Origin of the sequence: Stenotrophomonas lacuserhaii (assembly GCF_014836545.1) — a bacterium.
Lineage (GTDB): Bacteria > Pseudomonadota > Gammaproteobacteria > Xanthomonadales > Xanthomonadaceae > Stenotrophomonas > Stenotrophomonas lacuserhaii.
Window position 1 is genome coordinate 1 of the sequence record NZ_JACSQS010000008.1, and the last position, 41,605, is coordinate 41,605.

Consider the following 41,605-nt stretch of genomic DNA (forward strand, 5'->3'; position numbering starts at 1 on the left):
CGGGGGACGGCAAAAACTGCGTCCATGCGGGCCTCGTTTCGCGCCATCCATGGCGCTCAACGCCCCCGCCCAGCCCCACCGCCCGGCCCCCTGACAGGTTCCGTGGCCGCCAGCCGCGTAATAAAGAAAAAGGAAAAGCGGTAGCGCCGAGCCGTGCTCGGCGAGCGCAGCGGGCCGTTGGCGGAAACATCCCGCCGACCATGGGTCGGCGCTACCAGGACCGCATGGTCCAAGGCCGCCATGGGCCTGTCGAAGGTGGGGCGGGGAGGCTGTGCAGGACCGTCTTTTCGCATGGATGCGAAAAGCGAGCCCCCAGGGACGGGTTCACGGCGTGTCCTGCACAGCCTCCCCGCCCCGCCAACAAGCAGCCCCGCAGCTCTCGCCGTTGCCGTTGCCGTTGCCGTTGCTGTTGCTGTTGCCGTTGCCGTTGCTCACGCTGAAGCAGCGCGCAGCGCGGAAAACTCCCTTAGATCTCGACCTGCGCGCCCAGTTCCACCAGCCGGTTGCCGGGAATCCGGAAGAACCCCGTTGCCGGCGCGGCGTTGCGATGCATCAGCGCGAACAGCTTGTCGCGCCAGATCGGCATGCCGCGGTTGGCGGTGGCCACGATCGTCTCGCGGCTGGCGAAGAACGTGGTGTCCATCGGATCGAAGTAGATCCCGCCGTGGTCGCATGAACGCATCAGCGCCAGCGGCACGTCCGGGGTCTCCATGAAACCGAACTTGACGTAGACCCGGTGGAAATCATCGCCGACCGATTCGATCTTCAACCGGTGCCCCTCCGGCGCGTACGGCACCGGCAGGGTCACCACGTGCAGGAACACATTGCGCTCGTGCAGCACCTTGTTGTGCTTCAGGTTGTGCATCAACGCGTGCGGCGCCACGGTCGGGTCGGCGGTCAGGAACACCGCCGTGCCCGGCACCCGGACCGGCGGCGCCAGCATCAGCCCCGGCAGGAAGGTATCCAGGCGGATGCCGTCCTTGCGGATCTCGTCGCGCAGCAGCTCGCGGCCACGCCGCCAGGTGCGCATCAGGGTGAACAGCAGGATGCCCAGCACCACCGGGAACCACGCGCCCTGCATCAGCTTGGCGCCGTTGGCGATCACGAAGCCCAGGTCGATGATGAAGAACACCACGCACAGGGCGACGATCCAGTGCCGTGATTTCGGCCACAGGCTGCGCGCCACCAGGGCCAGCAACAGGGTATCGATCAGCATCGTGCCGGACACCGAAATACCGTAGGCCACCGCCAGGTTGGACGAGCTCTGGAACGCCAGCACCAGCCCGATCACCATCACCGCCAGGCCCCAGTTGATGCCGGGGATGTAGATCTGGCCGATGGTGTCGTGCGAGGTGTGCTTGATCCGCATGCGCGGGATGTAGCCCAGCTGCATCGCCTGGCGGGACACAGAGAACGCCCCGGTGATGACCGACTGCGAGGCGATCACCGCCGCCATCGTGGCCAGGATGATCATCGGGTACAGCGCCCAGTCCGGCACCGCCTCGAAGAACGGGTTCTTCACCGCTTCGGGATGCTCCAGCACCAGCGCGCCCTGGCCCAGGTAGTTCATCACCAGGCACGGCAGCACGAAGAAATACCAGGCGTGGCGGATCGGCTTGGCACCGAAGTGGCCCATGTCCGCGTACAGCGCCTCGCCCCCGGTGACCGCCAGCACCACCGCGCCGAGGATGAACACCCCGTGCCAGCCATGGTCCATGAAGAACCGGATCGCCCACCACGGGTTGAAGGCTTTCAGCACTTCAGGGGCGTCGACGATGTTGTACAGGCCGATCGCCGCCAGCGAAATGAACCAGATGCTGGTGATCGGCCCGAACGCCTTGCCGATTTTTTCCGTGCCGAAGCGCTGCGCGGCAAACACCGCCAGCAGCACCACGATGGTGATCGGCAGGATGAAGCGATGCAGGCCGGGCGCAGCGATTTCCAGGCCTTCCACCGCGCCCAGCACCGAAATGGCCGGAGTGATCACCCCGTCACCGAAGAACAACGAGGCGCCGAAGATGCCGAGGATGCCAACCACGTACGCCGAGCGCGAGCCCTTGCTCAGCGTGCGCTGGGTCAGCGCCATCAGCGCCATGATCCCGCCTTCGCCCTCGTTGTCGGCGCGCATGATGATGGTGACGTACTTCAGGGTCACCACCAGGATCAGCGCCCAGAACGACAGCGACAGCACGCCCAGCACGGTGTCATGGTCGCTGGTCAGCCCGTAGTGGCCGGAGAACGCTTCCTTCAGGGTGTACAGCGGGCTGGTGCCGATGTCACCGAACACCACGCCGATCGCACCGACGACCAAAGCCATGCTGCTCCCGGTGGGGGCATGGCCGTGGCTGCCATCTTGCGGGTTGCTGGGGGTGGACATGGCGGGGCTCGGTGGGAGTATCGAAAAGGAAAAGGGCAGGCTCAGCGCAGCGCCGACTGCAGCGCCTTGCGGATGACCATGGCGACGTCGTCGCCCTCGGCATTGGCATCGCGCGCCATGCGCGCCGCCTCGGCCGGCTTGTAGCCGAGCTGCTGCAGCGCGACGGTGGCTTCGGACACCGGATCGGCCGCGGCAGGGCCACTACTGGACGGCAGTGCGCCGCCTGCGCCCAGCTGGGCGGCACGGTCGCGCAGTTCCAGCACCATGCGCTCGGCGGTCTTCTTGCCGATACCCGGGATGCGGGTCAGCGCGGTGACGTCCCCGGACTGCACCATCCGCACGAACTCTTCCACGCTGGCCGCCGACAGCACCGCCAGCGCGATCTTCGCACCGATGCCGCTGACCTTCTGCACGTCGCGGAACAGGCGGCGCTCGCCATCGCGCAGGAAGCCGTACAGCGACACGCTGTCCTCCTTCTGCGCGTAGTGCGTGTACAGGATCACCTCGCGGCCGATGTCCGGCAGGTCATAGAACGTGCTCATCGGGGCTTCCAGCTCGTAGCCGACCCCGTTGACGTCCACCACCAGCCACGGCGGCGCCTTGTAGGCAACGATTCCACGCAGGCGACCGATCATGCAGCAGTGCTCCTCATTTCCGGCCCCACGCCTGGCGGGCGCTGAGCCCCAGGCGGTTGGCCGTGGCCCGTACGTGGGCATGGGTGATGGCCACGGCCAATGCATCAGCGGCGTCGGCCTGCAGCTTCGTCTTCAAGCCGAGCATGAGCCCGACCATGTGTTGGACCTGTTGTTTTTCCGCTCCGCCGCGCCCGACGACCGCCAGCTTGATCTCGCTGGCCGCGTACTCACTGACCGGCAGGTCGCGCAGGACCACGGCCGAAATCGCCGCCCCGCGGGCCTGGCCGAGTTTCAGCGCCGAATCCGGGTTGCGCGCCATGAACACCTTTTCGATGGCCACTTCCTGCGGCTGGTACTCAACGATCAGATCGGCCAGTCCCAGCACCAGGATCTTCATCCGCTGCGGGAAATCGTCTGCGCCTAGCAACACCAGCGGCTGGTGGTGGACATGGCTGACACGGCCGGCCGCATCGACGTCGATGATGCCGACCCCGGTACGTTGCGAACCGGGGTCGATGCCGAGGATGCGGGTCATCGACGGGCTTAGGCGTGCGCGCCGAGATCGGCGTTGGAGTAGACATCCTGCACGTCGTCGAGGTCTTCCAGCATGTCCAGCAGCTTCTTCACCTGCAGGGCGGTGTCGCCCTCCACGGCAATATCGTTGTCGGCGCGGAAGGTGATTTCGGCGTGGTCGCTCGGCAGGCCGGCGGCGGCCATCGCATCGCGCACGGCGTGGAAGGCGTCCGGCGCAGTGACCACGTCGATGGAGGCGTCATCGGGATAGACCACGATGTCGTCCGCACCGGCCTCGATGGCGGCCTCGGTGATGCGGTCTTCGTCCGCGCCCGGCGCATAGCTGATGACGCCGAGGCGCTTGAACATGAACGCCACCGAGCCTTCGGTGCCCATGTTGCCGCCGCACTTGCTGAACGCATGGCGGACATCGGCGACGGTGCGCACCTTGTTGTCGGTCAGGCAGTCGACGATCACGGCCACGCCGCCGGGCGCATAGCCCTCGTAGCGGATCTCTTCGTACTCGACGCCTTCCAGCTCGCCGGTGGCCTTCTTGATCGCCCGCTCGATCACGTCCTTGGACATGTTCGAGGACAGCCCCTTGTCCATCGCCACGCGCAGGCGCGGGTTGTTGTTGGGGTCGCCTCCGCCACCACGCGCGGCAACGCCGATCTCGCGGATGATCTTGGTGAAAATCTTGCCGCGCTTCGCGTCAGACGCGTTTTTGCGGCCTTCGATGGAGGGACCTCTACCCATGGGGGCTTCCGTTTGGCAGCTTCAGGAACAGGGCGCGGATTCTACCTGATCGGGCGCCACAACCGTGTCCACCCCGCCGCAGGACCCGGGGCGGTCAAGCAGCAGCGGAGGCCTGGCCCGGATGAAAGCGTCCGTGGCGCAGGAACTGCGCGGTCTGCCGCGCTGCCTCCAGCGAGAACACCAGCCCGCTGTGGGAACAGCGCACGACACAATGGTCGGCCAGTCCCGGCAAGCGGGTCTCGGCCAGTGCCACGGTGCCGTCGGAGTCTCCCTCCAGTGCCCCCAGCAGGCTGCCGAGGCCGTGCGGAACACAACCGGCGATCAGTCCCACCTTCGCCTCGCCCTGCCAGTCCGGCAGCCCATCCAGCAGCAGTCCGCTGCTGCGCCCGAGCGCTGCGGCCCAGCCGTGTTCGGCCAGGATGCGGGCGGTGCCACTGCCGCGCAGCGGCGACCCCAGGCAGACCACCCGCTGCACCTGCAGTTCCGGCGCCTGGCGCAGCGCCTCCAGCGCCACCAGCCCGCCCAGGCTGTGGCCCACCAGCGAGACCGGCCCGCGCTGCTGCAGGCGTTCCAGCAATTGCGGTACGGCCACTTCGGGGCCACCCAGCACGCTTGGATAGCCGAAGGTCTCGACCTGGAAGCCGCGCGCGCGCAGGCGCCAGGCGAGTGGGCCGACCCAGGCGCGGGCGTTCCAGATGCCATGCAGGAGCAGGACGGAGGGCTTCATGTTTCCAGTTTGACGCATCTGACCATTCGGGGCGACCGCTGTGGCGGGCCATCATGGAACTCGATCAGGTTGCCGACCTGTCGCGGCTGCAGCGTCTGCCGGACGTCGAGCAGGGGCCGCCCCCCCACCCAGGCGAGCAGCGCGACGGACTCGCCACCATCCAGGTTCAGGGAAACGTTGGGCGGCGATTGCTGGCGGTCCAGCCGGGCCATGACCGCCGAAAACGCCGTAAGTGACCAACCGGAGTCGGCGCAGCTACGGTCGCCCATCGGGGCCGCGACGAGCCGGATGCGACCACTTCCAGCGCTGGATGGCAGGCTGATCGCAGCCCGTGGGTTGGCATCATGTGCGTGCCACAACACACCGGGCGGAACCAGATCGCCCCGCTCGAAACAGAAATCGGGCGGCAGGCGGTACATCGGATTACCTGCGGCCTTGATCCCGAATACCGGCTCACCGCCCTCTGCCAGAAGGGGCGCACTGGCGAACGAGGAACCGTCGGCGAACATCATTTGATGATAGTCGCCTGCAAACGCCGAAGGCACGGGCAACGCCGGCTGCCGCCTTCCCCCGGACGTGTTCAGCGGCCCGATCGGCCGCGGTTCGGGTTGGGCGCTGCAGGCGCGCTGGCGGTAATTGAAGTAGCCGCCGTTGATACGCACGCACGTGCCTGCACGGTTACCGCCGGCAGGTGCCGCGCAGGGGTCGAGCAACGCTTCGCCCTGCACGACGCTGCCGCTGAAACGGCGAGGATCCAGGCTTATCCAGGCAAGCAGCTTTGCGGCGCGGGCGGCCTGCGGCGCAGCCGGAACCTGCAGCCCCATCCTCTCCAGCAACGCGGGTGGTCCTTCCAGTCGCACGGCGATCATCCCTGGCGCGAGCGTGGTGACAGTGATGGCGCGTCGCACGCGCCCGCCCTCCACCACGGCGCGCCAGCGCCCGGCCGTGCGTGCCTCAGCCAGACTGCGGTTGCGCACGCCGGCAGGTTTCAGCACGCAGGGGCACTTCATGGAAGACGAGGACGAGGACGCGGGAGGGAACACGGGAGAGAGGGGTGGCTCCGCTGGCGGAGACGGGGAAGTAGTCATGGGATCCACGCTGAAGATGCTGCAGGGATGTCGCTTTCAGCAAGCGCCGCTCAAGGAGGCTGCGAGCCTCCGAAATGGCGCGTGTTGAAAGATGATTGAATCCTGTAATTGCACCATGGGTAATGCTGATTTACCCGCCGAAATTGCCACTCGAAATCTTCGATTTGATTGACTTTGCAGTGGTTAACGCATGACTCAGGCTTCCCCGCTGCGCAATGTGCAGGCTATGGCTCCGTTTCCCGAACCTGTATCACGATGACCGCTTACACACCGGCGTGGGCGCTGCCGATCCTGCAGCGCGCCGCGCACCGCCTGCCCCTGCCTCTGGACGTTCCCGCTGCTGCCTACACGCTTCTCGACGAAGGCGCAGTGGAATGGCACCTGGAAGTCACCGACGACCACCTGCTGCTGCACTGCCAGCTGGCCGATGATGGGCTGCGCTGCAATGAACACCGGCTGCGCGCCCTGCTCGCCCACCACCACGACCCGCACGCCATGGGCGGCGCCTGCATCGCCCTGGACATCAGCAGCGGTGTGCTGCGGCTGGTCCAGGCCCATGCCCGCGAGTCGCCCGCCCTGGATGACCTGCCAGGTGCATTGCAGCGCCTGCAGTGCATTCGCCGCCACCTGCTCGCCTCCCTCTGACCCTTCGGACCCCCACATGCCGACGTTGACCATTTCCCAGACCTCCCCCGCCCTGTCGCCTCCTGCGCCGCCGCATGCGCCGGCGTCTCCCATCCACGAGCACGCCTCGCTGCTGTTCTGCGCGGCCGGACCGGCCGCGCCGGTCCTCGACCAGTCGCGTGCCGCAGCCGAGTTCGACGTCGGGCGTGATTCGCAGAAGTTCATCGCCGGCTGGCCATGCGTCACGATGATGGGCCGCAGTATCGAAATACCTGCCGCAGAACAGCGGATCCGTCCGGCGACCTTCTTCTCTGCGGCCAACCCTGCCGACAGCGCAACCCGCGAGCTGTATCTGCAGGCCTACCAGAGCCATTCGCACGACAACCAGAGCGTCCGTCAGGAAATTGGCCAGGCCGCCTTGGCCCAGGTGCGGGAGCAGGCGCAGCGCCTGGACCTGCAGCTGCCCCTGCAGGACGTCAGGACACGACAGGCCTATCGGATGGACGCCGCCACCGGCCAGGGCGTGCCGTACCTGCATGCCCGCGACATGCCGTTCCGCGCGGCGCTGGATGCCGCCGATGCAGCAATCCACACCTTTCTGCCGGGCTACGCCACGGGTGATCGCTATTCATTGATCCTCGCCACGTTGATCAATCCACGGCTCAATGTGTCCATCGCCTACAGCCGCGGCAACGCCGCCGAAGAACATCATGCCCGCGAAGCCTTCGAGGTCATCCGCAGCGCGCTGGGGGCCAGCGGGCAGCAGGATGCAGCGCATCGCGTGTCGCTGTACGAATACACCGGTGCAAGCCTGAAGAATGCGCGTGAATCGCTGGACGACAGCGCTACGCGTGCTGATTTCAAGCACGTGGCAGGTGCGCCCTCGCCGCTGGTCGGCGGCGACGCGCATGAGGCCACGCACGTGTTCCACATATCCGCCACGACCGAGCTGATCGCGCGTCGCTTCCGCGATCCGGACCTGTCGCCTGAAGCGCGCTGCATCGCTGTCCGCGACAAACTCATCGCGCTGGTCCACCCGGTCGAGCGCGAACGCATCGATGCACTGGTCGACACGGTCGTCGCCGAACAGGGCATCCAGCCCGGCGCGGCCGCGTTGTGGATCGCCGATCGCGAATACGCCAACGCCCGCGAGGCAGAGGCGATTTCACGGCCAATGATGTTCGAGCAGATCGCCGACGCACTGGACCACGCAGGCTCCCCGGTGTATTGCATCGCCGATACTTACATCAACCGCGCACGCGATGAGAACGGCGAGGATCGTCTCACCGACCGCCATCCGTACCGACCGAAGCTGCATCCCCATATCGGCCGCTTCTGGGCAGCGGAACTGAATGGTGAGCGCGTGCTGGCCCCTCGGGAGCATCAGTGGTACTTCATGCACAAGCTGCTGGATACCGTCGGTGGCCCGGTGATCGGCATCCGTAGCGGCGCACTGGAACCGTTCGCGCTGATGGGACACCAGGTGATCTACCTGGAGCACAAGGACATGTTCACCCCCGAACGCCACGCCTGCTGGCAGGGCGTCATTCCCTACCACCGGCTGATCACCAACCACACCACGGGCTACCTCAACAAGGAAAGCGAAACCTTCCGCGACAACGCGCTGCGCAGCCTGCTCAGCGAGACCCTGCAGCGCAGGCTGGAACGGGGGGCCGCAGATCCGCAGTACGGTCCTTGGCCCGATCGGCAGCAGTCGCTCTCCCGGATGGAGGACGACCTGGCCCGCGGCATCCTCAGCAGCAACGAACTGAAACTGCTGGTAGCGATGACGCGCAGCCGCACAACGGCGATGCAGACCGCCGCGTTGCCCGGAACCTTCGGCGCCGCACCACGCGCCAGCTGATCTGGACGGTGCTTACGCTGTCGCCGGGGTATCGGCGGCAGCGACCAGCGGCCGCCGCAGGATGAACTCAAGGTCGTTGGTTTCACCGACCGGGAACAGGTACTCGCCCACTTTCTGGAAGCCGTAGCGGGCATAGAAGCGCTGCGCGCCGAAGTTCTCCGACCACACCCCCAGCCACAGCGGGCGCGGGCCATCGCGCTCCAGCCAGGCCAGCGCGGTCTCCAACAACCGGCTGCCCCAGCCGCAACTCTGCTCGGCCTTGATCAGGTACAGCCGCTTCAGTTCGCCGTCGCCGGGCTGCACGTCCGGATGCGGCAGGCCGCACGGACCGGCCGCCGCATGGCCGATCGCCACACCGTCATGTTCCAGCAGCCACACCGCGTAATCCGGGTGCGCCAGGATGATCCGCTGGCGCTCCAACGCGTAGTTTTCGTCGAGGAAATCCTGCAGGTGCCGGGGCGGATACAGATGGCCGAAGGTCTCGGTGAAGGTGCGCGCGGCCAGCACCGACAGGATCGCAGCGTCGTCGACGCTGGCACGGCGGATCGCATAGGAACCCTGGACCATATGCTTGCCTCGTAGCATCAAGCCGTCGCGACGGCGTGGTTGGGAAAGGCTGCCGGCCTGTGCACGACAGCCCCTGGAGCGGCCTCAGCCCTTCTTGGGACGCACCTGGATGTGCACTTCGGCCAGCTGCGCATCGGCGATCGGCGACGGTGCATCGGTCATCAGGCACTGCGCGCCGGTGGTCTTCGGGAACGGGATGACGTCGCGGATCGACTCGGTACCGGCCATCAGCGCGGCGATGCGGTCGATGCCGAAGGCGATGCCACCGTGCGGTGGCGCGCCGTAGTTCAGCGCATCCAGCAGGAAGCCGAACTTGGCACGGGCTTCTTCGGCATCGATGCCGAGCAGCTCGAACACCGCGCTCTGCATGTCCGGACGGTGGATACGGATCGAACCGCCACCGATCTCGTTGCCGTTGAGCACCATGTCATACCCGCGCGACACCGCGGTCTTGGCATGCGCGCGCAGGTCGGCGATGTCATCCACCGCCGGCGCGGTGAAGGGGTGGTGCAGGGCGACGTAGCGCTGCGCTTCCTCGTCCCATTCGAACATCGGGAAGTCGGTCACCCACAGCGGGGCCCAGCCATCGGCGACCAGGCCGAAGTCCTTGCCCGCCTTCAGACGCAGCGCGCCCATGAAATCGGACACCTTGTTGTAGCCGCCCGCGCCGAAGAACACGATGTCCCCATTGCCAGCGCCGACGTGGGCCAGCAGCGCAGCAAAGCCGTCTTCGGTGAAGAATTTCTGGATCGGCGAGCTGACCTCGCCGGTGTCGCTGATCTTGATGTAGGCCAGGCCCTTGGCGCCGTATTTGGCGGCGTGGGCGGCGTACTCGTCGATCTGCTTGCGGCTCAGGCTGCCACCGCCCGGGATGCGCAGCGCGGCGACGCGGCCGTCGGCATCGTTGGCGGCCGTGCTGAACACCGGGAACCCGCTGGACTTGACCAGCTCGGCCACGTCCACCAGTTCCAGCGCGATGCGCAGGTCCGGCTTGTCCGAGCCATAGCGACGCATCGCCTCGGCCCAGGTCATGCGCGGGAAGCGGGCGGCCAGCTCCACCTCGACCACCTCCTTGAAGATGCCGCGGATCATGTCCTCGACGAAATCCTGCACGTCCTGCTCGCGCACGAAGGCGAATTCCATGTCCAGCTGGGTGAACTCCAGCTGGCGGTCGGCACGCAGCGCCTCGTCGCGGAAGCAGCGCGCGATCTGGTAGTAGCGGTCGAAGCCGGCCACCATCAGGATCTGCTTGAACAGCTGGGGGCTCTGCGGCAGCGCATAGAACTCGCCCGGATGCATGCGCGCCGGGACCAGGAAGTCGCGCGCGCCTTCCGGGGTGGCCTTGGTCAGGATCGGGGTTTCGATGTCCTGGAAGCCACGCTCGTCCAGGTGGCGGCGCAGCGCCTGCACCAGCTTGATGCGGGTGCGCTGCATGCGCTGCATTTCCGGGCGGCGCAGGTCCAGGTAACGGTACTTCAGGCGGGTTTCTTCGCCCGGGTTCTCGTGCGCATGGAACGGCAGCGGGGCGGCCTTGTTGAGCACGGTGATGGCGGTGGCGATCACTTCGACCTTGCCGGTGGCCATCTTGTCGTTGACTGCGTGGCGGGCACGCACCACGCCTTCCACCTGCAGCACGTCCTCGTAACCGAGCGAGGCGGCCACGGCGAACACTTCGGCGTTGTCGACCTCCACCGTCACCTGCACGATGCCCTCATGATCGCGAAGATCGATGAAGCACACGCCGCCCTGGTTACGGGCCACGTCGGTCCAGCCGGCGAGGGTGACAGTCTGGCCGATCAGGGTCTCGTCGACCAGGCCGCAGAAGTGGGTACGCATGGGGGAAAGCTCCGCTGTTGTACGCCGGCGCCAGGAAGGACCGGAAAGCCCGTTATTCTGGGGCCGAGCCCCCACCGGGGGCAAATCCTTGGCAGTCACGCCGATTTAATCCAGTTCGTTCCTATATTCGCGCACCATCGACCGCTCGGGGATGTCGCCATGAACCGCTGGACCCTGGCCTGCCTGGCCGCCGCGCTTGCCTGCTCTGCCCCGCTGTTTCCCGCCCATGCCCAGATCGGCACCCGTGCCTATGCGCCGGAGAACCTGACCCAGCTTTCCAGCAGTGACCGGACCCGGGTGATCAGCCAGGAGTATGCCGAACAGTCCAACGGACGCCGTATTCCCGATGACCAGCTGCGGTTCTACCTGGCCCAGGTCAACTCTGGCTGGAGCTTTTCGCGCATCAAGCAGGACATCGCCACCTCGCTGCGCGGAGGTGGCAGCGGTGGCAGCAGTGGCAACGGCGGCAACTGGGGCGGCGGCGGGCAGAACGGCGGCAGCATCCGCTGCGAGAGCCAGAACAACCGCGAGCGGGTCTGCACCACGGGCTGGCGCAACGCCCGTCTGGTCCGGCAGATCTCCGGCACGGCCTGCGTGGAAGGCCGCACCTGGGGCACCCGCAATGGTGCGGTCTGGGTCAACGGCGGCTGCCGGGGCGAGTTCGCCGAAGCCCGCGGCTCCAGCGGAGGCAACTGGGGCGGCGGCTGGGGCGGGGCCAACAACAACTACAGCGTTACCTGCAGCAGCAACGACAAGCGCCGCTCCAGCTGCGCGTGGGAAGCACGCCGCGGCCGCCCGGTGCTGATCGAACAGCTGTCCGGCAGCGCCTGTCGCGAAAACCAGACCTGGGGCTACAGCAATGGCAGCCTGTGGGTCAGCAACGGCTGCCGCGCGCGCTTCGGCGTGCGCTGACCCGCTCCGGGTAATGACGGCCGCTGGCCGTCAGCTCCTGCTGCCGCTGCGCTCGCCGAGCATGGCTCGGCGCTACCCCTGCTTCGGTAGTGACGGCCGCTGGCCGTCAGCTCCTGCTGCCGCTGCGCTCGCCGAGCATGGCTCGGCGCTACCCCTGCTGGCCGCCGGGCGTGTGCGCGCCCCACGGCGCCGGTGGCAATGCCACCGGCCGCGAAAGGTCGAATACCACGCGGAAGCGTCGCCCATCGGGCCGGGTCAATTCGTAGACGAACTGCCGATCCGGATCGATCTCCATCGCCCAGGTGTTATGCGTGGACGCCAGCATGTCCGCCTTGCGGAACATCGCCACCGAATCGGTGTCGGCCGGGAACTCCTGGCGCTGCGCCGTACCCGGGCGCCTGCTGTCGCCGCCATACAGGCTGATCGCATCCGGGCTGCCGTCGGCATGCCGGTGGTCGTGCTTCAGGCGCAACCCGCTCTCGGTACGGCTCAACACCCAGGTGCGCGAATGGTCATCGCCGACGTGGAACGGTATCCGCAGCTGGTGGGCCGGGTCCTCGCAACCACGCACGTGCATCACCAGCCGTTTGCCCGCGAACGGGTCCGGGCCGGTGCTGGCGGGGTTGTCTTCCACCACCTGTCCCGTAAAGGCCTTGCCACAGTAGGCGGCCACGCTGGCAAGGAAAGCATCGGCCGGCGCGTTGGACACTTCCTGCGCCACCGGATCAGGGGAAGGGTTGCTGCACCCTGCAAGGGCCAGCAGCATCGTGAGGGAAGAGGTCCGGAGCAGGTTCATCGCTCCACCCTACCCAGCCAGGCTGCATGGCGCAAACCCTCTGTGCTTACTCGCTCTTGGCAGGTGCCACGGCTGCGGGTTTTTCCGCCAGGTTCTTCTTGTTGGAACCAAAATCGGTCTCATACCAGCCTCCGCCAGCCAGCCGGAACGAGGGCGCGGTGATCTGCCGCTTCACCGTTTCCTTGCCACAGGACGGGCACTGCGTGGGGTCTGCATCGGCAATCTTCTGCAGGCGGTCAAAGGCGTGGCCGCAGTCGGCGCAGGCGAATCCGTAGATCGGCATCGTAGTGGTCAGGTAGGAAATCAGGCGCGCATGTTAAGGCATTGCAAGCGGCCCGGCAGACCCCCTGTGTTAAGGTCGGTGACGTGTTTGCCAAACCTTCCCCACGAAGGTCGCACCCATGTTGCGGCTGACTTCACTGCTGCTTGGCGTGGCTTTGCTGCTTACCGGCGGCGGTCTGCTGGGCACCCTGCTGGCTGTGCGCGGCGGCCTGGAAGGCTTCAGCGCCAACGCGCTGGGCTGGGTGATGTCCGGTTATTTCGCCGGCTTCTTCGTCGGCACTTTCACTGCCCCGCCGCTGATCCGGCGCATGGGCCACAGCCGCGCCTTCGCCTTCCACGCCGCCCTCGCCACCATGGCGGTGCTGCTGCATCCGCTGTGGCTGGATCCATGGGGCTGGGGCCTGCTGCGGATGGTCACCGGCATCGCGTTGGTCGGCCTGTATACCGTCATCGAAAGCTGGCTCAACGCCGAACCCGATCCGCAGCGGCGCAGCCGGGTGTTTTCGCTGTACATGATGATCAACCTGTCCGCGCTGGCACTGGGGCAGGTGCTGTTGATGCTTGGCGATGCGGGCGCGGCGGCGATGTTCACCGTCACCGCGCTGCTGGTGTGCGCGGCGATGCTGCCGGTCACCGCCACCCGCCTGCAGCAGCCGGACGTGCCCAACGTGCCGCGCCTCAAGCTTGGCAACCTGTATACCCTGGCGCCGGTGGCCACCGTGGCCGCCGGCCTGTCCGGGCTGGCGATGGGTCCGTTCTGGGGCCTGTTGCCGGTATTCGCCGGGGACATCGGCCTCAGCGGCGATGGCGTGCCGTTGTTCATGCTGGCCGCCATCGCCGGCGGCGCCCTGCTGCAATGGCCGCTCGGCCGCATCAGCGATGGCCACGACCGGCGTATCGGCCTGATGACCGTAAGCCTGGCCGCCGCCGGACTGGCGGTGCTGGCGGCCATGCCATTGATCCAGCAGCAGCTGCACGTAATGTTCCTGCTGGTGTTCTGCTACGGCGGGCTGGTGTTTGCGCTGTACCCGTTCGCGGTGGCGCACATGCTCGATTACCTGGCCAGCGAAGACCTGCTGTCCGGCTGCAGCAGCCTGCTGCTGGTGCATGGCATCGGCGCGGCGGTCGGCCCGGCCATCGCGGGCGCGCTGATGAGCCGCTTCGGCGCCCCCGCGCTGCCGCTGTACTTCGCGGCCGTGTTGACCTGCCTGGCCGTCTTCACCGGCATGCGGCTGCTTTCGCACGCCCGCCTGCGTACCCATCCGGCACCGTTCCGCGCCATGTTGCGCACCACGCCTTCGGCGCTGGAGCTGATGCCCGAAACCGAAACTCCCCTCCACCCTGAAAAGGAAACGCATTGACTGTTGGAAGCCCTCCCTCTGCTACCGAACCCGTGATCCCCGCTGTTGAAACCGCAGCACCGCCGCAACTGATATTGGCCACCGACCTGGATGGCACCTTCCTGGCAGGCAGCGCCGAACAGCGCCACCGCCTGTACCGGCTGATCGACCAGCATCCCGGGATCCAGCTCATTTTCATCACCGGCCGCGGCCTGGAAGCCGTGATGCCCCTGCTGTCCGATCCCTCGATCCCGCGCCCGGACTACATCGTCTGCGATGTCGGTGCCACCGTGGTCGATGGCCACACCCTGCAACCCCTGCAGCCGCTTCAGTCGATGATCGAAGCGCACTGGCCCGGCGAGCACGTGGTGGCTGCCGCAATGCGCCCCTACACCGCGCTGCAGCGCCAGGACGTGCCACAGGAACGCCGCTGCTCGTACTTCTGCGATCCGAAGACGCTCGCACCGCTGCGCGCGCAGATCGAACAGACCGCACGCTCGCTGGGCTGCGATGTGCTGTATTCGGCCGACCGTTATCTCGACATCCTGCCGCCGGGTACCGACAAGGGACGCACGCTGGCCGCGCTGGCGCGCACGCTGGGGCTGCCGGTAGAGCGCATCCTGGTCGCCGGTGACACCCTCAACGACCTTTCCATGTACGTCGCCGGCTTCCGCGGCGTGTGTGTGGGCCAGTCCGAACAGGCACTGCTGGAGGCTACCGCCGGGCAACAGCGCACCCTGCACGCGCAGGCGCCCGGCTGCGGCGGCATCCTCGAAGCAATCACCCATTTCAAGCTGCTCGACGCCCGCGATCCCCACCTGGCCGCACCCGCGCCGGTATCGCACGACGGCGCCCAGCTGCTGATGGTCTACCATCGCCTGCCCTTCGATGAAGCGATCGAGGACGGCAAGCTGGTGCAGCGTCCGCCGCGCTCGCCGAACGGCATCATTCCCTCGCTGTTGAGCTTCTTCAAGGGCGGGCAGAAAGGCAGCTGGATCGCCTGGGGCATCGATGATCCCAAGCACCGGCCGTTCCAGCGCCACGTGCAGGTGGACCAGGCGCAATACCCCACCCTGCGCGCCACCCGCGTCCCCCTGAGCCGGCAGGAAGTGGACATCTTCTACAAGCGTTTTTCCAAGGAAGCGTTCTGGCCGATGCTGCACGTATTCTGGGAACGTGCGCGCTTCCGCGAAGACGACTGGCAGGTGTTCCTGAAGGTCAACCGCAAGTTCGCCGAAGCGACCGCGGCCGAAGCGGCGCATGGTGCCACCGTCTGGATCCACGACTACAACCTGTGGATGGTGCCGGCCTACCTGCGCGAGCTGCGCCCGGACGTCAAGATCGCCTTCTTCCACCACACCTATTTCCCTTCGGCGGATGTGTTCAACGTGGTGCCGTGGCGCCGCGAGATCATCGGCAGCCTGCTGTCGTGCGATTACATCGGCTTCCACATCCCGCGCCAGGTGGAGAACTTCGTGGACGTGGTCCGCGGTGCCGCACCGGTGGAGCGCCTGGCCTGGGAAAACTGCGCCCCGCGCTTCCTTACCTACGGCTGCGCGGTGGGGCTGGACACCATGACCACCCGCCTGCGCGTGGGTGATCGCGATGTCGCCTTGGGTGCCCATCCGGTCGGCACCGACCTCGGCCGCATCCACGACACCCTGGCGCGCAGCGACGTGCGCAACGACATCTTCAAGCTCCGCCGCGAAATCGGCGCGCGCAAGCTGGTGCTGTCGGTGGAACGGCTGGACTATACCAAGGGCACGCTGGCCAAGCTGGAAGCCTTTGAACGGGTGCTGGAGCAGCATCCGGAGCAGTGCGGCAAGGTCACCCTGCTGATGGTCTGCGTGCCGGCCGCACGCGAAATGACCGTGTACCGCACCCTGCAGAACCAGATCGAACAGGCGGTGGGCCGCATCAACGGCCGCTTCGCCCGGCTGGACTGGACGCCGGTGCGCTTCTTCGCCAAGGCCCTGCCGTTCGAGCAGGTGGTGGCGCACTATGCGGCCGCGCAGGTGATGTGGATCACCCCGCTGCGCGATGGCCTGAACCTGGTGGCCAAGGAGTTCATCGCCACCCACGGCATCGAAGGCAGCAACGGGGTGCTGGTGCTGAGCGAGTTCGCCGGTGCAGCCGCTGAGCTGAAAGGCGCGGTATTGACCAATCCGCATGATCCGGCCGATCTGGCCGCCGGCTTGATGCAGGCGCTGCTGATGCCTGAAGAAGAGGCCGAAGCGCGCCAGCGCCAGCTGCACGGCATCGTGGAGTACTACGACGTGGACCGCTGGGGACGCGAGTTCCTGGAAGCCGTGGAAGGCAGCGGCAAGGCCGCCTAGCTCCCGGTGTCGAGCAAGCTCGACACTGCTTACGTAGCGGGCGAGCTTGCTCGCCCCTCACAACGTAGCGGGCGAGCTTGCTCGCCCCTCACAACGTAGCGGGCGAGCTTGCTCGCCCAGGTCAGCCGATCATCCGCTCCGCCAGCGCGGCCACCCGGGCCAGCACCGCATCGCGCTGGCCGCTGTCCACGCTGGCGCCCTGCAGGTAAGCGGTGAGCACCCACGCGGTGCCACCGCCCAGCGGCCACAGCACGCCGATGTCGTTGCGCGTGTCCTTGCCGTTGCTGCCGGTCTTGTCACCGACCCGCCATCGCTCGCCCAGCCCGGCCCGCAGCGTCGCCTCGCCGGTCTCGTTGTCGATCAGCCAGTCCGCCAGCTGCTGCCGCGATGCCGGCCGCAGCGCATCACCGAGCACGAACCGCTGCATGCTGGCCGCGCTGGCGGCGGGACTGGTGGTGTCGCGCGGGTCGCCCAGCGTGAACCGGTTGAGTTCCGGCTCGTACCGGTCACTGCGGGTCACCGCATCACCGTGGGAACGCATGAAGGCCGTCAGCGCCGGCGGCCCGCCCAGGTGGCGCAGCAGCAGGTTCGCCGCCGGATTGTCGCTGGTCACCATCGTGGTGCGGCACAGGTCGCGCACGCTCAGGTCCTTGCCCACGTGCCGGCGGGTGGTCGGGGCGTGGTCCAGCAGGTCCTCCGCGCGCATCGGCAGCCGCTCGTCGAGGAAGCCCGGCTGCCGCTCGGCGCGGTGCAGCGCGGCGGCCGCGAGCATCCACTTGATCGTGCTGCACATCGGGAAGCGTTCGTCCTGGCGGTGCCCCACCCGCTTGCCGGTGCGGGTGTCCAGCAGGGTCACCCCGAGGCGCCCGCCGCTGGCTTTTTCCAGCGCGGCGAAGTCCGCAGCCGCGGCGATGGTGGCCACAGCCGGGCCGGGCGCGCTGCGTGCCAGGCCGGGAACGGCGAGTGATGACGCCAGCGCGAGGGCACTGGTCTGCAGGAAATGGCGGCGCGACAGCATGGGCGTTCTCCAGACGGTGAGGCCCCATGGTGGTCGCCGGCAGACCTACCGACCAGCGCGACCTTTCAGGGTAAGCCCCATGAAATTCTCATGGCTGGACGCTCAGGATCCGTGCCCCGCGACCAGCTGCCCGCAGCACGCTACCATCCGCCATCAATCCAGCTCAACACGGCATCGCATGTTGTCGCCTTCGCTTCCGCTCAACGCCCTGCGCGCCTTCGAGGCCGCCGCGCGCCACCAGAACCTGACCCGCGCCGCGCTGGAACTGTGCGTGAGCCAAGCCGCGCTCAGCCATCAGATCCGCGGCCTGGAAGACCGGCTGGGCGTTCGCCTGTTCCATCGACTGCCCCGTGGCGTGGCGCTCACCGATGAGGGCGCGGCGCTGTATCCGGTGATGAACGAGGCCTTCCAGCGGATCAGCCTGGCGCTGGCCCGCTTCACCGGCAGTGGCGAGAAAGAAGTCCTGACGCTGGGCGTGGTCGGCACCTTCGCCACCGGCTGGCTGTTGCCGCGGCTTGCCGATTTCCAAGCCGCCCATCCAGACATCGAGCTGCGCCTGCAGACCCACAACAACCGCATCGACCTGGCTGGCGAGGGCCTGGACCTGGCCATCCGCTTCGGCGAGGGCGACTGGCAGGGGCAGGTCTGCACGCGCGTGCTGCCCGCGCCATTCGCGCCATTGTGCGCACCGGGCCTGGCGCGCCGCCTGCGCGTGCCCGCCGACCTCGCCGGCCTGCCGCTGCTGCGTTCCTACCGCGCTGATGAATGGCCGCGCTGGCTGCAGGCCGCAGGCATCACGGGGGTGGAAGCGCGCGGGCCGGTTTTCGACTCCTCGTTGACCCTGGCTGCCGCCGCGACCAGCGGCGCCGGCATCGCGCTGCTGCCGCTGTGCATGTTCGAACAGGAACTGGCCGAGGGCCGGTTGCAGCAACCGTTCGCGCAGACTGTCGAGCTGGGCAGCTACTGGCTGACACGGCTGCGTTCACGCAGCGAACGCGAGCCCGCGCGGCGGTTCGCCGCGTGGTTGCGAGGCGCGGCCTGACGCACGTTCGTGCGGACCAAGGTCCGCACCTACCAAGACCGGCGCTTCGTGCGTGCGGACCACGGTCCGCACCTGGCAAGACCGGCGCTTCATGCGTGCGGACCAAGGTCCGCACCTGCCAAGACCGGCGCTTCACGCGTGCGGACCACGGTCCGCACCTACCAAGACCGGCGCTTCGTGCGTGCGGACCAAGGTCCGCACCTACCAAGACCGGCGCTTCATGCGTGCGGACCACGGTCCGCACCTACCAAGCCCGGCGCTTCACGCGTGCGGACCACGGTCCGCACCTGCCAGGCCCGGCGCTTCATGCGTGAGGACCAAGGTCCGCACCTACCAAGACCGGCGCTTCGTGCGTGCGGACCACGGTCCGCACCTGCCAGGCCCGGCGCGTCTGTAGGTGCGGACCTTGGTCCGCACGCGCAACGACGATCAACCTTCCAACAGCGCCATCCAGGCCGCTTCGGCCTTCTCCAGCAGCGCTGCGGTCGCTTCGCGCTCGCGCCCCAGCACCGCCATGCGCGTGGCATCGGCGTAGTTGGACGGATCGGCCAGCTGCCGGTCCAGTTCAGCCACGCTGGCTTCCAGCTCGGCCACCTTGCCCTCCGCAGCGGCCAGCTTGTGCGGGTTCGGCGCCTTCTTCTGCACCACCTGCACCACCGGCTCGGTCTTCACCGCCACCGGTGCAACGGCCTCGGCCAGCTTGGCCTTGGTGCCCTGCGCCTGCGGTCGCGTACGCAGCCACGCCGCGTACTCATCCAGGTCGCCGTCGAACGGTTCCACCACGCCATCGGCCACGCGCCAGAACGTGTCGCAGACCAGCCCGATCAGATGCCGGTCATGCGACACCATCACGATCGCGCCCTCGAAATCACTCAGCGCTTCGGCCAGCGCCTCACGCATTTCCAGGTCAAGGTGGTTGGTCGGCTCATCGAGCAGCAGCACGTTCGGCTGCTGGTAGGCGATCAACGCCAGCGCCAGCCGTGCGCGTTCGCCACCGGAGAAGCCATCCACCGACTCGAACGCGCGGTCACCGGCGAAATTCCACTTGCCGAGGAAATCGCGGAACGACTGGTTCGGCGCGTCCGGGGCGATGTCGCGGAAGTGCTCCATCGGCGACTGGCCTTCGTGCAGGGACTCCACGGTATGCTGGGCGAAGTAACCGATCTTCAGGTCCGGATGCGCGGCACGATCACCGCTGATCGGATCCAGCTCGCCAACCAGGGTCTTCACCAGGGTCGTCTTGCCGGCGCCGTTCGGGCCCAGCAGGCCGATGCGCTGGCCCGCTTCCAGGCCGAAGCCGACGTTGTGCAGGATCACCGAATCGGCGCCGTAACCGGCCTCGACATGGTTCAGGCGGATCAGCGAGAACGGCAGCTTGGCCGGCGGCGAGAACTCGATGCGGAACTCACGCTCGGCCCGCACAGCTTCCGTACCGGCCATCTTCGCCAGCCGCTTCATGCGGCTCTGCGCCTGCGCTGCCTTCGATGCGGTGGCCTTGAAGCGGTCGATGAAGCTCTGCAGGTGGGCGCGTTCGTTCTGTTCCTTTTCGTGCGCGATCTGCTGCTGGCGCAGCTGCTCCGAACGCTGGCGCTCGAAGTCGGTGTAGCCGCCGGTGTACAGCTTGGCGCCGCCGTTATGCAGGTGCAGCGTGTGGGTCGCCACGTTGTCCAGGAACTCGCGGTCATGCGAGATCAGCAGCAGCGTGCCGGGATACTTCAGGAGCCACTGTTCCAGCCAGTACACCGCATCCAGGTCCAGGTGGTTGGTCGGCTCATCGAGCAGCAGCAGGTCGCTGGGCATCATCAGCGCGCGAGCCAGGTTCAGGCGCACGCGCCAGCCGCCGGAGAACGAGGACACCGCACGGTGATGCGTATCAGCCGGGAAACCCAGGCCATGCAGCAGCTTGCCGGCGCGCGCTTCGGCATCGTAGGCACCGACTTCGGCCATCTTCGTATGCGCCTCGGCCACCGCTTCCCAGTCCTCGCAGGCGGTCGCGGCGGCTTCTTCGGCCAGCACTGCGGCCACCACCACGTCGCCGCCCAGCACGAAGCTCAACGCCGGGTCTGGCAGTGAGGGCGTTTCCTGGGCCACGCTGGCAATACGCACCTTGCCGGGCAGGTCAACATCACCCTTGTCGGCTTCCAGTTCGCCCTGCACGGCGGCGAACAGACTGGACTTGCCGGCACCGTTGCGGCCAACCACGCCCACCCGGTAACCGGCATGCAGGGTCAGGTCGACGTTGGACAACAGCAGCCGCTCGCCGCGGCGCAAGGCGAAATTACGGAGGGAGATCATCGGGGGGGTCCATATAACGGAATGGAATGTGCTGGTGAGCACCTTTCCTGCGACGCAATTCTAACGTTAACGAATACTTGACGTATCCCGGCAGCGCGCCCCGGTCGTTCCTCTCTCTCCCACGGAGGTCGGCCAGCGCTCTTCCGGGCCCCTCCCCTCGACGCTGTCCTTGCGGCTAAATCGTTGCTTCTGCAACGATTTTTTGACGTCACCGTCATTTGACAGCGGATTAAATTGTCGTTAATTGCTGTATTGCGCACCGCAACAACGCCGTCCCGCTCCCCGAGATGTCGCCCCGGTGCCTCCCCCAACCGGAGCCACGTCCTGATGACCCGCAAGACCAGCCAACTCGCCGCCGCCGTCGCCCTGGTGCTCGGCGCGTCCGCTTTCTCCGCCGCCGCACAGACCGCCAATACGCTCGACACGGTGATCGTCACCGGCACCCGCGTGGCCGACCGTACGGTCGCCGAGTCGCAGTCGCCGATCGACATCATCACCCCCGAGGCGCTGCAGTCCACCGGCACCTCCGAACTGGCCACCGCGCTCTCGCGCGCCCTGCCCTCGCTGAACTTCCCGCGGCCGGCGCTCACTGACGGCACCAGCGGCATCCGCCCGGCGCAGCTGCGTGGGCTGTCCCCGGACCAGGTGCTGGTGCTGGTGGACGGCAAGCGCCGCCACACCTCGGCGATGATCAACGTCAACGGCAGCATCGGCCGTGGCTCCTCGGCGGTGGACATCAACGCCATCCCGATCGGCGCCATTGAACGCGTGGAAGTGCTGCGCGACGGTGCTTCGGCCCAGTACGGTTCGGACGCCATCGCCGGTGTCATCAACATCGTGCTCAAGGGCAGCGGCAGCGGTGGCAGCCTGGCCATCGACCACGGCCAGTACGCGGCCGGCGACGGCAACAAGAACCAGCTCTCCGGCGACGCCGGTTTCACCTTCGGCGACGGCCGCGGCCAGGTCCACCTGGCGGGCCAGTACAGCCAGCAGGACGAAAGCAACCGCGCCGGCCCCTACCTGGGCACGACTCCGAATACCGGCAACTTCCCCGACATCGGCGAAAAGACCTTCGTGGTCGGCGATCCGCAGGTAGATGCATCGGCGGTCTCTGCCAACGCCAGTTTCGCCTTCAGCGACAACGTCACCGGTTACGCCAACGCACTGCTCAGCAACCGCGACATCACCTCCTTCGCGTTCTACCGCTCGCCCAACCACAGCGGCCAGACCGCCTTGCTGGCCCAGGTCTACCCGGACGGCTACGTGCCGCAGATCAACCAGTACTCCAAGGACCGTTCGGTCGTGGCCGGCGTCAAGGGCAGCACGGAAAGTGGCTGGACCTGGGACCTGAGCGGCAACCACGGCGAGAACACGCTCGATTTCCACACCCGCAACAGCATCAATTACAGCCTCGGCGCCACCAGTCCGAGCTCCTTCTACGACGGCACGCTGAAGTACACCCAGGACATCTTCAACGCCGACTTCACCAAGTCGCTGGACTGGGGACTGGCCTATCCGGTCACCTTGTCCTTCGGTGGTGAATACCGCCGCGAGACCTGGGAACAGCGTCCGGGTGAACCGGACTCCTACACCGGCAGCGGTGCGCAGGGCTTCGCCGGCTTCACCCCGATCAATGCCGTCGACGAGGACCGCGACAACTACGCGGTGTACGCCGGGCTGGAAGCGGACCTGACCGACAAGTTCTCCGCCGGTGTCACCGGTCGCTACGAGGACTACTCGGACTTCGGCGACAAGTTCTCCGGCAAGCTGTCGGCGCGCTACGCCTTCACTGACAAGGTCGCCCTGCGCGCCACTGCCTCCAGTGGCTTCCGTGCGCCTTCGCTGGCCCAGCAGAGCTACCAGGCGGTCACCAGCACGATCGTCAATGGCAGCTTCGTCGAGCGCGGCACCTTCCCGGCCGCCAGCGCCGCTGCACAGGCTCTCGGTTCGGCACCGCTGAAGGCGGAAACCTCCACCTCCTACAGCGTCGGCCTGGTGCTGCAGCCGATCGACCGCCTGTACCTGACCGTGGATGCGTACCAGATCGAGATCGACGACCGCATTGCGCTGTCGTCCAACATCACCACCACCGGCAACACCGCCGTGGCCGACCTGCTGACCGGCCTGGGCCTGCCGCAGGTCACCGCGTTCTCCTACTTCACCAACGGCCTGGACACCCGCACCCGCGGCGTCGATGCAGTGGCCAGCTACACCGTGCCGTTCAGCGCCAGCAGCCTGGAACTGACCGCCGCCTACAGCTACAACGACACCGAAGTGCAGAAGTTCGACGCTTCGCCGGCAGCCTTCCAGGCCCTCGGCATCACCCAGGCGCTGATCGGTCGTGACGAGATCGGCCGCATCGAAGACAGCTTCCCGCGCGACAAGGCCATCGTCAGCGGCACCTGGCGTTCGGATCATTGGGAGCTCGGTCTGGCCGCCACCCGCTACGGCAGCTTCACCGTGCGCAACTCGGCCACCGCCACCCGCGACCAGACCTACGATGCGAAATGGGTGCTCGATGCTTCGGCCAGCTACAAGCCCAGCGAGAACTGGACCCTGACCCTGGGTGCGGACAACCTGCTGGACGAATACCCGGACCGCACCGTGGACCTGCAGAACTCCACCTGGGGCATGCTGCCGTACAGCAACTACTCGCCGTTCGGCTTCAACGGTGCCTACGTCTACGGCCGCATCCGCTACACCTGGTAAGGGCCGCCGGGCCTGGCTCGGCGCGGTCGCTTGGAACTGCAACAGACGCCGGGCAATGCCCGGCGTTTGCCGTATCGGGGCCCATCGGTGAAAATCGGGACATCCCCCGATTCACCTGCGAGACCTGATGCACCATGACACCGACCTGATCAACATCGTTGCCGTTGGCCTCGGGCTCGCCTTCATCTTCGGCGCGCTGGCCAACAAGCTGCGCTTGTCTCCGTTGGTCGGGTATCTGGTTGCTGGCATCTGCGTAGGTCCATTCACTCCCGGCTTCGTCGCCGACCAGGCGCTGGCCAACCAGCTGGCCGAACTGGGCGTGATGCTGCTGATGTTCGGCGTCGGCCTGCATTTTTCGCTGAAGGACCTGATGGCGGTGAAGGCCATCGCCATCCCCGGGGCGATCGGCCAGATCCTGGTCGCCACCCTGCTCGGCTGGGGCGTGGCCAGCCTGATGGGCTGGCCGGCCATCCACGGCATCGTGTTCGGTTTCTCGCTGGCCACCGCCAGTACCGTGGTGCTGCTGCGGGCGATGGAAGAACGCCGGCTGCTGGAAAGCCTGCGCGGCAAGATCGCAGTGGGCTGGCTGATCGTCGAAGACCTGGCCTGCGTGCTGGCCCTGGTGATGATGCCGGTGCTGGCCGGCGTGTTCGGTCCCGATGCCGCCAAGCAGAACCACAGCATCGGCAGCGTGCTGGCCGACATCGGCTGGACCTTCGTGCAGCTCGGGTTGTTCGTGGCGGTGATGCTGGTGGTCGGCCGACGGGTCATTCCCTGGATCCTGGAACGCATCGCCGGCACCGGCTCGCGCGAGCTGTTCACCCTGGCCGTGCTGGCCATTGCGCTGGGCGTGGCGTTCGGCTCGGCGATGCTGTTCGGCGTGTCCTTCGCGCTGGGCGCTTTCTTCGCCGGCATGCTGTTGAACGAATCCGAGCTCAGCCACAAGGCCGCTACCGATTCACTGCCGCTACGCGATGCGTTCGCCGTGCTGTTCTTCGTCTCGGTCGGCATGCTGTTCAACCCGATGATCATCGTCGAGCACCCGTGGCAGGTGCTGGCGACGGTGTTGATCATCATGTTCGGCAAATCCGCCGCCGCGTTCTTCATCGTGCGCGCGTTCGGCCACCCGACCAGTACCGCGCTGACCATCTCGGCCAGTCTGGCGCAGATCGGCGAGTTCGCCTTCATCATCGCCGGCCTGGGCGTTGCACTGCAGATCCTGCCGCCCACCGGGCAGTCCCTGGTGCTGGCCGGCGCGCTGGTATCGATCATGCTGAACCCCCTGGTGTTCGGCCTGCTGGATCGCTGGCAGGCGCGCCAGCTCGCGCTGCAGCCAGCCGAACCGGAGCCGGAAGAGGCCGACGGCCCCTCGCGTGACCTGCACGACCATGCCATCGTCATCGGCTACGGCCGGGTCGGCAGCGAGCTGGCCGCAGTACTGCGCGACAAGGGCGTACCGGTGCTGGTCATCGATGACAACAAGGAACATGTGGAAAGCGCACATGCCGCCGGCATCGCGGCCATCCGGGGCAGCGCTGCAGCAGACAAGGTGCTGGCCGAAGCGCATCCGGACCGCGCCAAGATCGCCGTGCTGGCGATTCCGCAGCCGCTGGAAGCCGGTGAGGCATTGGCCAAGCTGCGCGCGATCAATCCCGGCCTGACCCTGCTGGCGCGTGCGCACAGCGACGCCGAAGTGCGACACCTGCTCGAACATGGTGCGGACGGCACGGTAATGGCCGAACGCGAGCTGGCGTACTCGCTGGCCGAGATGATCATGTCCACACCGCCGTATCGCACGATGGGCCAGCAGCACAGCATCCCGGTGGTGTGAGACCTGGCTGCCCAGGCGGCCGCCTTTGCGGGAATGTCCCCGGCCGACCCGCATCGGCCGGGGACTGCGTTGCCACGCCCTTGGAGAGGCAGCCCCACCGTAGCGCAAAGATGCCCGCGCGGTGATGGCAGCGCAGCATGAAGACCAAGCCAGAAGCCATCAGGCGGGCGCGGGACCAGGCTGACAGCCGACGTTGGGGCATCTGTCAGAAAATGCGCATCCGGATCCGAAGACGCGTTTGACCCTTCCTGCAACGACACATCAGCCGCCACGCTGCAGTCCTATCGCAGACGGGAGAGGTCATGATGCAGATGGATCCGGCCAGTGCCGCACGGCACGCCAACGGGACGTTCCTCAACCGCCACCAGGGCGGTGCACCAGCGTCGCGGGGGTCTCTCCAGCATGCCCGGTGGGGCAACCGGCACGTTCCGCTGCAGCTGCACAACAGGCCAGCGAACCTGCTCACCGGCGTCCTGCTGCTTGGCAGCCTGGGGCCTGGCACCGGGCTGCCAGGCCCTGTTGCGGCTGGCCGGCGGGTCGCCCCCGGGGCTGCTGATGCAGCGGCCGCCCCGGTCGCATTGTTGCCGGCCGCGCAGGCCAGCGGACGCTATGCACCGGTGGCCGGCCCCAGGCAGGTGCCGGGTTGCGGCCGACTGGGCTCGATCGCCAATGGCGTTGCCGCCGCCTGCGTCGCACGCCCGCGCAGCTGCGGCGGCGTCATGGCCGTCGGTGCCATGGCCGCAGTGGGCGGCCTGGCCTATGCGCGTATCGCCGGCGCGACCACGGTTTCAGATTCGCCGCCGTCGCGGCGGCCGGCGTCCAGCGCACAAAAAGCTGCACAGGAGGATGCGCTGCAGGCGGCGGTCGCAGAAGCCAAGGCACGGGTCGACGATGGCGGTCCCATCCGGCTGGAAGACGCTTTGCTGCAGATTGCGCGCGACTGCGACGGCGACCGCGCGTGCCGCGCTGGCATGATCAATGCACTGCTGCAGCATGTGCCGCCCCCCTCGCTGGCCAGACTGCGGCAGATCGTTGCGCGCACCGCGCAAGCAGCAGAGACGCAGGGGCAGGCGGCATGGCCGATGCCGGGTGCCGATGCAGCCCCCTTGAACCCAACGAACGCAGTGCAGGAGCTGGTAGACATCCTCGCCGGCCTGTACACACTCGAAGCGGCGGAATTCCAGGACGACATGGAAGCCATCGTCGGCGCGACGGCAAGCGTGGGCGGCGGCCGCGAGGGCAGCGACGGCGAAATCCAGCAGCGCTGGATCGATGCCAATACCCGCAGGCAGAACGCTATCGCCGATTTGCTGGAGCGTCACGCGGGGCCGGTAAACCGGCTGCCCTTCCCTTGCCGTGGCCTTGCGCACCTGGGAATCGCCGACGGCGCGCAAGCCACCAACCTGCACGTCATCCTGCCAGGGGCCAGCACCGAGCGCCCCCCGCAACGTGTGCTGCTGGTCGCACACGGCGACATGATCGGCCGATCGCTGGGCTCCGAAGGGGCCTACGACAATGCCTCCGGCGTAGCCACCCTGCTGCATATCGCGCGCCAGCTTCAACACGCCCCATCGCCCCCAGGTACCCAAGTGGAGCTGCTGGTGACCGCCCATGAAGAACTCGGTTTCCTGGGAGCAATCGCCTACGTCACCGCCTGCCAACAGCAGCACAACTGCCCCACGTTCGTGATCAACGTGGACATGACCGGGCGCGGTGGCCATGGCTATGCGATATCCGGCACCGACGACCTCGCCGGCACCCCGTATCTTGGCAAGCCCCCGATGTACCTGCAGGCGCCAGCGGTCAGCCGAACCGAACAGGAGGCGCGTCGGCAACTGGAAGCGCACTTTGCCCTGCAGGGGTTCACCGCCGCGCCAGCAGCGGCCAAGCCTTGGATCACCTCGGACAACATCCCCTTCCAGAATGCTTCCATTCCGTGCGTGGGCATCACCCAGATCAGCGCGGCCGATGCGCATCTGTGGCAGCAACTGGAAAATGCACGCAGGGCCTGGCAGCAGCTGGATGGCGAAATGGACTGGGACAGCTGGAAGGCTCAGCGCGATGGCCGCATCCGGCTGCCTGCCGACCAGGCACGCGCGCTGCAGGACCGCTATCAGGCTGTAGACGCCGCCCACCATGACTTCATGCGCCTTCGCGCAAGCCATCCGACCGCGCCGACGGTCCTCATCCATGGACCCCGCGACAAGCTGCATCGCGTGAGCCCCGCCATGGGGGCAAGCTTCGCCGATGCGCTGGTGGGTGCTGTACGCAGCCTGCAGTGGCCGGCCGATGGCGCTGCCGGCACCGCCGCGCCACTGGAAAACTGAGCCCGCCCATGCCCATCTCTGCAGCCCAATCCCGCACCCAGCAGGGCCGTTACCTGCGCACACATCATGGCGCCGCCGCGCCGTCGCGTCTCGCTGCGCGCCAGCAAAAGTTCGGCGTGCAACCGCGCCAGTTGAAGTTGAACGACGTTCGCAACCAGCTGTGCACCCTGCTGCTGCTGAGTGTGGCGCTCCGGGCACCAGGCCAGCACCCCGCTGCGCCTCCCCGCATGCAGTCATACCGTTCACCGCAGACCGCCGGATCCGACTGGCCGCCGGGCGCACAGGCAATGCAGACCAGCATCGAGATGAGTCCGCATTCCGCGGATGCGTCAGTGCCCACAGCCACCAATCCGCTGTTGGCTGCCGCGCCGTCCACCCTCATCAACCCCGCGTCCAACACCGCGTTGGCCACCTGCGTACGCAATCCGAGGCACTGTGGGACCGCCCTGGTCAGCGCTGCCACTGTCACCACGCTGTGGGCTGCGGTCACGGCCATGGGGCACCTGATGCATTCACGCCCGACGTTGCCCGAAACGCCGTCGCCCCCACAGCAAGCGCAGCCGGCCACACGCTACGTACCCGATCCACAGCGCCTGCTGCCGGAGCTCCGCTTCAACGCCAGCGAGCTCGATTCCACCGTGTCGCCGTGCACGTCATTGGACGCGCACGTCAACGGGCACTGGAAAGCCGACAGCCTGCTGCAGCGCAGCCGCACCCAGATGGGTACGTTCGATCATCTGCGCAGCAACGCGCTGCTGCTCAGCCAGCAGCTGGCCGAGCAGATGGCAGACGATCCGCATCCCGACGTTCCTGCGCGCGTGGTCGGCGACCTCTGGGCGACCGGCATGAATGAGGCAGGCATCGAAGTGGCCGCAAGCGCGCCGCTGCAGCCTACGCTGGATGCGATCGCTGCGCTGGACGACCTTCCCGCCCTGACAGCATGGCTGTTCGCTGCAACAGCACGCGGTGCGAACCCGCTGTTTACCCTCAGCGTACTGCCCGACCAACTCGATCCCAGCGCCAACATGGCCTACCTCGCGCAATCCGGACTCGGGCTTCCCGACAGCGCGTGGTACGACGACCCGGGCAAACAGGCATTGGTCGACGCTTACCAAGCGCATATCGCACGCATGCTGGCGCTGTCCGGCGTGGGCGCCGATGATGCGACCCGGCTGGCAGCAGACATCCTGGCGCTTGAGCGCGAACTGGCCGCCGCCTCCGTCTCCTTCGTGGTCCTGGCGAACGAGGTCTCCCATTTCTACAACCCGCTGTCACCCACGCAGGCGCAGCAGCGCACACCGCACCTGGACTGGCGCACGTTCTTCCCGATGCAGGGAGTGGCGACGCCAGAGACCTTCTCGCTCGGCATGCCGGCCTTCTTCCAGTGTCTGGACACGTTGCTGGCAAGCAGACCACTGGAAACCTGGAAAGCGTACCTGCGGTTCCATGCCACCGATACCGCGGCGCCCTGCTTGTCCAGCGTGTTCGTGGATACCCACGATGCCTTCCATGGCGGGGTGCTGAAGGGTCGGCAGTCACCGGTGCCGCGCTTCGCACGGGTCATGGGCATCATTCAGGAGGAAGCCGGCGACATGTTGGGCCCCGCCTATGCGCAGGTTGCCTTTTCGGCGCAGACCCAGCGCAGCATGCAGGCGATGACGCGCCAGCTCATCACCGCGCTGGGAGCCCGCCTGCGACAGTGCGAGTGGATGGACGAAAGCAGCCGCCGCCAGGCACTAGAGAAAGTAGAAACGCTGCACATCGATGTCGGCCATCCGCAGCAGTGGCCTCGCTGGGGCGAGGTGGGTACGGACCGCCGCAGCTTCCTGGGCAACGTGCAGGCGGTCCGTGCCCATGCGCAGCGTCGCAATGTCGCCCTGCTGGGCAAACCGGTGGATACCATGCACTGGAAGCTCACCCCGCAGACCGTGGATGCGTATCAGGACCCCTCGCTGAACCGCATCGTGATTCCCGCTGCAATGCTGCAGCCACCGTTGTTCGACCCTGCGTCCGACGACGCACTGAACTACGGTGGCATCGGCGTGGTCATCGGACACGAAATGGCCCACGGCTACGACAATATGGGCACCCTGTTCGATGCACATGGCAAGGACGTAGACTGGTTGTCATCGCATAGCCGCCAGCAGTTCGATGCGCTTTCCACGCAACTTCGCGAGCAGTTCGCGCATTACCTCGATGCAGGCCGCGCGATCGACAGCGAGCTGACGCTGGACGAGAACCTGGCTGACCTTGGCGGACTGGCCATTGCACTGCAGGCCATGCAGACGGCAAGCGCGGGCAGACCCGACCCGATGATCGACGGCATGACGCGGGAACAGCGCTTCTTCGCCAACAATGCGCTGACCTGGCGCATGATCAGCACCCCGGAACGCGCTGAACTGGAGCGTGCGACCAACAACCACGCCCCTGGCAGCGTGCGCGCCGACGGCGCGGCGTCGAACCTTCCGCAGTTCGCACTCGCCTTCAACTGCACCCCAGGCTCGCCGATGGCGCGGCCGCCGTCAGACCAGGTGCATTTCCTGTAACCACGGGCGCCGGGCAACGCCCGGCGCCGTCACCGCTGCAGCTCAGCCCTTGTGGAACAGCAGCTGCCCGCTGCCTGCCTCCACCGCGATGGTGTCGCCATTACTGAACTCGCCGGACAGGATTTTCTGCGCCAGCGGGTTCTCCAGTTGCGCCTGGATCGCGCGCTTGAGCGGACGTGCGCCGTAGATCGGGTCGAAGCCCACGCTGCCCAGCATCTCGAAGGCGCCATCGCTGACCTGCAGCTTCAAGCCGCGCTCGGCCAGCCGCGATTCCAGGCCACGCATCTGGATGCGCGCGATCTGCTTGATCTGCTGCTTGTCCAGCGGGTGGAACACCACGATGTCGTCCAGCCGGTTGATGAACTCCGGGCGGAAATGCGCCTGCACCACGCCCATCACGGCGGCCTTCATCTGGGTATAGGCCTCCGGCGAATCATCCCCGCTCATGTCCTGGATCTGGTGCGAACCCAGGTTGGAGGTCATCACGATGACCGTATTGCGGAAGTCGACCGTACGTCCCTGCCCGTCCGTCAGGCGACCATCATCGAGCACCTGCAGCAGGATGTTGAACACATCCGGGTGCGCCTTCTCGACCTCGTCGAGCAGGATGATCGAGTACGGGCGACGACGCACCGCTTCGGTCAGATAGCCGCCTTCTTCATAGCCGACATAGCCCGGGGGCGCCCCGACCAGCCGCGCCACGCTGTGCTTCTCCATGAACTCGCTCATGTCGATGCGGATCATCGCATCGGTGCTGTCGAACAGGAATTCGGCAAGGGCCTTGCACAGCTCGGTCTTGCCCACGCCGGTGGGGCCCAGGAACAGGAACGAGCCACTCGGTCGGTCAGGATCGGACAGACCCGCACGCGAGCGCCGCACCGCATCGGACACGACCTTGATGGCCTCTTCCTGCCCCACTACACGCCGATGCAGTTCGTCTTCCATGCGCAGCAGCTTCTCGCGTTCGCCTTCCAGCATCCGGTTCACCGGAATACCGGTCCAGCGCGACACCACTTCGGCGATCTCCTCGGCGGTTACCCGGTCCTGCACCAGCTTGAACTCGGTGTTCTCCGCTTCCTGCGCGACCGCCAGCTGTTTCTCCAGCTGCGGCAACTGGCCATACTGGATCTCGCTCATGCGGCCGAAATCCTGCCGGCGCTGGGCCGACTCCAGCTCCAGCTTCGCCTGCTCGATCTGTTCCTTGATCTTCGTTGCGCCCTGCAATGCGGCCTTCTCGGACTTCCAGATTTCGTTGAGATCGGAGAACTCGCGTTCCAGCGCATCGATATCGTTCTCCAGGTCCGCCAGACGCTGTCGCGATGCCTCATCCTTCTCTTTCTTCAGCATCTCGCGCTGGATCTTCAGCTGGATCAGACGGCGCTCCAGCCTGTCCAGTTCTTCCGGCTTGGAATCGATCTCCATGCGGATGCGCGAGGCGGCTTCGTCCATCAGGTCGATGGCCTTGTCTGGCAGCTGCCGGTCGCTGATGTAGCGATGCGACAAGGTGGCGGCGGCCACGATCGCCGGATCGGTGATTTCCACGCCATGGTGCACGGCATACTTTTCCTTCAGCCCGCGCAGGATGGCGATGGTGTCCTCCACCGTGGGCTCGCCGACCAGCACCTTCTGGAAACGACGCTCCAGCGCGGCGTCCTTTTCGATGTACTTGCGGTACTCGTCCAGCGTGGTGGCACCCACACAATGCAGCTCGCCACGTGCAAGCGCCGGCTTGAGCATGTTGCCTGCATCCATCGCGCCGTCGGCCTTGCCGGCACCGACCATGGTGTGCAGCTCGTCGATGAACAGGATGACCTGTCCTTCGTTCTTGGCCAGGTCGTTGAGCACGCCCTTCAGCCGTTCTTCGAACTCGCCGCGGAACTTCGCGCCGGCGATCAGCGCGCCCATGTCCAGCGACAGCACGCGCTTGCCACGCAGGCCTTCGGGCACTTCGTCGTTGATGATGCGCTGGGCCAGGCCTTCGACGATCGCGGTCTTGCCCACGCCGGGCTCGCCGATCAGCACCGGGTTGTTCTTGGTGCGTCGTTGCAGCACCTGGATGGTCCGGCGGATCTCCTCGTCGCGGCCGATCACCGGATCCAACTTGCCGCTCTCGGCGCGCGCGGTCAGGTCGATGGTGTACTTCTCCAGCGCCTGGCGCTGTTCCTCGGCGCTCTCGGACTGCACTTTCTCGCCACCACGCAGCTTGTCGATGGCGACCTGCAGCCGTGCCTTGTCCGCACCGGCCGCACGCAGCGCCATGCCCAGGCTGCCGCCGTCTTCCAGCGCCGCAAGCACGAACCACTCGCTGGCGATGAAGGCATCGCCGTGCTGCTGGGCCAGCTTGTCGGTGTGGTTGAGCAGGCGGTTCAGGTCATTGCCGATGGACAGGTTGCCGGCCTGCCCGGATACCTTCGGCAGCGCCGCCAATGCCTCGTCCAAGCGCTCACGCAGCACGGTCACGTTGACGCCTGCCTGCGAAAGCAGCGGCCGGGTACTGCCGCCGGGCTGGTCGAACAGGGCACTGAACACGTGCACCGGTTCGACGATGGAATTGTCGCGGCCCACGGCCAGCGACTGCGCGTCGGCCAGCGCCTGCTGGAAACGCGAGGTGAGCTTGTCCATCCGCATGTCGAATCCTCGATCAGAGAAGCCGGCCACGCCGGCACTACCCATCAGATGCGGCTGCCGCCGCGCGTTTCAAGGGTCCCTGAGATCATCGTCCCCGATAAGGAAACATCGCGTGTAGGGCATGCTCACCGGGCCCTGCCATTGCGCGCGGGATACTGCCTTGGCTTTCACCTTACGGGACCGACATGCATTACGAGCTCTATTACTGGACCGGCATCCAAGGACGCGGCGAGTTCGTGCGCCTGGCCCTGGAAGACGCCGGTGCCGACTACACCGACATGGCGCGGGTCCACGGCGATGCCGTCATGGATCCGTTCCTGGCCGGTACCGCCGAGGGCGGTCGCCCGTTCGCCCCGCCCTTCCTGAAGGCCGGCCGCCAGGTGGTGGCCCAGGTGGCTGCCATTCTGGATTTCCTCGGCCCGACCCTGGACCTGGTGCCACATGCGGCCTCACGCCGGGTGCAGGCCATCCAGCTGCAGCTGACCATCGCCGACCTGGTGGCCGAAGTGCACGACACCCACCATCCGATCGCCGCCTCGCAGTATTACGAAGACCAGAAAAGCGAAGCCATCGCACGGGCCGCCTCGATGCGCGGCGAACGCCTGCCGAAGTTCCTTGGTTACTTCGAAGACATGGTCAAGGACAACGGTGGCCGCCACCCGCTGCGCGAGCACTCCTACGTCGATCTTTCCCTGTTTCAACTGCTGGCCGGGCTGGACTACATGTTCCCGCAGCGGATGCGGGCGCTGTGGCCCAGGTTGCCGCTGCTGGCCGCGTTGAAGGAACGGGTGGAAAAACGCCCGGGCGTCGCCGCCTATCTGGCATCCGAGCGCCGGCTGGCGTTCAACGCCAACGGCATCTTCCGCCATTACCCGGAGCTGGATGGCCCGGAATGACCCCGCCGCTGCGCTCGCCGAGCATGGCTCGGCGCTACCTGGGCCGGTAGTGACGGCCGCTGGCCGTCATTCCCCCCGCACGGCCACCGGCTGCTTCTGCAATGACAGCAGCCCCAGCAGCACCGCAAGCGCCACATAGGCACCAGCGAACTGCCAGCTGATGATCCGCGCCAGGCCCTGCAGGTCCCAGGGCAGGTAGATCCCACCGCGCGGGTCCACCGAGTGGATCAGCCCGAACACGGTCAGGCCGGCAGCCACCAGCAGGAAGCCACAGGCGCGGCGCAGGCGTCCGTCCACCATGGCCGCCACCGTGGCGATCCACAGCATCGAAGTGATGATGAAGCCATTGCCCAGCGCGAAGATCACTGCCAGTTCCGGCAAGCCGTGGCCGTCGACCCTGGTCAGCATGGCGGCCATCTGCTCCGGCGCGATCCAGCCCGGTGCCTTGATCGCCAGCAGGTAGGCGGCCGAGGGCAGGAAGCCCAGCACCATCGCGCCGGCATGCTGCTTCGGCGTGGCCTGGAAAGCCTGGGTGGTGATGTCGATGCCCACGTACACGATGATCGGCGCCAGCACCGCAAGCGGCAGCCACTGCACCAGCCCAGACACGATGCCGAGCATGCCACCGATGCCGATGAACAAGCCGGTCAGCAGCGTGTAACCGCTGCGTGCGCCCATGTGCTTGTACGCCGGCTGGCCGATGTACGGCGTGGTCTGCGCCACGCCGCCGCAGACACCGGCCACCAGCGTGGCGATGGCCTCCACCAGCAGGATGTCGCGGGTGCGGTAGTCATCGCCGGCCGCGCGTGCGCTTTCGGAAACGTTGATGCCGCCGACCACCATCAGCAGGCCGAACGGAAGCAGCAGCGGCAGATAGGTCATCGCTGTGGGCATGCCGGCAAGGAAGCCCAGCGAAGGCAGCGGCAGCACGATCTGCGGGGCGTTCCACACCGGTACCTGGAAGCCCGGCGCACCCAGCCCGGCCAGGCCCAACCCGTAATACAGCACGGTGCCGAACACGAAGGCCAGCAGTACCGCCGGACCGCGCACCGGCAGCTTGCCCTTGGCGATCAGCACGTACAGCAGCAGCCCCAGGGTGACGAAGCCGACCAGCGGCGAGCGCAGTGTTTCCAGCAGCGGCAGCAGGCCCATCAGCACCAGCGCGATGCCCGCGATGGAACCCAGCAGCGCCGCCCGCGGCAGCGCGCGGGTCACCGCTTCGCCGAAGAAGGACAGCACCAGCTTGAGCAGGCCCATGATCACCAGCGCGGCCATGCCGAGCTGCCAGGTGGCGATCGCCGCCGCGTCCGGATCCAGTCCCTGTGCCTTGAAGGCCACGAACGCCGGGCCGAGCACCAGCAGCGCCATGCCGATGCTGGTCGGCGCATCCAGGCCAAGCGGCATCGCGGTGACGTCGTCGCGGCCGGTACGCGCGGCCAGCCGGCGCGCCATCACCGTGTACAGCAGGTTGCCGACCAGCACGCCGAAGGCGGTGCCGGGGAACATGCGGGTGAACACCACCTCGGCCGGGAACTGGAACATTCCCACCAGCGCCATGGCGATGAAGCCGAGGATGGAAAGGTTGTCGACCACCAGGCCAAAGAAACCATTGAGATCGCCGGCGACGAACCAGCGCCGCGGAGCGGCAGGAGCAGGAACGGACATGTGGGGGCAGGAAGGGGTGTGGGGACCGTCGATGGTAGGCCCCGCAGCACGTGGATGCCAATGAGGCGTGGCAGGGGTCAGATTCCTTTTCCTGCTGACCCCTTCTGCGACCCCTTCTGCATTCGATATTCAGCGCTTCAGGAAGTTGTCCGCCAGCAGCTCCTTGACCTCGCCGATGCGCCCGGCCAGCACCGCCTTGGCCATGTAGCGCGCGGTCCCGATCACCTGCCCCGCCTCCACCTGCGGTGGCATCACCAGCTCGGTCGGGGCGGTATGCACGTCCAGCAGGGCCGGCCCCGGCTGGGCCAGCAGGTCCTGCACGGCCAACGCCAGGTCCTGGCTGCGGGTCACCGTGCGGCCATGGAAACCGATCACTTCGGCCAGTTTGCCGAAGTCGGGATTCTTCAGCTCGGTGTAGTAGTCCAGCAGCCCTTCGACCTTCTGTTCCAGCTCCACGAAGTTCAGCGAACCGTTGTTGAACACCACGATCTTGATCGGCAGGTTCTCCTGCACCGCGGTCAGCAGGTCGCCCATCAGCATGCTCAGCCCGCCATCACCGCACAGCGCCACTACCTGGCGGCCGGGGAAGGCTTTCTGCAGGCCCAGCGCCTGCGGCATCGCATTGGCCATCGTGCCGTGCAGCAGGCTGGTCAATGTACGGCGGCGGCCATTGACGCGGATATGCCGCAGCACCCACACCATCGGCGAACCGCAGTCGGCGGTGAACAGTGCATCGTCGTCGGCCTGCTGGTCCAGCAGGGCGGTGAGGTACTGCGGGTGGATCAGCTCGCCCTCTCCGGGCGCCTCTTCTTCGGCGCGCCTGGCCAGGGCCTTTTCGCGGTGCCCGATGCACTCGTCCAGGAAGCCGGCGTCCTCGCGCGGCGGCAGCATCGGCAGCAGCGCCTCCAGCGTCGGGCCGATGTCACCGACCACGCCGAGGGTCACCGGGTGGCGCCTGCCCAGGTGGCTGCCATCGTGGTCGACCTGGATGATGGTGGCCTTGTCCGGGTAGTACTGGCCCCAGGCAAAGTCGGCGCCAAGCAGCAGCAGGGTGTCGCACTCCATGACCGCATGGAAGCCGGATTCGATGCCGAAAATGCCGGTCATGCCCATGTTGAAGGGGTTGTCCGGCTCGACGAAATCCTTCGCCCGCGAGGTATGCGCGATCGGCGCCTGCAACCTGCGCGCCAGTTCCAGCAGCGGCGCGTGGGCGCCCTGGCAGCCCGCGCCGGCGTAGATGCCGATCCGCTTGCCCTGGCCCAGCAGTTCGGCGATGCGCAGCAGTTCGTCATCGCCCGGTCGCAGCACCGGATGGGTGTAATGCACGGCGAACGGAGGATCGTGCTTGACCGCCTGTTCGCTGATGTCCGACGGCAGGATCACCACCGCCACGCCACGTCGGCTGATCGCCGCCTGGCAGGCCAGCGTCACCACGCGGCGCGCCTGTTCGGCGCTGTACACCTGTTCGCAGAACACGCTGCACGTGGAATAGACCGCCTTGAAGTCCACTTCCTGCGGAAACTCCATGCCCAGCTCACTGGTGACCACCTGGCTGGCGATCAACACCATCGGTGCCTTGTTGCGGTTGTTCTCGAACACGCCGTTGATGAAATGCAGGCTGCCTGGTCCGCAGGAGCCGGCGCAGGCCGTCAGCTGCCCGCTGATCAGCGAATCAGCGCCGGCGGCGAACGCGGCCACTTCCTCATGGCGCACGTGCACCCAGTCGATATCACTGCCGTGGATGGCCGTGGTCACATGGTTGAGGGTGTCACCGACAATGCCGTAGCAGCGCCGCACGCCGGCCTGCTGCAGAGTCTCGACGACGATATCGGCAACGCGCTTGCTCATGGCCTGGACTTCCTGGAACGGGGGAAGCCTGAGCCTAGACCGCGACAGGTGACACCGCCGTGGGGATCACCCCTGTTCCGGCAAAGCGAGCTGTATCCAGCCCGTGACCGCCCCACGCGTGGGATTGCGGTAGCGCACCTGCAGCCAGCCATCGCGCTCGTCCAGCAGCTCCACCCGGTCCCCTGCCACCAGGTAGCGACGCGTGCTGGCATCGCCAACGGCGCTGAACAGCGCAAGGCGCGCCGGCACCACGCGCGCGTTCCTGCCACGCAATGGCACGCCGCTGACCGGCGGTGACAAGCCATCGCCGATGGCACGCTCCAACGCGCTGCCTGCCGCATCGAAGGTGGTCCACACCGCCAGCGGGCCGGCGTCATCTCCGCCCTCATCCACCGCCAGCACCGCGGCCAACGCCTGCGGGTCGAGCATCAGCAGCTGCTCGGCGCGGTAGAGATAGAGCTTTTCGCCCTGGTACCGGTAGAAATCGGTGTACCACATCGGCCCACCGCGGCAGGTGCTGACCAGGGTGCGGGTGGTCGCATCCACGCTCAGCGACCACAACCCATCGCAGTTGGCCGGGGTGCCGGTGGGCGCCGCCAGCGGCTGCAGCCGCGCCGTCCGGGCATCGTAGCGATACACCGCCACCGCTTCGTTTACCTGGCCGACGCTGGCGCGCACGACCAGGTCCTGCACGCCGTCGAAGTCAACGTCCTCATGGTCCAGCCGCGAGCGGCCTTCTTCGTCGGCCACCCCATCCAGCAGCTGCAGTGCGGCGTCCTTGCCGATGCGTACTTCCACGCGACCGCCGTCCAGCATGCGCGCCCGCACCGGCACGCCGGGTGCAGCGTCGAACGCTACGCCGTCACTTTCCGCCCCCAGGGCCTGCATCGCCATGCCGGCGCTGCACAGCGCCATCATCAGCAGGGTTGCGCGCTTCCGGTTCAGAACGACACTTCCACCGGCTGGCGCGACCACAGCACCGACTGGTGCCTGGTGGCGGTCTTCCAGGCCAGGCGGATGGCTTCGATGTCGGCCCGGCGCTGCGGGCTGTCTTCGTGCAGCACGACCAGCACCTTGGTGCGCAGGCGGTTGGGTTCGGGATCACCGCGGAACAGCCACTGGCCGTAGGCATCGAACACCGTCAGCCCGTCCGGGAAGCGCGGGGTCACTTCCTTGTCCAGGAAGGCACGCCACTGCGCGTCGCTGATGGTGTTGGCCTGTTCGCGCTCACCGGCTCCGCCCTCTTCGCCCACACCGAAGTACAGCTCACTGCGCACCCAGCCCGCAGCCTGCGCCGGCCGTGCCGCATCGCCCTGCATCGTGGCCGTCGTCGCTGACGTGCCCGGCCCGCTGGCGGACAGGCTGGCGCAACCGCTGGTGGCCAGCAACACGGCAAGAACAAGGGACAAACGCTTCATATCGATCACTCTCCAAAGGCAGGTGTGCCCATCGCGCCGTGCACGACAGGCAAAACAGCGCAGCAGCGTACACGTCCCGGCCAGTTGCATCTGCAACCACCATCATGCCGCGCGGTCATCTGCTGATGACTAAAAAAACGGACTTGCGTCCCACAACCCATCACGCCAAGATAATATATCGCTATATCCGGATGGATGTAATTGAAACCATCCCCTCCCCTCCCCTTCCCCACGTTGTCGCTCCCGGAGTCCGCATGTCCCACCGCCTTTCCGCGTCGCCGCTTGGCCTCGCCATCGCGCTCGCGCTTTCCCCGTTCGCCGCATCGGCACAGGACGCCACCAACCTGGACACGGTGATCGTCACCGGTACCCGCGCCTCCGACCGCACCGTGCTCGAATCGACATCGCCGGTGGACGTGCTGACTGCCGAAGACATCCGCAAGGCCGGCGTCATCAACGGTGAGCTGGGCAGCGCGCTGCAGTCGCTGCTGCCATCGTTCAATTTCCCGCGCCAGTCCAACTCCGGCGGCGCCGACCACGTGCGCGCCGCACAGTTGCGCGGTCTGTCGCCGGACCAGGTGCTGGTGCTGGTGAACGGCAAGCGCCGCCACCACAGCGCCTTGGTCAGCACCGGCAGCAAGATCGGCCGCGGCACCACGCCTGTGGACTTCAATGCGATCCCGGTCAGCGCGATCAAGCGCATCGAAGTGCTGCGCGACGGTGCTGGTGCGTTGTACGGTTCGGACGCGGTGGCCGGCGTGATCAACGTCATCCTGGACAACACACCGGAAGGTGGCGCCATTGAAGCCAGCTTCGGTGCACACCACACCGACCTCAAGCCCATCGGCCGCACCCTCACCGACGGCCAGACCGGCAACTTCAGCGCCAACGTCGGTACCGCGCTGAGCGATGACGGCGGCTTCCTGCGCGTCGGCGTGGAATACAAGAACCGCGAAGCCACCAACCGCGCCGGCTTCGACCAGATCCCACCGTGGGACCAGACCGATGCCAACCTGGCCCTGCAGGGACAGCGCAACTACGTGCTCGGCGATGGCGCCAGCAAGGACCTCAACGCCTGGTTGAACACCGAAATCCCGTTCGGCGAAACCAGCACGTTCTACGCCTTCGGCACCTACAACCAGCGTGACAGCGAAGGCGCGAACTACTTCCGCTATCCGGATGGCGATGCGAACTGGAAAGAGATCTATCCGAACGGTTACCGACCGGTTTCCGAAGGCGAAAACCGCGACGTGCAAGCCGTGGCCGGTGCGCGTGGCCAGTGGGGCGAGTGGACCTACGATGCCAGCCTGGACTTCGGCCAGAACGACTTCACCTACCGCATGCGCAACACCTTGAACGCTTCACTCGGCCCGACCAGCCCGACGCGCTTCAAGACCGCCGATTACCAGTACGCGCAGTCGGTGGCGAACCTGGACCTGGGCCGGGTGTTCGAGCAGGGCGGGAGCATCACCCATACCCTGGGCCTGGGCGCGGAAGCCCGCCATGAACGCTATGAAACCCGCCCCGGCGATCCGGGCAGCTACGCTGCCGGTCCGTTCACCGATCGTCCCACCGGCTCGCAGGCCGGCGGTGGCCTGACCCCGCAGGATGCGGCAGACCTGGCGCGCGACGTGGCCAGCGTCTATGCCAGCGTGTCCAGCCAGATCGGCGACCACTTCTCCAGTGATATCGCCGCGCGCTACGAACACCACGATGACTTTGGTGGCGAACTGACCGGCAAGCTGGGCCTGCGCTATGCGTTCAGCCCGGCCTTCGCGCTGCGTGGTTCGGTGTCCAACAACTACCGCGCCCCGTCGCTGGCGCAGATCGGTTACGAGTCGACGTCCACCGGCTACAACGCGGCCGGCCAGCTGGTGCAGGGCCGCCTGCTGTCGGTGAACAATCCGATCGCCCGCGGGCTCGGCGCCACCGACCTGAAGCCGGAGAAGTCACTCAACACCAGCCTGGGCTTCACCAGCCGCATCGGTGACAACTTCGACGTCTCGCTGGACCTGTTCCAGATCGACATCGATGACCGCATCGCACTGTCCGAAGCGATCACCGGCGATGCATTGACCGACTTCGTGCAGCAGCAGTACGGCGTCACCGGCCTGGAAAGCGCCAGCTTCTTCGTCAATGCCGCCGACACCCGCACCCGTGGCGCCGAACTGGTGGCCAACTGGCGGCATGCGCTGGGCGATGGCCAGCTGCAGCTGACCGGCACCTGGGCCTACGCCAAGACCGAGCTGAAGAACGTGCTGCCGACCCCGGCCGCGTTGCAGGCGCTGGACCCGGCGTATGTGTTGTTCGGCGTGGAAGAAAGCAACACGCTGACCGATGCCACCCCGCGTACCCGCGCGCAGTTCTCTGCTTCGTGGGGCAACGACCGCTGGTCGCTGACCAGCCGGGTCAGCCGCCATGGCAGTGCCACGCGCGTGTTCAACTTCGGCGGTGGGTTCGAACCGACCCAGACCTACCAGGCGGAGTGGCAGCTGGATGCGGAAGCCGAGTACCGCATCACCCCGCAGTGGAGCGTGGCGATCGGCGGACAGAACCTGACCGACAACTACCCGGACCTGTCCAACGAGGACATCTACTACTACGGCAACCTGCCTTACGACGTGTTGTCGCCGATCGGCAGCAATGGCGCGTATTTCTACGGCCGCGTGCGTTACACCTTCTGACCGCCGGCAGGGGTGGGTGACGACCTGGTGGGTGACGACCGTTGG

Annotated in this window: 29 protein-coding genes; 12 read left to right on the plus strand and 17 right to left on the minus strand. The window is 66.8% G+C overall.

Annotation, left to right across the window (positions count from 1 at the left end; all coding sequences use genetic code 11):
• Positions 1 to 466: 466 nt before the first annotated feature.
• The 6 genes from H9654_RS09200 to H9654_RS09225 form a co-directional block, all read right to left on the minus strand.
• Positions 467 to 2,377: a potassium transporter Kup gene (locus H9654_RS09200; protein WP_123700595.1), complete on the minus strand. Its 1,911-nt coding sequence runs from the start codon at positions 2,375 to 2,377 to the stop codon at positions 467 to 469.
• 41 nt (positions 2,378 to 2,418) lie between these two features.
• Positions 2,419 to 3,012 carry a Holliday junction branch migration protein RuvA gene (gene ruvA, locus H9654_RS09205; RefSeq protein ID WP_042613465.1) on the minus strand — a complete coding sequence of 198 codons (594 nt, stop codon included), beginning with the start codon at positions 3,010 to 3,012 and terminating at the stop codon, positions 2,419 to 2,421.
• 13 nt (positions 3,013 to 3,025) lie between these two features.
• Positions 3,026 to 3,547 carry a crossover junction endodeoxyribonuclease RuvC gene (ruvC, locus tag H9654_RS09210; protein ID WP_191770592.1) on the minus strand — a complete coding sequence of 174 codons (522 nt, stop codon included), beginning with the start codon at positions 3,545 to 3,547 and terminating at the stop codon, positions 3,026 to 3,028.
• Positions 3,548 to 3,555: 8 nt separating this feature from the next.
• Positions 3,556 to 4,281 carry a YebC/PmpR family DNA-binding transcriptional regulator gene (locus H9654_RS09215; protein WP_101098836.1) on the minus strand — a complete coding sequence of 242 codons (726 nt, stop codon included), beginning with the start codon at positions 4,279 to 4,281 and terminating at the stop codon, positions 3,556 to 3,558.
• A 94-nt stretch (positions 4,282 to 4,375) separates the two neighbouring features.
• On the minus strand, positions 4,376 to 5,008 hold the full coding sequence (locus tag H9654_RS09220) for an esterase/lipase family protein (RefSeq protein ID WP_191770593.1): 633 nt from the start codon (positions 5,006 to 5,008) through the stop codon (positions 4,376 to 4,378).
• Entirely contained in the window at positions 5,005 to 6,003 is a 999-nt protein-coding gene (locus H9654_RS09225; RefSeq protein WP_191770594.1) for a hypothetical protein, read from the minus strand. Before H9654_RS09225 ends, H9654_RS09220 begins: the two co-directional genes overlap by 4 nt.
• A 348-nt stretch (positions 6,004 to 6,351) precedes the next feature.
• On the opposite strand from H9654_RS09225, the gene H9654_RS09230 reads away from it, so the two are divergent.
• Positions 6,352 to 6,741: a CesT family type III secretion system chaperone gene (locus H9654_RS09230; protein WP_191770595.1), complete on the plus strand. Its 390-nt coding sequence runs from the start codon at positions 6,352 to 6,354 to the stop codon at positions 6,739 to 6,741.
• A 16-nt stretch (positions 6,742 to 6,757) separates the two neighbouring features.
• Positions 6,758 to 8,584 (plus strand): hypothetical protein, encoded by a 1,827-nt coding sequence (locus tag H9654_RS09235; protein ID WP_191770596.1) that lies wholly within the window; start codon positions 6,758 to 6,760, stop codon positions 8,582 to 8,584.
• 12 nt (positions 8,585 to 8,596) lie between these two features.
• Here H9654_RS09235 and H9654_RS09240 read toward each other — a convergent pair whose 3' ends face one another.
• Both H9654_RS09240 and aspS read right to left on the minus strand, forming a co-directional pair.
• Positions 8,597 to 9,151: a GNAT family N-acetyltransferase gene (locus H9654_RS09240; RefSeq protein ID WP_191770597.1), complete on the minus strand. Its 555-nt coding sequence runs from the start codon at positions 9,149 to 9,151 to the stop codon at positions 8,597 to 8,599.
• Positions 9,152 to 9,235: 84 nt separating this feature from the next.
• On the minus strand, positions 9,236 to 10,987 hold the full coding sequence (gene aspS / locus H9654_RS09245) for an aspartate--tRNA ligase (RefSeq protein WP_191770598.1): 1,752 nt from the start codon (positions 10,985 to 10,987) through the stop codon (positions 9,236 to 9,238).
• 159 nt (positions 10,988 to 11,146) lie between these two features.
• On the opposite strand from aspS, the gene H9654_RS09250 reads away from it, so the two are divergent.
• A complete protein-coding gene (locus H9654_RS09250; RefSeq protein ID WP_191770599.1) occupies positions 11,147 to 11,899 on the plus strand; it encodes a DUF3011 domain-containing protein in 753 nt (250 codons plus the stop codon).
• 148 nt (positions 11,900 to 12,047) lie between these two features.
• Here the strand turns inward: H9654_RS09250 and H9654_RS09255 are convergent, their stop codons facing one another.
• Together H9654_RS09255 and H9654_RS09260 are read right to left on the minus strand one after the other, a co-directional pair.
• A complete protein-coding gene (locus tag H9654_RS09255; RefSeq protein ID WP_191770600.1) occupies positions 12,048 to 12,695 on the minus strand; it encodes a hypothetical protein in 648 nt (215 codons plus the stop codon).
• A 46-nt stretch (positions 12,696 to 12,741) separates the two neighbouring features.
• Positions 12,742 to 12,978, minus strand: a complete 237-nt coding sequence (locus H9654_RS09260) for an FmdB family zinc ribbon protein (RefSeq protein WP_191770601.1) — start codon at positions 12,976 to 12,978, stop codon at positions 12,742 to 12,744.
• Between the two features lie 118 nt (positions 12,979 to 13,096).
• On the opposite strand from H9654_RS09260, the gene H9654_RS09265 reads away from it, so the two are divergent.
• Positions 13,097 to 14,338 carry an MFS transporter gene (locus H9654_RS09265; RefSeq protein ID WP_191770602.1) on the plus strand — a complete coding sequence of 414 codons (1,242 nt, stop codon included), beginning with the start codon at positions 13,097 to 13,099 and terminating at the stop codon, positions 14,336 to 14,338.
• A 68-nt stretch (positions 14,339 to 14,406) separates the two neighbouring features.
• A complete protein-coding gene (gene ggpS / locus H9654_RS09270) occupies positions 14,407 to 16,653 on the plus strand; it encodes a glucosylglycerol-phosphate synthase (RefSeq protein ID WP_191770704.1) in 2,247 nt (748 codons plus the stop codon).
• Between the two features lie 121 nt (positions 16,654 to 16,774).
• Here ggpS and blaL2 read toward each other — a convergent pair whose 3' ends face one another.
• Positions 16,775 to 17,671: a L2 family extended-spectrum class A beta-lactamase gene (gene blaL2, locus H9654_RS09275; protein ID WP_191770603.1), complete on the minus strand. Its 897-nt coding sequence runs from the start codon at positions 17,669 to 17,671 to the stop codon at positions 16,775 to 16,777.
• A 178-nt stretch (positions 17,672 to 17,849) separates the two neighbouring features.
• Here blaL2 and H9654_RS09280 point away from each other — a divergent pair, with 178 nt between their 5' ends.
• The gene (locus H9654_RS09280) at positions 17,850 to 18,713 is read left to right on the plus strand and encodes a LysR family transcriptional regulator (RefSeq protein ID WP_191770604.1); all 864 of its coding nucleotides are present in this window, start codon (positions 17,850 to 17,852) and stop codon (positions 18,711 to 18,713) included.
• A 429-nt stretch (positions 18,714 to 19,142) separates the two neighbouring features.
• Here the strand turns inward: H9654_RS09280 and H9654_RS09285 are convergent, their stop codons facing one another.
• Positions 19,143 to 21,008, minus strand: a complete 1,866-nt coding sequence (locus tag H9654_RS09285) for an ABC-F family ATP-binding cassette domain-containing protein (RefSeq protein WP_191770605.1) — start codon at positions 21,006 to 21,008, stop codon at positions 19,143 to 19,145.
• 327 nt (positions 21,009 to 21,335) lie between these two features.
• Here H9654_RS09285 and H9654_RS09290 point away from each other — a divergent pair, with 327 nt between their 5' ends.
• From H9654_RS09290 to H9654_RS09305, 4 genes are all read left to right on the plus strand, one after another.
• The gene (locus H9654_RS09290; RefSeq protein WP_191770606.1) at positions 21,336 to 23,717 is read left to right on the plus strand and encodes a TonB-dependent receptor plug domain-containing protein; all 2,382 of its coding nucleotides are present in this window, start codon (positions 21,336 to 21,338) and stop codon (positions 23,715 to 23,717) included.
• Between the two features lie 127 nt (positions 23,718 to 23,844).
• Positions 23,845 to 25,548 carry a YbaL family putative K(+) efflux transporter gene (ybaL, locus tag H9654_RS09295; protein ID WP_191770607.1) on the plus strand — a complete coding sequence of 568 codons (1,704 nt, stop codon included), beginning with the start codon at positions 23,845 to 23,847 and terminating at the stop codon, positions 25,546 to 25,548.
• A gap of 302 nt (positions 25,549 to 25,850) precedes the next feature.
• Complete coding sequence (locus tag H9654_RS09300) at positions 25,851 to 27,875, plus strand: M28 family peptidase (protein WP_191770608.1); 2,025 nt, start codon at positions 25,851 to 25,853, stop codon at positions 27,873 to 27,875.
• Positions 27,876 to 27,883: 8 nt separating this feature from the next.
• A complete protein-coding gene (locus H9654_RS09305) occupies positions 27,884 to 30,421 on the plus strand; it encodes a M13 family metallopeptidase (RefSeq protein WP_191770609.1) in 2,538 nt (845 codons plus the stop codon).
• A gap of 42 nt (positions 30,422 to 30,463) precedes the next feature.
• Here H9654_RS09305 and clpB read toward each other — a convergent pair whose 3' ends face one another.
• The gene (clpB, locus tag H9654_RS09310) at positions 30,464 to 33,049 is read right to left on the minus strand and encodes an ATP-dependent chaperone ClpB (RefSeq protein WP_191770610.1); all 2,586 of its coding nucleotides are present in this window, start codon (positions 33,047 to 33,049) and stop codon (positions 30,464 to 30,466) included.
• A gap of 185 nt (positions 33,050 to 33,234) precedes the next feature.
• On the opposite strand from clpB, the gene H9654_RS09315 reads away from it, so the two are divergent.
• Positions 33,235 to 33,945: a glutathione S-transferase gene (locus H9654_RS09315; RefSeq protein ID WP_191770611.1), complete on the plus strand. Its 711-nt coding sequence runs from the start codon at positions 33,235 to 33,237 to the stop codon at positions 33,943 to 33,945.
• A gap of 66 nt (positions 33,946 to 34,011) precedes the next feature.
• On the opposite strand, the gene H9654_RS09320 is transcribed toward H9654_RS09315, so the two are convergent.
• The 4 genes from H9654_RS09320 to H9654_RS09335 all read right to left on the minus strand — a co-directional run bounded on the left by H9654_RS09320 (position 34,012) and on the right by H9654_RS09335 (position 38,876).
• On the minus strand, positions 34,012 to 35,610 hold the full coding sequence (locus H9654_RS09320) for a SulP family inorganic anion transporter (RefSeq protein WP_191770612.1): 1,599 nt from the start codon (positions 35,608 to 35,610) through the stop codon (positions 34,012 to 34,014).
• Positions 35,611 to 35,739: 129 nt separating this feature from the next.
• On the minus strand, positions 35,740 to 37,458 hold the full coding sequence (locus tag H9654_RS09325; RefSeq protein ID WP_191770613.1) for a thiamine pyrophosphate-dependent enzyme: 1,719 nt from the start codon (positions 37,456 to 37,458) through the stop codon (positions 35,740 to 35,742).
• A 66-nt stretch (positions 37,459 to 37,524) separates the two neighbouring features.
• Complete coding sequence (locus tag H9654_RS09330) at positions 37,525 to 38,376, minus strand: XAC2610-related protein (protein ID WP_191770614.1); 852 nt, start codon at positions 38,374 to 38,376, stop codon at positions 37,525 to 37,527.
• A gap of 23 nt (positions 38,377 to 38,399) precedes the next feature.
• The gene (locus H9654_RS09335; RefSeq protein ID WP_191770615.1) at positions 38,400 to 38,876 is read right to left on the minus strand and encodes a DUF3574 domain-containing protein; all 477 of its coding nucleotides are present in this window, start codon (positions 38,874 to 38,876) and stop codon (positions 38,400 to 38,402) included.
• Between the two features lie 254 nt (positions 38,877 to 39,130).
• Between H9654_RS09335 and H9654_RS09340 the strand changes: the two genes are divergently transcribed.
• On the plus strand, positions 39,131 to 41,560 hold the full coding sequence (locus tag H9654_RS09340) for a TonB-dependent receptor plug domain-containing protein (RefSeq protein WP_191770616.1): 2,430 nt from the start codon (positions 39,131 to 39,133) through the stop codon (positions 41,558 to 41,560).
• Positions 41,561 to 41,605 lie beyond the last annotated feature (45 nt).

Bases quoted from the DNA above. Each gene is read 5' to 3' on its own strand.
- H9654_RS09200 (WP_123700595.1), bottom strand. From the start codon at position 2,377: ATGTCCACCCCCAGCAACCCGCAAGATGGCAGCCACGGCCATGCCCCC.
- ruvA (WP_042613465.1), bottom strand. From the start codon at position 3,012: ATGATCGGTCGCCTGCGTGGAATCGTTGCCTACAAGGCGCCGCCGTGG.
- ruvC (WP_191770592.1), bottom strand. From the start codon at position 3,547: ATGACCCGCATCCTCGGCATCGACCCCGGTTCGCAACGTACCGGGGTC.
- H9654_RS09215 (WP_101098836.1), bottom strand. From the start codon at position 4,281: ATGGGTAGAGGTCCCTCCATCGAAGGCCGCAAAAACGCGTCTGACGCG.
- H9654_RS09220 (WP_191770593.1), bottom strand. From the start codon at position 5,008: ATGAAGCCCTCCGTCCTGCTCCTGCATGGCATCTGGAACGCCCGCGCC.
- H9654_RS09230 (WP_191770595.1), top strand. From the start codon at position 6,352: ATGACCGCTTACACACCGGCGTGGGCGCTGCCGATCCTGCAGCGCGCC.
- H9654_RS09235 (WP_191770596.1), top strand. From the start codon at position 6,758: ATGCCGACGTTGACCATTTCCCAGACCTCCCCCGCCCTGTCGCCTCCT.
- H9654_RS09240 (WP_191770597.1), bottom strand. From the start codon at position 9,151: ATGGTCCAGGGTTCCTATGCGATCCGCCGTGCCAGCGTCGACGACGCT.
- aspS (WP_191770598.1), bottom strand. From the start codon at position 10,987: ATGCGTACCCACTTCTGCGGCCTGGTCGACGAGACCCTGATCGGCCAG.
- H9654_RS09250 (WP_191770599.1), top strand. From the start codon at position 11,147: ATGAACCGCTGGACCCTGGCCTGCCTGGCCGCCGCGCTTGCCTGCTCT.
- H9654_RS09255 (WP_191770600.1), bottom strand. From the start codon at position 12,695: ATGAACCTGCTCCGGACCTCTTCCCTCACGATGCTGCTGGCCCTTGCA.
- H9654_RS09260 (WP_191770601.1), bottom strand. From the start codon at position 12,978: ATGCCGATCTACGGATTCGCCTGCGCCGACTGCGGCCACGCCTTTGAC.
- H9654_RS09265 (WP_191770602.1), top strand. From the start codon at position 13,097: ATGTTGCGGCTGACTTCACTGCTGCTTGGCGTGGCTTTGCTGCTTACC.
- blaL2 (WP_191770603.1), bottom strand. From the start codon at position 17,671: ATGCTGTCGCGCCGCCATTTCCTGCAGACCAGTGCCCTCGCGCTGGCG.
- H9654_RS09280 (WP_191770604.1), top strand. From the start codon at position 17,850: ATGTTGTCGCCTTCGCTTCCGCTCAACGCCCTGCGCGCCTTCGAGGCC.
- H9654_RS09285 (WP_191770605.1), bottom strand. From the start codon at position 21,008: ATGATCTCCCTCCGTAATTTCGCCTTGCGCCGCGGCGAGCGGCTGCTG.
- H9654_RS09290 (WP_191770606.1), top strand. From the start codon at position 21,336: ATGACCCGCAAGACCAGCCAACTCGCCGCCGCCGTCGCCCTGGTGCTC.
- ybaL (WP_191770607.1), top strand. From the start codon at position 23,845: ATGCACCATGACACCGACCTGATCAACATCGTTGCCGTTGGCCTCGGG.
- H9654_RS09300 (WP_191770608.1), top strand. From the start codon at position 25,851: ATGATGCAGATGGATCCGGCCAGTGCCGCACGGCACGCCAACGGGACG.
- H9654_RS09305 (WP_191770609.1), top strand. From the start codon at position 27,884: ATGCCCATCTCTGCAGCCCAATCCCGCACCCAGCAGGGCCGTTACCTG.
- clpB (WP_191770610.1), bottom strand. From the start codon at position 33,049: ATGCGGATGGACAAGCTCACCTCGCGTTTCCAGCAGGCGCTGGCCGAC.
- H9654_RS09315 (WP_191770611.1), top strand. From the start codon at position 33,235: ATGCATTACGAGCTCTATTACTGGACCGGCATCCAAGGACGCGGCGAG.
- H9654_RS09320 (WP_191770612.1), bottom strand. From the start codon at position 35,610: ATGTCCGTTCCTGCTCCTGCCGCTCCGCGGCGCTGGTTCGTCGCCGGC.
- H9654_RS09325 (WP_191770613.1), bottom strand. From the start codon at position 37,458: ATGAGCAAGCGCGTTGCCGATATCGTCGTCGAGACTCTGCAGCAGGCC.
- H9654_RS09330 (WP_191770614.1), bottom strand. From the start codon at position 38,376: ATGATGGCGCTGTGCAGCGCCGGCATGGCGATGCAGGCCCTGGGGGCG.
- H9654_RS09335 (WP_191770615.1), bottom strand. From the start codon at position 38,876: ATGAAGCGTTTGTCCCTTGTTCTTGCCGTGTTGCTGGCCACCAGCGGT.
- H9654_RS09340 (WP_191770616.1), top strand. From the start codon at position 39,131: ATGTCCCACCGCCTTTCCGCGTCGCCGCTTGGCCTCGCCATCGCGCTC.